At 73.4% G+C, this 55647-nt stretch carries 54 protein-coding genes and 1 riboswitch; of the genes, 21 read left to right on the forward strand and 33 right to left on the reverse strand.

The window, feature by feature from the left end:
• Together ACH5AC_RS34305 and ACH5AC_RS34310 are read right to left on the reverse strand one after the other, a co-directional pair.
• Positions 1 to 1226, reverse strand: a 1226-nt coding sequence (locus ACH5AC_RS34305) for a maltotransferase domain-containing protein (protein WP_398866214.1), incomplete at its 3' end; no start/stop codon positions are given.
• Positions 1227 to 1294: 68 nt separating this feature from the next.
• The gene (locus ACH5AC_RS34310; RefSeq protein WP_398866323.1) at positions 1295 to 1585 is read right to left on the reverse strand and encodes a DUF5133 domain-containing protein; all 291 of its coding nucleotides are present in this window, start codon (positions 1583 to 1585) and stop codon (positions 1295 to 1297) included.
• Between the two features lie 257 nt (positions 1586 to 1842).
• Between ACH5AC_RS34310 and ACH5AC_RS34315 the strand changes: the two genes are divergently transcribed.
• Together ACH5AC_RS34315 and glgX are read left to right on the forward strand one after the other, a co-directional pair.
• Positions 1843 to 2334, forward strand: coding sequence for a pep a2 (locus tag ACH5AC_RS34315; protein WP_398866216.1), 492 nt, complete (start codon positions 1843 to 1845; stop codon positions 2332 to 2334).
• Positions 2331 to 4478, forward strand: coding sequence for a glycogen debranching protein GlgX (glgX, locus tag ACH5AC_RS34320; RefSeq protein WP_398866217.1), 2148 nt, complete (start codon positions 2331 to 2333; stop codon positions 4476 to 4478). Before ACH5AC_RS34315 ends, glgX begins: the two co-directional genes overlap by 4 nt.
• 49 nt (positions 4479 to 4527) lie before the next feature.
• Here the strand turns inward: glgX and ACH5AC_RS34325 are convergent, their stop codons facing one another.
• Positions 4528 to 5331 (reverse strand): VOC family protein, encoded by an 804-nt coding sequence (locus tag ACH5AC_RS34325; RefSeq protein ID WP_398866218.1) that lies wholly within the window; start codon positions 5329 to 5331, stop codon positions 4528 to 4530.
• A gap of 115 nt (positions 5332 to 5446) precedes the next feature.
• On the opposite strand from ACH5AC_RS34325, the gene ACH5AC_RS34330 reads away from it, so the two are divergent.
• Positions 5447 to 5785, forward strand: coding sequence for an ANTAR domain-containing protein (locus ACH5AC_RS34330; RefSeq protein WP_398866219.1), 339 nt, complete (start codon positions 5447 to 5449; stop codon positions 5783 to 5785).
• A 17-nt stretch (positions 5786 to 5802) separates the two neighbouring features.
• Here ACH5AC_RS34330 and ACH5AC_RS34335 read toward each other — a convergent pair whose 3' ends face one another.
• The gene (locus tag ACH5AC_RS34335) at positions 5803 to 6594 is read right to left on the reverse strand and encodes a SigB/SigF/SigG family RNA polymerase sigma factor (RefSeq protein ID WP_398866220.1); all 792 of its coding nucleotides are present in this window, start codon (positions 6592 to 6594) and stop codon (positions 5803 to 5805) included.
• A 375-nt stretch (positions 6595 to 6969) separates the two neighbouring features.
• On the opposite strand from ACH5AC_RS34335, the gene ACH5AC_RS34340 reads away from it, so the two are divergent.
• Positions 6970 to 7494, forward strand: a complete 525-nt coding sequence (locus ACH5AC_RS34340; protein WP_398866221.1) for a hypothetical protein — start codon at positions 6970 to 6972, stop codon at positions 7492 to 7494.
• Between the two features lie 12 nt (positions 7495 to 7506).
• Here ACH5AC_RS34340 and hemC read toward each other — a convergent pair whose 3' ends face one another.
• From hemC to ligD, 5 genes are all read right to left on the reverse strand, one after another.
• On the reverse strand, positions 7507 to 8442 hold the full coding sequence (hemC, locus tag ACH5AC_RS34345) for a hydroxymethylbilane synthase (protein WP_398866222.1): 936 nt from the start codon (positions 8440 to 8442) through the stop codon (positions 7507 to 7509).
• A gap of 28 nt (positions 8443 to 8470) precedes the next feature.
• Positions 8471 to 8596: a hypothetical protein gene (locus ACH5AC_RS34350; protein ID WP_398866223.1), complete on the reverse strand. Its 126-nt coding sequence runs from the start codon at positions 8594 to 8596 to the stop codon at positions 8471 to 8473.
• Positions 8593 to 9111 carry a hypothetical protein gene (locus ACH5AC_RS34355; protein ID WP_398866224.1) on the reverse strand — a complete coding sequence of 173 codons (519 nt, stop codon included), beginning with the start codon at positions 9109 to 9111 and terminating at the stop codon, positions 8593 to 8595. Before ACH5AC_RS34355 ends, ACH5AC_RS34350 begins: the two co-directional genes overlap by 4 nt.
• Before the next feature lie 69 nt (positions 9112 to 9180).
• A complete protein-coding gene (locus tag ACH5AC_RS34360; RefSeq protein WP_398866225.1) occupies positions 9181 to 9957 on the reverse strand; it encodes an NPP1 family protein in 777 nt (258 codons plus the stop codon).
• Between the two features lie 138 nt (positions 9958 to 10095).
• Positions 10096 to 11052 carry a non-homologous end-joining DNA ligase gene (ligD, locus tag ACH5AC_RS34365; protein ID WP_398866324.1) on the reverse strand — a complete coding sequence of 319 codons (957 nt, stop codon included), beginning with the start codon at positions 11050 to 11052 and terminating at the stop codon, positions 10096 to 10098.
• A gap of 414 nt (positions 11053 to 11466) precedes the next feature.
• On the opposite strand from ligD, the gene ACH5AC_RS34370 reads away from it, so the two are divergent.
• Genes ACH5AC_RS34370 through ACH5AC_RS34380 form a run of 3 tightly spaced genes read left to right on the forward strand, consistent with a single transcriptional unit; the run spans position 11467 to position 14718 of the window.
• On the forward strand, positions 11467 to 11847 hold the full coding sequence (locus ACH5AC_RS34370; protein ID WP_398866226.1) for a hypothetical protein: 381 nt from the start codon (positions 11467 to 11469) through the stop codon (positions 11845 to 11847).
• On the forward strand, positions 11844 to 12314 hold the full coding sequence (locus tag ACH5AC_RS34375) for a peroxiredoxin (RefSeq protein ID WP_398866228.1): 471 nt from the start codon (positions 11844 to 11846) through the stop codon (positions 12312 to 12314). Before ACH5AC_RS34370 ends, ACH5AC_RS34375 begins: the two co-directional genes overlap by 4 nt.
• A 58-nt stretch (positions 12315 to 12372) precedes the next feature.
• The gene (locus ACH5AC_RS34380; RefSeq protein WP_398866229.1) at positions 12373 to 14718 is read left to right on the forward strand and encodes a SpoIIE family protein phosphatase; all 2346 of its coding nucleotides are present in this window, start codon (positions 12373 to 12375) and stop codon (positions 14716 to 14718) included.
• 11 nt (positions 14719 to 14729) lie between these two features.
• Here ACH5AC_RS34380 and ACH5AC_RS34385 read toward each other — a convergent pair whose 3' ends face one another.
• Entirely contained in the window at positions 14730 to 15320 is a 591-nt protein-coding gene (locus ACH5AC_RS34385) for a DNA polymerase ligase N-terminal domain-containing protein (RefSeq protein ID WP_398866230.1), read from the reverse strand.
• 96 nt (positions 15321 to 15416) lie between these two features.
• Positions 15417 to 18374 carry a substrate-binding domain-containing protein gene (locus ACH5AC_RS34390; RefSeq protein WP_398866231.1) on the reverse strand — a complete coding sequence of 986 codons (2958 nt, stop codon included), beginning with the start codon at positions 18372 to 18374 and terminating at the stop codon, positions 15417 to 15419.
• Positions 18375 to 18633: 259 nt separating this feature from the next.
• Here ACH5AC_RS34390 and ACH5AC_RS34395 point away from each other — a divergent pair, with 259 nt between their 5' ends.
• The gene (locus ACH5AC_RS34395; protein ID WP_398866232.1) at positions 18634 to 19599 is read left to right on the forward strand and encodes a TauD/TfdA dioxygenase family protein; all 966 of its coding nucleotides are present in this window, start codon (positions 18634 to 18636) and stop codon (positions 19597 to 19599) included.
• Between the two features lie 74 nt (positions 19600 to 19673).
• Here ACH5AC_RS34395 and ACH5AC_RS34400 read toward each other — a convergent pair whose 3' ends face one another.
• The 4 genes from ACH5AC_RS34400 to ACH5AC_RS34415 form a co-directional block, all read right to left on the reverse strand.
• On the reverse strand, positions 19674 to 20210 hold the full coding sequence (locus ACH5AC_RS34400; protein ID WP_398866233.1) for a hypothetical protein: 537 nt from the start codon (positions 20208 to 20210) through the stop codon (positions 19674 to 19676).
• Between the two features lie 45 nt (positions 20211 to 20255).
• The gene (locus ACH5AC_RS34405; protein ID WP_398866234.1) at positions 20256 to 21812 is read right to left on the reverse strand and encodes a metallophosphoesterase family protein; all 1557 of its coding nucleotides are present in this window, start codon (positions 21810 to 21812) and stop codon (positions 20256 to 20258) included.
• A 79-nt stretch (positions 21813 to 21891) separates the two neighbouring features.
• Complete coding sequence (locus ACH5AC_RS34410; RefSeq protein ID WP_398866236.1) at positions 21892 to 22293, reverse strand: MHYT domain-containing protein; 402 nt, start codon at positions 22291 to 22293, stop codon at positions 21892 to 21894.
• Between the two features lie 216 nt (positions 22294 to 22509).
• Positions 22510 to 23130 (reverse strand): L-threonylcarbamoyladenylate synthase, encoded by a 621-nt coding sequence (locus tag ACH5AC_RS34415; RefSeq protein ID WP_398866237.1) that lies wholly within the window; start codon positions 23128 to 23130, stop codon positions 22510 to 22512.
• A 147-nt stretch (positions 23131 to 23277) separates the two neighbouring features.
• Here ACH5AC_RS34415 and ACH5AC_RS34420 point away from each other — a divergent pair, with 147 nt between their 5' ends.
• Positions 23278 to 24786, forward strand: coding sequence for a helix-turn-helix domain-containing protein (locus ACH5AC_RS34420; protein ID WP_398866238.1), 1509 nt, complete (start codon positions 23278 to 23280; stop codon positions 24784 to 24786).
• A 163-nt stretch (positions 24787 to 24949) separates the two neighbouring features.
• On the opposite strand, the gene ACH5AC_RS34425 is transcribed toward ACH5AC_RS34420, so the two are convergent.
• The 7 genes from ACH5AC_RS34425 to ACH5AC_RS34455 form a co-directional block, all read right to left on the reverse strand.
• Entirely contained in the window at positions 24950 to 26185 is a 1236-nt protein-coding gene (locus ACH5AC_RS34425; RefSeq protein ID WP_398866239.1) for a cytochrome P450, read from the reverse strand.
• Positions 26182 to 27402, reverse strand: coding sequence for a cytochrome P450 (locus ACH5AC_RS34430; protein ID WP_398866240.1), 1221 nt, complete (start codon positions 27400 to 27402; stop codon positions 26182 to 26184). The genes ACH5AC_RS34425 and ACH5AC_RS34430 overlap by 4 nt, the downstream gene beginning before the upstream one ends.
• Positions 27399 to 28019 carry a GTP-binding protein gene (locus ACH5AC_RS34435; protein ID WP_398866241.1) on the reverse strand — a complete coding sequence of 207 codons (621 nt, stop codon included), beginning with the start codon at positions 28017 to 28019 and terminating at the stop codon, positions 27399 to 27401. The genes ACH5AC_RS34430 and ACH5AC_RS34435 overlap by 4 nt, the downstream gene beginning before the upstream one ends.
• On the reverse strand, positions 27991 to 28353 hold the full coding sequence (locus ACH5AC_RS34440) for a DUF742 domain-containing protein (RefSeq protein ID WP_398866242.1): 363 nt from the start codon (positions 28351 to 28353) through the stop codon (positions 27991 to 27993). The genes ACH5AC_RS34435 and ACH5AC_RS34440 overlap by 29 nt, the downstream gene beginning before the upstream one ends.
• Positions 28350 to 28772 carry a roadblock/LC7 domain-containing protein gene (locus tag ACH5AC_RS34445; protein ID WP_398866243.1) on the reverse strand — a complete coding sequence of 141 codons (423 nt, stop codon included), beginning with the start codon at positions 28770 to 28772 and terminating at the stop codon, positions 28350 to 28352. Before ACH5AC_RS34445 ends, ACH5AC_RS34440 begins: the two co-directional genes overlap by 4 nt.
• Positions 28769 to 30229 (reverse strand): ATP-binding protein, encoded by a 1461-nt coding sequence (locus ACH5AC_RS34450; protein ID WP_398866244.1) that lies wholly within the window; start codon positions 30227 to 30229, stop codon positions 28769 to 28771. The genes ACH5AC_RS34445 and ACH5AC_RS34450 overlap by 4 nt, the downstream gene beginning before the upstream one ends.
• A 290-nt stretch (positions 30230 to 30519) precedes the next feature.
• Positions 30520 to 30978 (reverse strand): hypothetical protein, encoded by a 459-nt coding sequence (locus ACH5AC_RS34455; RefSeq protein WP_398866245.1) that lies wholly within the window; start codon positions 30976 to 30978, stop codon positions 30520 to 30522.
• A 221-nt stretch (positions 30979 to 31199) separates the two neighbouring features.
• Between ACH5AC_RS34455 and ACH5AC_RS34460 the strand changes: the two genes are divergently transcribed.
• From ACH5AC_RS34460 to ACH5AC_RS34475, 4 genes are all read left to right on the forward strand, one after another.
• On the forward strand, positions 31200 to 31436 hold the full coding sequence (locus ACH5AC_RS34460) for a hypothetical protein (RefSeq protein ID WP_398866246.1): 237 nt from the start codon (positions 31200 to 31202) through the stop codon (positions 31434 to 31436).
• A 105-nt stretch (positions 31437 to 31541) separates the two neighbouring features.
• Positions 31542 to 31622, forward strand: a riboswitch (cobalamin riboswitch).
• A 122-nt stretch (positions 31623 to 31744) separates the two neighbouring features.
• A complete protein-coding gene (locus tag ACH5AC_RS34465) occupies positions 31745 to 32800 on the forward strand; it encodes a FecCD family ABC transporter permease (RefSeq protein ID WP_398866247.1) in 1056 nt (351 codons plus the stop codon).
• Positions 32801 to 33003: 203 nt separating this feature from the next.
• Positions 33004 to 33762, forward strand: coding sequence for an ABC transporter ATP-binding protein (locus tag ACH5AC_RS34470; RefSeq protein WP_398866248.1), 759 nt, complete (start codon positions 33004 to 33006; stop codon positions 33760 to 33762).
• A gap of 8 nt (positions 33763 to 33770) precedes the next feature.
• Positions 33771 to 34772: an ABC transporter substrate-binding protein gene (locus tag ACH5AC_RS34475; RefSeq protein WP_398866250.1), complete on the forward strand. Its 1002-nt coding sequence runs from the start codon at positions 33771 to 33773 to the stop codon at positions 34770 to 34772.
• A gap of 7 nt (positions 34773 to 34779) precedes the next feature.
• Here the strand turns inward: ACH5AC_RS34475 and ACH5AC_RS34480 are convergent, their stop codons facing one another.
• From ACH5AC_RS34480 to ACH5AC_RS34490, 3 genes are all read right to left on the reverse strand, one after another.
• Complete coding sequence (locus ACH5AC_RS34480; RefSeq protein ID WP_398866251.1) at positions 34780 to 36054, reverse strand: VWA-like domain-containing protein; 1275 nt, start codon at positions 36052 to 36054, stop codon at positions 34780 to 34782.
• 323 nt (positions 36055 to 36377) lie between these two features.
• Complete coding sequence (locus ACH5AC_RS34485; RefSeq protein ID WP_398866252.1) at positions 36378 to 37595, reverse strand: AAA family ATPase; 1218 nt, start codon at positions 37593 to 37595, stop codon at positions 36378 to 36380.
• Positions 37596 to 37650: 55 nt separating this feature from the next.
• Positions 37651 to 39027 (reverse strand): hypothetical protein, encoded by a 1377-nt coding sequence (locus tag ACH5AC_RS34490; protein ID WP_398866253.1) that lies wholly within the window; start codon positions 39025 to 39027, stop codon positions 37651 to 37653.
• 131 nt (positions 39028 to 39158) lie between these two features.
• Between ACH5AC_RS34490 and ACH5AC_RS34495 the strand changes: the two genes are divergently transcribed.
• On the forward strand, positions 39159 to 39611 hold the full coding sequence (locus ACH5AC_RS34495) for a flavodoxin family protein (protein ID WP_398866254.1): 453 nt from the start codon (positions 39159 to 39161) through the stop codon (positions 39609 to 39611).
• Between the two features lie 10 nt (positions 39612 to 39621).
• Here ACH5AC_RS34495 and ACH5AC_RS34500 read toward each other — a convergent pair whose 3' ends face one another.
• On the reverse strand, positions 39622 to 40098 hold the full coding sequence (locus ACH5AC_RS34500) for a hypothetical protein (RefSeq protein WP_398866255.1): 477 nt from the start codon (positions 40096 to 40098) through the stop codon (positions 39622 to 39624).
• 318 nt (positions 40099 to 40416) lie between these two features.
• Between ACH5AC_RS34500 and ACH5AC_RS34505 the strand changes: the two genes are divergently transcribed.
• Entirely contained in the window at positions 40417 to 43791 is a 3375-nt protein-coding gene (locus tag ACH5AC_RS34505; protein WP_398866256.1) for a pyruvate carboxylase, read from the forward strand.
• A 5-nt stretch (positions 43792 to 43796) separates the two neighbouring features.
• Here the strand turns inward: ACH5AC_RS34505 and ACH5AC_RS34510 are convergent, their stop codons facing one another.
• Both ACH5AC_RS34510 and ACH5AC_RS34515 read right to left on the reverse strand, forming a co-directional pair.
• Positions 43797 to 44819 carry a DUF6745 domain-containing protein gene (locus ACH5AC_RS34510; protein WP_398866258.1) on the reverse strand — a complete coding sequence of 341 codons (1023 nt, stop codon included), beginning with the start codon at positions 44817 to 44819 and terminating at the stop codon, positions 43797 to 43799.
• 17 nt (positions 44820 to 44836) lie between these two features.
• Positions 44837 to 45163 (reverse strand): hypothetical protein, encoded by a 327-nt coding sequence (locus ACH5AC_RS34515; RefSeq protein WP_398866259.1) that lies wholly within the window; start codon positions 45161 to 45163, stop codon positions 44837 to 44839.
• A 167-nt stretch (positions 45164 to 45330) separates the two neighbouring features.
• On the opposite strand from ACH5AC_RS34515, the gene ACH5AC_RS34520 reads away from it, so the two are divergent.
• The 5 genes from ACH5AC_RS34520 to ACH5AC_RS34540 are packed head-to-tail and all read left to right on the forward strand — an operon-like array spanning position 45331 to position 50523.
• A complete protein-coding gene (locus ACH5AC_RS34520) occupies positions 45331 to 46293 on the forward strand; it encodes an STM4015 family protein (RefSeq protein ID WP_398866261.1) in 963 nt (320 codons plus the stop codon).
• Positions 46290 to 47474, forward strand: a complete 1185-nt coding sequence (locus ACH5AC_RS34525; protein ID WP_398866262.1) for an STM4014 family protein — start codon at positions 46290 to 46292, stop codon at positions 47472 to 47474. The genes ACH5AC_RS34520 and ACH5AC_RS34525 overlap by 4 nt, the downstream gene beginning before the upstream one ends.
• A gap of 22 nt (positions 47475 to 47496) precedes the next feature.
• Positions 47497 to 48327, forward strand: a complete 831-nt coding sequence (locus tag ACH5AC_RS34530) for an STM4013/SEN3800 family hydrolase (RefSeq protein ID WP_398866325.1) — start codon at positions 47497 to 47499, stop codon at positions 48325 to 48327.
• Positions 48324 to 49655, forward strand: coding sequence for an STM4012 family radical SAM protein (locus ACH5AC_RS34535; protein WP_398866263.1), 1332 nt, complete (start codon positions 48324 to 48326; stop codon positions 49653 to 49655). Before ACH5AC_RS34530 ends, ACH5AC_RS34535 begins: the two co-directional genes overlap by 4 nt.
• Before the next feature lie 10 nt (positions 49656 to 49665).
• Complete coding sequence (locus ACH5AC_RS34540; RefSeq protein WP_398866264.1) at positions 49666 to 50523, forward strand: STM4011 family radical SAM protein; 858 nt, start codon at positions 49666 to 49668, stop codon at positions 50521 to 50523.
• Between the two features lie 47 nt (positions 50524 to 50570).
• Here ACH5AC_RS34540 and ACH5AC_RS34545 read toward each other — a convergent pair whose 3' ends face one another.
• The 4 genes from ACH5AC_RS34545 to ACH5AC_RS34560 form a co-directional block, all read right to left on the reverse strand.
• A complete protein-coding gene (locus tag ACH5AC_RS34545) occupies positions 50571 to 51878 on the reverse strand; it encodes a phytase (protein WP_398866265.1) in 1308 nt (435 codons plus the stop codon).
• Between the two features lie 136 nt (positions 51879 to 52014).
• The gene (locus ACH5AC_RS34550; protein WP_398866266.1) at positions 52015 to 52728 is read right to left on the reverse strand and encodes an FAD binding domain-containing protein; all 714 of its coding nucleotides are present in this window, start codon (positions 52726 to 52728) and stop codon (positions 52015 to 52017) included.
• A gap of 217 nt (positions 52729 to 52945) precedes the next feature.
• Positions 52946 to 53209: a DUF1876 domain-containing protein gene (locus ACH5AC_RS34555; protein WP_398866267.1), complete on the reverse strand. Its 264-nt coding sequence runs from the start codon at positions 53207 to 53209 to the stop codon at positions 52946 to 52948.
• 69 nt (positions 53210 to 53278) lie between these two features.
• Positions 53279 to 54265, reverse strand: coding sequence for a GerMN domain-containing protein (locus tag ACH5AC_RS34560; RefSeq protein WP_398866268.1), 987 nt, complete (start codon positions 54263 to 54265; stop codon positions 53279 to 53281).
• 270 nt (positions 54266 to 54535) lie between these two features.
• Here ACH5AC_RS34560 and ACH5AC_RS34565 point away from each other — a divergent pair, with 270 nt between their 5' ends.
• Complete coding sequence (locus ACH5AC_RS34565) at positions 54536 to 54976, forward strand: hypothetical protein (RefSeq protein ID WP_398866269.1); 441 nt, start codon at positions 54536 to 54538, stop codon at positions 54974 to 54976.
• Here ACH5AC_RS34565 and ACH5AC_RS34570 read toward each other — a convergent pair.
• Entirely contained in the window at positions 54969 to 55625 is a 657-nt protein-coding gene (locus tag ACH5AC_RS34570) for a lysophospholipid acyltransferase family protein (protein WP_398866270.1), read from the reverse strand. The two genes, ACH5AC_RS34565 and ACH5AC_RS34570, sit on opposite strands and share 8 nt — an antisense overlap.
• Positions 55626 to 55647 lie beyond the last annotated feature (22 nt).

A 55647-nucleotide genomic window follows, 5' to 3' on the forward strand; every position in this document is an offset into this window, starting at 1 on the left:
AAGATCACGTCGGGGTCGGTGCGGTTGATGTCCGCGATCACCCGTTCCCAGAAGACGACCGGCTTGGTGTGCGGGTTGTCGACCCGGAAGATCCGCACCCCGCAGTCCATCCAGTGCCGCAGCACGCGCACGGTCTCCGCGATCAGGCCGTCCATGTCCGCGTCGAAGGCGATGGGGTAGATGTCCTGGTACTTCTTCGGCGGGTTCTCCGCGTAGGCGATGGTCCCGTCGGGGCGGTGGTGGAACCACTCCGGGTGCTTGTGCACCCAGGGGTGGTCCGGCGAGCACTGCAGCGCGAAGTCCAGCGCCACCTCCAGGCCCAGCTCGCGCGCCTGCCCTACGAACCAGGCGAAGTCGTCGAGGGTGCCGAGGTCCGGGTGGACGGCGTCATGGCCGCCCTCCGGCGACCCGATCGCCCAGGGCACCCCGACGTCGTCCGGCTCCGGGGAGAGCGTGTTGTTGCGGCCCTTGCGGAACGTTGTGCCGATCGGGTGAATCGGGGGCAGATAGACGACGTCGAAGCCCATGCCGGCGATGGCGGGCAGCCGGCGGGCGGCGGTCCGGAACGTGCCGTGCGGGCGCTCCGGCGTCCCCTCCGAGCGCGGGAAGAACTCGTACCAGGACCCGAACAGCGCCCGCTCCCGCTCGACCAGCAGCGGCAGCGGGGCGGAGGCGGTGATCAGCTCCCGCAGCGGGTGGCGGGCCAGCACCTCGTCCACCTCGGGGACCAGCGCGCCGGCCAGCCGTACCGAGACGGGCAGCACGTCGTCGCGGAGTGTCGCCGCGGCCGTCAGCAGCGTCGTACGGTCGGGTCCCTCCGGCACTCCGGCGGCCGCCCGCTCGTACAGGTCGGCGCCGTCCTCCAGGACCACCCCGGTGTCGATGCCGGCCGGGATCTTGATGCGGGCGTGATGGCGCCAGGTGGCCAGCGGGTCGCTCCACGCCTCCACCCGGTAGGTCCAGCGGCCCTCGGTGTCCGGGGTGACCTCGGCGCCCCAGCGGTCCGTACCGGGCGCCAGTTCGCGCATCGGTGTCCAGGGGCCGTGGCGCCCGTCGGGGGCGGTCAGGACGACATTGGCGGAGACGGCGTCGTGTCCCTCGCGGAACACCGTCGCGGTGACCTGGAACGTCTCACCGACGACCGCCTTCGCCGGACGCCTGCCGCACTCCACCGCGGGACGGACGTCCCGGACGGGGATACGGCCGATGGCCGGGGTCACGCTCATGGGTCTCACCTCCGCCGTAGTCGCGTCCGGGCCCGTGATTCGGGCCGGGGTCCTGCCCCGGACGGGGGCTACCTCCCCGCCCGGGTGTCCGGGGAACGCCTTATCGGCGGAGGCCCGGGCCGGGCGCGCCCCGCCGGGCCGCCGTGCGCCACGGGTCGGCGGGCACCGCCGAGATAGTGCTCGGCGGCGTCCGCGGCCTCGCGTGCGCACCGCTTCCCCATCAGTACGCACAAGGTGTAGCCCGAGTCCTCGAAGGCCGCTCGCACCGCCCGGTCGGCGGGTGAGGCGAGCATCATCTGCTCCCAGGTGCGGTACCGGCGCAACTGCCGGGTCACTTCGGCCTTGGAGGGCAGCAGCATGACGCCCTCCGCCTGCCGGGGCTCGCGAGCTTCCATGGCTACTCATGGTGCATGGATCACGACTCAGCGTCTTGTTGGTGCTTCAACCATCTCGTCTGTCCCCTCGGTCGCTCGTGTTGCACGAATGGACTAACCCCTGCACCGTGGGAGGTGACTCAGAAGCGATCGGTGCTCACGCTCCGCACTCCCCGTCCGCGTCCGGCGAGGGCGCATCGGACGGGTCAGGAGCGAGAGCCTCGCGGTGAGGAGCCCACGAGATGAAGACCGCAGTGCCCTGCTACTACCACCTCGACGTGGAAGTCAGCCCGGAACGGGTCGGACAGGTCAGGCGCATCCTGGCCGCTCACCTACGGTTCTGGGACCTCGACACCCTCGTCGAGCCCGTCTGCCGCGGCGCCGAGATGCTGCTGAGGGCGATCGACGAGCACGCGACCGACAAGAACACCTCGATCGAGATGTGGTGGAACGGCCAGCACCTGATCACGGCCGTCGGCGGCCACGACCGGGACCTGCGCCCGGACCAGGACCTGCGCGCCTGCCTGGGCCGCATCGCCGCGATGAGCGACGGCTGGGGCTGCTGCGCCACCGACGGCGGCGGCAACGTCATCTGGTTCTCGCAGCGGGCCCGGGCGGACGATCGCGCCCCGCTGGTCCCGGTCGCGCCCGCGCCGAGCCTGCGCGAGGTGCTCCAGGTGCCGCGCGAGGTACCGGTCGCCGCCCTGGCCGCCGCGGCGGGGGACACCCGGTGACCGCGCGACGGTACCGGAAGGCAGGGGTGCCCGTGTGGAGCGGGCACCCCTACCCGTTGGGCGCCGAGCACGACGGCGAGGGCACCAACTTCGCGCTGTTCAGCGAGGTCGCCGAGCGCGTCGAACTGATCCTCGTCGACGACGGCGGCCGGGGGCTTAGCGTTCCGCTCACCGAGGTCGACGGATTCGTCTGGCACGGCTACGTCCCCGGCGTCGGCCCCGGCCAGCGCTACGGCTACCGGGTGCACGGGCCCTGGGCCCCCGCCCTCGGGCACCGGTGCAACCCGGCGAAGCTGCTGCTCGACCCGTACGCCCGTGCCGTCGACGGGCAGGCCGACAACCACCCCTCCCTCTTCGAGCGGGCCGGCGACCGCCCCGACCCGGCCGACAGCACCGGGCACACCCTGCTCGGTGTGGTCACCGACCCGGCCTTCGACTGGGGCGACGACCGCCCGCCCGGGAAGCCGTACGCCGACACCGTCATCTACGAGGCCCATGTCCGCGGCCTGACCCGCACCCACCCCGACGTCCCGCCCGAACTGCGCGGCACCTACGCGGGCCTCGCCCACCCGGCGGTCATCGGCCACCTGGTCGAACTCGGCGTCACCGCGGTGGAACTGATGCCGGTTCACCAGTTCGTCCAGGACGGTGTGCTGAAGGACCGCGGCCTGTCGAACTACTGGGGCTACAACACCATCGGCTTCTTCGCGCCGCACAACGCCTACGCCGCCCACGGCACCCGAGGGCAGCAGGTCACCGAGTTCAAGGCGATGGTGAAGGCGCTGCACGCGGCCGGCCTGGAGGTCATCCTCGACGTCGTCTACAACCACACCGCCGAGGGCAACCAGAACGGCCCCACGCTCTCCTTCCGGGGCATCGACAACGCCTCGTACTACCGCCTCGTGGACGGCGACTGGGCCCACTACTACGACACCACCGGCACCGGCAACAGCCTGCTGATGCGCCACCCCTACGTGCTTCAGCTGATCATGGACTCGCTGCGGTACTGGGTGACCGAGATGCACGTCGACGGCTTCCGCTTCGACCTCGCGGCCACCCTGGCCCGGCAGTTCCACGAGGTGGACCGGCTGTCGGCGTTCTTCGACCTGATCCAGCAGGACCCGGTGATCAGCCGCGTCAAGCTGATCGCCGAGCCGTGGGACGTCGGCGAGGGCGGCTACCAGGTGGGCAACTTCCCTCCGCTGTGGTCGGAGTGGAACGGCCGCTACCGGGACGCCGTACGTGACTTCTGGCGCGCCCAGCCCGGCTCGCTGGGCGAGTTCGCCTCCCGGCTGACCGGCTCCTCCGACCTGTACGCCCGCAGTCGGCGCCGGCCGCGCGCCAGCGTCAACTTCGTGACCGCGCACGACGGATTCACCCTGCGCGACCTCGTCTCGTACAACGACAAGCACAACGAGGCCAACGGCGAGGGCAACCGGGACGGCGAGAGCGTCAACCGCTCCTGGAACTGCGGTGCCGAGGGCGACACCGGCGACCGGACCGTCCTCGCCCTGCGCGCCCGCCAGCAGCGCAACCTCCTCGCCACCCTGCTGCTCTCCCAGGGCATCCCGATGCTGCTGCACGGCGACGAACTCGGGCGCACCCAGCGCGGCAACAACAACGCCTACTGCCAGGACAGCGAGCTGTCCTGGATCGACTGGCGGCTCACCGACGAACAGCGCGACCTCATGGACTTCACCCGCCGGCTGCTGGCCCTGCGCGCCGCCCACCCCGTGCTGCGCCGACGCCGCTTCTTCCTCGGCGAGACCGCCACCGACGCCGACCAGCCGCTGCCCGACCTGGTGTGGCTGCTGCCCGACGGACGCGAGATGACCGACGCCGACTGGCAGGAGCCCGACGCGCACTGCCTGGCCGCCTTCCTCAACGGCGACGCCATCGCCGAACCCGACAAACGCGGCCGCCCCGTCGTCGACGACTCCTTCCTCCTCCTGATCAACGGACACTGGGAACCGGCCCACTTCCGCCTGCCCCCGGCGGCCTACGGCGACCGCTGGACGGTCCGCGTCGACACGGCCGAACCGGACGGGGGCCCGGACGAGACCGAGTACAAGGCGGGGGCCCTGGTACGCGTCATCCCCCGCAGCCTGATGGCCCTGTCCCGCCCGTCACGCAGCAGGGTCTGAGCGGTGTGGCCGGCTGTGCCCACCCGTTCCGCAGGGCGGAATGGGTGGCTCAGCGCAACGGCCGCGAGGTCACCGTGAACTGCGCCCCGTCCGCGTCCCGCAACACCGCCTCGTCGTCCGTCACGCTCAGCACACTCCCCCCGTGCTTCTCCGCCGCCCGCGCGCACGCCTCCACGTCCGGCACCGCGAAGTGCACCTGCCAGTGCGGCCGGATCGTGGGATCGGGAGCCGCCTCCAGCGCCCCCGAGACGATCCGCGCCACCACGTCCCCGTGGCTGCGCAGCACCACCTCGTCGCCCTCGTAGTGCACCTCGCAGCACCCCGGCAGGTCCGAGGCCCAGTCGAGGATCTCCCCGTAGAAGATCGCGGCGGCGAACGCGTCACGCGTGTGCAGCCGGATGAAGGCCGGCGCGGAGGTCTTCCACATCTCCCAGTTGCCCATCAGCTCGCCCTCCCAGACCCCGAAGGTCGCCCCGTCCCGGTCCGCCAGCAGGGCGGCCCGTCCGGGCGGCAGGGAGATCGGCCCCACGGCGGCCGTGCCCCCGCGTTCGCGCACCCGGGACGCGGCCACGTCCGCGCTGGGCACGGCGAAGTACGGCGTCCAGGCGACCGCCATCTGCCACATGGCGGCGACGGCGGCGATCCCCGCCACCGGAAGGTCGTCGGCGAGCGCGATGCGGAACCGGTCGCCGAGCCGGCCCTTGCGCCAGCGCCAGCCGAGCACGGCGCTGTAGAAATCCTGGGTGGCTTCCAGGTCACGGCTGGTCAGGCTGACCCAGCAGGGGGCTCCGAACACGGAGTGCGTGGTGACGATCCGGGGCTTGCCGGGGGTGGGAGACGACTGGTCGTTCATGGCCTCGTGTCCTGATCTCGTCGGCCGCCGGCTGGGGGCTGGCGTGGTCCGTTCCCAGTGTCCGACGCGAACCGCCCGGGGCGCCTGCCGAGGGGGCCGGTGGCACGATGGAGTGGTGGCACGAGTACCGCAGGGATCACCCGACGAAACGGCTCGCACGCAGGAGCTTCGCGAAGAGGTCGACCAGCTCAAGGAAGCGGTGGCCTCGCACGCCGTCGTGGACCAGGCCATCGGCATGGTGGTGGCTCTCGGGCGGGTCTCGCCCGATCAGGGCTGGGCGGTGCTCAAGGAGGTCTCCCAGCACACCAACATCAAGCTGCGCAACATCGCCGAGCTGATCCTCATCTGGGGACGCACGGGGCAGCTGCCCCAGGAGATCCGGGCCGCGCTGGAGGACGCCCTCGACCGGCACGGCCCCACCCAGATCCCGGGCGCGCCCCCGATGGAGCAGTGACCGGGCGGCAGCGCCGCTCAGCGTGCCCCGGAGAGGACCTCGTCGCGCAGCCGGTCGAAGCAGCCGCTGAGCAGCCGTGAGACGTGCATCTGCGAGATGCCCAACTGGTCCGCGATCCCGCTCTGGGTCATCCCGCGGAAGAACCGCAGGTAGAGAATGGTCCGCTCGCGTTCGGGCAGGGCCCGCAGACAGGGCGTCACGGCCACCCGGTCGACCACCGTGTCGTAGCCGGGGTCGCGGTCGCCGAGCGCGTCCTCCAGGGCGTAGCCGTCGGTGCCGGGCAGCTCGGCCTCCAGCGAGAGCGCGGAGAAGCACTCCAGGGCCTCCATGCCGGTGCGCACCTCGTCCTCGCTGAGCTGCGCGTACGCGGCGATCTCGGCGACCGTGGGCGCGCGGCCCCCGGCCGTCTGGGCCAGTTCCTTCACCGCGTGCCGCACCCGGTTGCGCAGGTCCTGCACCCGGCGCGGCACATGCAGCGTCCACATGTGGTCCCGGAAGTGACGCTTGATCTCCCCGGTGATCGTCGGCACCGCGTACGCCTCGAAGGCGCGGCCGCGCGTCGGATCGTAGTGCTCGACCGCCTTGACCAGGCCGAGCGCCGCCACCTGGTAGAGGTCCTCCAGCGTCTCGCCGCGGCCTCGGAAGCGCACGGCGATGCGCTCGGCCATCGGCAGCCACTGCTCGATCAGCTCGTCCTTGAGCGCCTGGCGCTCCGGTCCCTCGGGCAGCCCGGCGAGCCGGGCGAAGTCCGCGGCGGTGTCCGGAGCGTCGTCGTGCGGGTGAGGTCGGGTTCTGATGGTGGGACGCATTGGGCGCGCCTCCCTCAGGGAAGTGCCGTGGGACGGACACCGTGGGGACGCGCGCGCTCGGAACGTGTGCAGGAGAACCGGGGCCCGGTACACGCGGGATCCCACGGACGTGCCTCCTGTCCGAAGCACGAAGGGGAGATTCCCCCGACAGGGTGGTTTGAAACAACGGGGACCGTCTCGGCGATCTTGCCGTCCGACGTGATGTGCGGCACGCCCGCCGGGGCCCGCGCGCGGCCCGTCGGCGGATTCCCGCTGGGCAGCGCTTGATCGGCGATCAAAAGGGGTGATTCCCCTGGCCACAGCGCATTCCGCTCATTTGACAGTGTGCTGAGCACACGGATAGGAAGCAGCCCGGAGCAGGCGAGAGGGCGGACTGTGTACGAGCCGAACGTGGTCGGGGACTGGCAGGAGTACGAGGAGCACGCCGGTCTGCGTCTGCGCGTCCACCGACTGGAGCGGGGAGAGCCGCCGCGCGGCCGCGACGACGCCGCCGAGGGGCTGACGTACTTCCGGCTGCGGATCACCGTCGAGAACCGCGGCGAGGGGCGCTTCACCGTCCATCTGGAGGACGGACAGGTCGATGTGCGGGTCGGACCCGACGGGGAGAGCGCGTTCGTCGACTGGCGCAACACGCAGTTCATCGAGGGCTTCGACGTCTACCCGCTGCGCCGGGCCACCGCCGTGCTGTACGCGGCCGGGCCGGAGGCCGCGCTCGGCCAGGTGGATGTGCAGGTCCAGCTGCGTGTCGACGACGAGTGGAGCGACCGCCGGCTGTGGACCGGCGGCCTCGGCGCGGAGGGGGAGCCCGTCGGCGCCCCCGCGGGCGGCGCGGCGCACGACATGCTCGCCCATCAGGTGAGCAGCTTCCTGCGCCGCCAGGCCGAGGAGGGCACCGCCTGACGCGCCGGCGCCTCAGTGCGCGATGCCGTCGATCAGCTCCCGGGCGCCCTGCCGCAGCAGGGCCACCGCGACCGACGTGCCCAGTGTGGCCGGGTCCAGCGGGCCCGCCCACTCGTGCGCGTTCAGCCGGGTCTTGCCGTCGGGGGTGAACACACAGGCGCGCAGGGACAGTTCGCCGGCCCGGTCGACCTGGGCGTAGCCGGCGATCGGGCTGTTGCAGTGCCCCTGGAGGACGTGCAGGAACATCCGTTCGGCCGTTGCCTCCCGGTGTGTCGCCGGGTCGCCCAGCGCGCTCACGGCGTCGATCAGCGCCGTGTCGCCCTCCCGGCACTGCAGGGCGAGGATGCCCGCGCCGATCGGCGGCATCATCGTCTCCGGTGACAGGATCTCGCTGATCACGTCCGTCCGGCCGATGCGCTCCAGCCCGGACGCCGCGAGCAGCAGCGCGTCCGCCTCCCCCGCGGCCAGCTTCTCCAGCCGCCGGTTGGCGTTCCCACGGAACGGTACGCACTGAAGGTGCGGGTGCGTGGCCGCCAGCTGGGCGACCCGGCGCACCGAGGAGGTGCCGATCCGCGTCCCCGCGGGCAGTTCGTCCAGGGTCAGCCCGCCCGGGTGGACCAGGGCGTCACGGATGTCGTCCCGCTTGAGGAACGCCGCGAACACCGTGCCCGCCGGCAGCGGGCGGTCCGCCGGGACGTCCTTGACGCAGTGCACCGCGAGGTCCGCCTCGCCGGCCAGCAGTGCCGCGTCGACCTCCTTGGTGAACGCGCCCTTGCCCTCGACCTTGGACAGATCACCCATCCACTTGTCGCCGGTGGTCTTCACGGGGACGACCTCGGTACGCACCCCGGGGTGCGCGGCGGCCAACTCCGTGCGGACCCGGTCCACTTGGGCCAGCGCCATGGGCGAGTCACGGGAGACGATCCGGATCAGTTCCGCAAACGGCATGCGCGACACGATAGCCCCTCGGGCACCCTCACCGTCCCACCTCCAGGAAGTACCGCACCTTCTCCTCGGCCCGGGCGCCCCGCCGGTCGTGCTCCGCGTGGGGGAAGGCCGGTTCGGCGGGTTCGGCGTGCCGGGCGACGGGGGCGTCGCTCATCGCACGGTCCCCTCCAGGGTGTCCTCGCTCCAGACGGCGAGGCGGTCGGCGAGGGGCCCGGTGCCGTCGAGGACATGCCGGCTGAACGCCTCCCGCTCGTGGGCGAGCAGCGCCGCCTCCCACACACAGGGTGCGAGACCCGACCGGCCCGGCCGCAGCAGCTCGGGCTTCCCGGCCGGGCCGGTGAAGACGGCGAGGTCCGACATGTAGCCCTCGATCCAGGTGTGGACCAGAACGTAGTCGCCGTCCCCGCCCGCGTGCGCGATCAGCACGGCCAGCCCCAGCGAGCCCCGCTGCGGGCCGAGCGCCAGCTGGGCCCCGGCGATCCGCAGCGCCGCCTCGGCGTCGTCGGCGGTCACCGTCCGGCCCGGTGCCTCCAGGGCATACGTCTTCACCAGGTGCCCGGCGGCCTGACGGGTGCCCAGCGGGCGGGCGGTGCGGGCGTGGTGGTCCTCGGAGAGGGTGAGCAGGGCCTGTGCGGGCACCGCCGGCGGGAGTTCGTTGGCATGATCCATCCCGCCATCATGGAGTGCTCGGTCCGGGTCGGACCAGGGGCCCGTCTCCCTCAGGCGGTGCCGCGCGGTTCAGGCGTAGGGGTCGAAGGCGATCCCCGACGGCTTCGCCGACGCCAGGTGGTTGGCGAAACTGCCCTCCTTCAGACCGAAGTGGGCGCTGCCGAAGTCGTACGCGCTCAACTTGTCGCGCAGGCCGGCCGGATAGCCGTCCCAGCCGACCAGCGGCGGGTACTGCCAGGTGCCCCGGTGGTTCTCCGGCGGCTCGTCGTTGCTGTTCGCGAGGCGGAAGCAGTGGGTGCTGATGCCGTCCTTGTGGTACACGATCTTCGCGTGTGTGCCGTCGAAGCGGACCGAGGACGCCGTGCTCACGGTGAACGAGCCGTGGTTGGACGTCGACACGTACCGCACCTGGCCGCTCTGCACCCACACCACGACGTGCTCCCAGTCGTGCCGGTGCCCGCCGATGCTGCTGCCCGGGAGCGCCTGGTCCTTCTCGAAGTAGAGGCCGTACATATAGGCGCACCAGTCGTTGTTGCACTTGGCGCGTGAGTAGCTGTTGGTGTTGTCCAGGTCGGAGGCGTCCCGGCAGCTGCCGTTGAGCGAACCGGTCGGTTTCAGGCCGCCGTTGATCGTGCCGTCGGGGCCGATGGCGGGGGTGGAGTAGCAGCCGTCGGTGTCGTAGTCGAAGGCCGGACGGTACGTCAGCTCGTCCTGTGTGGCGTTCTGCGGCAGGGCCTGGGGCGGTGCGGCCCAGGCCGTGGTGGGGACGGCGAGCACGAGCGCGGCGGCACCGGCGAGTCCGGTGAGCCATCTCCTGCGGTGGGCCTTGAACGACGGTGACGCCACTGCGTCCTCCTCGGGATCCGGGCGCAGCCGAACGGCTGTGGGTGAAAAGGAGGTTCAGCTTCCCGGTTCGGCGCGTCCATGCCAAGAGTGGCGGGCGTATCGGTGGTGAACCGCGGCCCAATCCTTGGGTGATCCCGGTCAGACGAGGTCGTCGGGCACGTCGGCCGCCGACTCCTCCGGCGTCAGGTCCGGGCGCAGTCGCAGCCAGGAAGGCTGGCGCAGCAGGCCCGCCCTGGTGCGGGTGCTGTGCCGGACCTCGCCCACCAGCCGGGGGACGACCCAGTGCGCGCCCGCGATCGGCGGCACCGGGTCGAAGGGACAGTCCGGCGTCGCGAGGTCGCGCAGCCGCGCCGCCAGGTCGGCCCGCTCGGCCTCGCTCCAGCCGGTGCCGACGCTGCCGACGTACCGCAGGGCCGACCCGGCGCGCTGCCCGACCAGGAGGGCGCCGAAGCTGCCCGTCAGCCGGCCCTTGCCGGGTGACCAGCCGCCGACCAGGACGTCCACGCCCCGCATGTTGCGGATCTTGATCCAGTTCCGGGAGCGCACGCCCGGCTCGTACACCGAGTCCAGCCGCTTGCAGACCACGCCCTCCAGCCCGTGCTCACGGGTCGCCGCCAGGGCCTGACGGCCGTGGCCGAAGAGCGCGGCCGGTGTCGACCAGCAGGGCCCCGCGAGGCCCAGACCTTCCAGCTCCGCGCGCCGCCGCTCGTAGGGCAGCCGCAGCAGCGAGCGCCCGCCCAGGTGCATCACGTCGAACAGCACCAGATGCACCGGAGCCCGCGCCGCCAGCCGCGCCGCACGGGCGGGCGCGTGCGCCAGCCCCATCCGCGCCTGGAGCAACTGGAAGTCGGCCCGCCCCTCCTCGTCCAGCGCGAGCACCTCCCCGTCCAGCACGGCCGCCGTACGACCGAGCGCGGCACCCAGTGGCCGCAGCTCCGGATAGGCACCGGTGATGTCCTCCCCGGAACGCGCGCGCAGCACGATCCCGCCGTCCCCGGGCAGATACACCACGGCCCGCTGGCCGTCCTGCTTGGTCTCGTACGCCCACCGCGCGTCCTGCGCGACGGGCGGCAGGACACCCGAGGTGGCGAGCATGGGTTCGATCAGGGGCAGCTCCACGGCTCAGTTGTCGACACGGCCGGGCTTGGCCACGCACGCCGACGTGCGGTTTCCCCTGAACGGGGGTCGACAGGGCCACCAGCCGGGTTCGCGCCCCAGCGGCAGCATCAGGCCGGGTCAGCTCGCCGCGCAGCATGCCGCCGAGTTCGATCTCGGCGGTGTCGGCTCGCGGGGCCCGCGCAGCAGCAGCCGGGCCACCAGCGGTGGGGCGAGCAGCGGAGCAGCCCCGCGCGGCGGCCGACGCGTTCCCGGGGTCGTCCGGCTGCACGTCGGATCGGCGCCAGCGGCGCGGATGGCCCGTCCCCGCAAGGGAGTTGGTGCAAGGGGGGGCCTCCAGGTCCGCGCATACCGTCGAGTAGGATCGCGCGCCTGGCCCTCAGAGGAGAAACCGTGCCCCGGTCCGAACGCTCACCCCTGCTGCTCGCCGGCCTGCTGGCCGCGGCGGGCGCCGCTCACTTCGCCGCACCGAGACCCTTCGACGCGATCGTGCCGCGCGCCCTGCCCGGCTCGCCCCGTGCCTGGACCTACGCCAGCGGCGTCGCCGAACTGGCGCTGGCCGCCGGGGTGGCGCTGCCGCGCACCCGGCGGACGGCCGCACGCGCCACGGCGGCGTTCTTCGTCGGCGTGTTCCCCGCGAACGTGAAGATGGCGCTGGACTGGCGCGACCGGCCCGCCCCGCAGAAGGCGGCGGCCCTCGGCCGGCTGCCCCTGCAGGTGCCGCTCGTGCTGTGGGCGCGCGGCGTGGCCGCACGGGCGGAGGGCAGGGCATGAGCGAGACGATACGGACGGGCGACCGCGTGGAGGACTTCATGCTGCCCGACGAGACCGGGACCCCGCGCAGCCTGACCGGGCTGCTCGCCGACGGGCCGGTCGTCCTCTTCTTCTACCCCGCCGCCCTCACCCCCGGCTGCACCGCCGAGGCATGCCACTTCCGCGACCTGGCCGCCGAGTTCGCCGAGGTCGGCGCGCGCCCCGTCGGCATCAGCGGCGACACCGTGGACCGGCAGCAGGAGTTCGCCGGGCGGCACACCCTCGGCATGCCGCTGCTGTCCGACACCGACGGCGCGGTGCGGGAACGGTTCGGCGTGAAGCGGGGCTTCTCCCTGGCGCCCACCAAGCGGGCCACGTTCGTCATAGCCGAGGACCGCACCGTCCTGGACGTGGTCCGCAGCGAGCTGCGCATGAACACCCACGCGGACCGCGCGCTCGCCGTGCTGCGGGAGCGGCGCGCCGGATAGCCCCGTCGGCGTCGCCCGCCGCTTGATGCAGGAACCAAGAGGGCCCATTCTGGGTGATATGGAACATGTCGGCGCTGTGGCCGTCGTGGACGCCACCGGCGTCGTGACGGGCTGGAGCGACGGCGCCCGGCTGCTCACCGGCTACCCCGCCGAGGAGGCCGTGGGTCGCCCGGCGGCCGATCTGCTCGCCGAGACCCTGCCGCCGGACGCGGTCGGCGCCCGGACCGCCCCCGCCGTCCTGCGTCACCGCGACGGCTCCCGCGTATCCCTCGTCCTCACGGCGTGTCCCCTGCTCGGCGAGGACGGGACCCCCAGGGCCCATGTCATCACCGCACAGCCGCCCGGCGACCCTGAGCCGAGCCTCGCTGAGCGGGCGTTCCAGCAGGCATCGATGTCGATGTCCGTCTTCGACACCGAGCAGCGCTATCTCCGGCTCAACGAGGCGGCCTGCCAGGTGATGGGCGTATCCGAGGACGTACTGCTCGGCCGGCACTTCCCGGAGACCGTGGAGGACGCCAAGCACAGCCGCGGCTTCCACTGGCACCTGCGCCAGACCGCCGAGACGGGCATGCCGCTGCGCTACGAGAGCTTCACCGGCGCCCCGGCCCTGAACCGGGAGCACGCCTGGACCACCGACATGTGGCCCGTGCGCGACTCCTCCGGCGAGGTGATCGGCACCGCCCTCGCCGCCTTCGACAGCACCGAGCAGTACTGGGCCCGACGGCGGCTGGCCCTGCTCAACGAGGCGGCGGCCACCATCGGCACCACCCTCGACCTGGTCCGCACGACGGAGGAGCTGATCGAGGTCGTCGTACCCCGGTTCGCCGACTTCGCCAGTGTGGACCTGTTCGACTGGGTCCTGGGAGCGGGGGAGCAGCCGCCCATGCCCGCCGCGGACATCGCGCTGCGCCGCGTCGCCCACGGCTCGCTCACCGACGGCACCCCGGAAGCGGCCGTGCACCTCGGCGACACCGACGTCTACCCCGCGTACTCGCCACCCGCCCGGGCGCTCAGGGAGGGCCGCGTCATCCTCAGCCAGGCCGGCGAGCCCGATTTCGTGCGATGGGTCGCCGAATGCAACGCGCGCGCCCCCGCCGGCCGGCGCCACCGCGTCGGCGCGCACTCGATGATGGCGGTACCGCTGCGCGCCCGCGGCACCACACTCGGTGTCGCGGTCGCCGTACGCATCGGACAGCCGGAGGACTACGGCCCCGACGACGGCGTCTTCGCCGAGGAACTCGCCAGCCGCGCCGCCGTCTGCGTCGACAACGCCCGCCGGTTCGCCCGCGAACGCACCACCGCCCTCGCCCTCCAGCACAGCCTCCTCCCCCGCGGCCTGCCCGGACAGGCCGCCGTCGACGTCGCCCACCGCTATCTGCCCAGCGGTTCCACGGCGGGCGTCGGCGGCGACTGGTTCGACGTCATCCCACTGTCCGGCAGCCGGGTCGCCCTGGTCGTCGGCGACGTCGTCGGCCACGGAATCCCGTCCTCCGCGACCATGGGACGCCTGTGCATGGCCGTGCGCACCCTCGCCGATGTGGACCTGCCGCCCGACGAACTCCTCACCCACCTCGACGACCTCGTCACCCACCTCGCCACGGACGACGACGGCGGCGGTGAGGAGGTCGCCGAACTGGGCGCCACCTGCCTGTACGCCGTCTACGACCCCGTCGACCGACGCCTCGCCCTCGCCGCCGCCGGTCACCCGCCGCCCGCCGTGCTGCTCCCCGACGGCACGGCCCACCTCGTCGGCCTGACCCCCGGCCCGCCGCTCGGCGTCGGCGGGCTGCCCTTCGAGGCGACGGAGCTCCAGCTCCCCGAGGGCGCGGTCGTCGCCCTCTACACCGACGGCCTGATCGAGGACCGCGACCGCGACATCGACCGCTCCACCGACGAACTGTGCGCCGCGCTCACCGCGCCCGCCGCCTCCCTCGACGCCCTGTGCGACACCGTGCTGAAGGCGGTGCTGCCGGAGGAGCCCGGCGACGACGTCGCCCTGCTGCTCGCCCGCACCCGCGCCCTCGGCACCGACCAGGTCGCCACCTGGGACATCCCGCCGGACCCCGCCCAGGTCGCCGTCGCCCGGCAGGCCGCCACCGAGCAACTCGCCGCCTGGGGCCTGGAGGAGACCGCCTTCGTCACCGAACTCGTCGTCAGTGAACTCGTCACCAACGCCATCCGCTACGGCACGACCCCCATCCGGCTCCGCCTGATCCGCGACCACAGCCTCATCTGCGAGGTCTCCGACGGCAGCTCCACCTCCCCACACCTGCGGCGCGCCCACGCCTTCGACGAGGGCGGGCGCGGCCTGCTGCTGGTCGCCCAGCTCACCCAGCGCTGGGGCAGCCGGCAGACCGCCGGCGGGAAGACCATCTGGGCCGAACAGCACCTGCCGGCCGGCTGACCGGGCGCGGCTCACTCGGCAGCGGCCACCTGGCGAAGCGTGCGTCCGCTCAGCACCGAGCGGGCCCGGCGCGGATCCGGGGTGCCGTGGCCCTGCCCGTGGCCGCGCCCGGCCCTGACGAGCAGCCACGCCTGGTCGTCGGGTTCGTCGCGGATCCGGGTGAGGGCGTACTCGCCGCGCAGCTTCGACCCGTGCAGCCGGAAGGTGGCATGCCCGCGCTCCAGGGACTCGGCGAAGTCGACCGGACGCCCCCGGCGGTCGTGGCTGAGCGGCTCGTAGGTGCCCTGGTCCCACACGATGACGGTGCCGCCCCCGTACTCGCCCCGCGGGATCACGCCCTCGAAGTGCTCGTACTCCAGCGGATGGTCCTCCGTCGGCACCGCCAGCCGTTTGTCCCGCGGGTCGTCGGACGGGCCCTTGGGCACCGACCACGACTTCAGCACGTCATCGACCTGCAGCCGGAAGTCGAAGTGCATCCTGCGCGCGTCATGGATCTGCACCACGAACCGCGCCCCACCGCCCACCCCACTCCGCAGCCCCTCCGGCTCCCCGGACCGCGCCGGATCCCGCTTACGGCGGTACTCCTTCAGCCGATCGCCCACAACTGCCTCCTCGTGCTCACCGCCCCCGAGTACCCGAAAGCCCCCGTCGGCCAACGCGCCGGCCCGGCCCGCGCCTCACGGAAGCGCGTGTGCGGGTCAGAAGTTGGAGATGACGCTGGTGAGGACCTCGCTGATGACCTTCGGGTTGTGAGCGTCGTAGGCGCGGCCGCCGCCGGCGGCGGCGAGCTTCTCCAGCACCGTGCGGCCGCCGGCGTCCTGTTCGTCGGCGTCGGAGCCGTAGGCGATCGTGAAGACGCGGATCCGTTCGCCCGGGCCCTCGATCCGGGTGAGCACGTCCTGCAGCGTCGGCTTCTCCGGCACGCCCTCGTTGCGGCCGTCGGTGAGCAGCACGATGGCGTTGATGGCGTCCGCCCGGTAGCCGGCGCGCAGGGTGGTCACCGCCGCGTCGAGCGTGCCGTACAGCCCGGTCGCCCCGTTGGGGACCAGGCCCTTGACCTCCCTGGTGAGCTGTTCGCGCCGGGGCACCCCCTCGCCGGGCAGCTCGTCGCTCATCGGGCCGATGGGCACCAGCGGCTGGTAGTGGTGCTCGCCGTCGATGTTCGCCGCGTTGGAGAACCGCCACAGCCCGACCCGGTCGGCGTCCGAGAACCCGCCGAACAGCGCGGGCTCGGCCTCCTTCAGCAGCTCCATCTTGGTCTTGCCGGTGCCCGGCACCTTGTCCTCCATCGACAGGGACGTGTCGATGACGACGAGCACGTTCGCCGGCCGGCGCAGCCGCGACCACGCCTGCTGGATCCGGTCGAGGACCTGTCCCTGCGGTGCGCGGTAGGCGGACAGTTCCGTCTCGGGCAGGGCGCCGTTCGCCGGGGTGACCGCGGAGCCCGGTTCGCGTTCATGGGTGCGGAACCCGTACGGCGCGAAGTACTTGTCGAAGACGGGCCGGCTGTGCAGATGGGCGAGGAAGTCCAGCGCCACCGTCTGCTTCACCGACGGCAGTCCGTTGAGGACGACGTACGGGTGGTCGCTCTCCGGGTTGCTGTCCTTGGGGTAGAGCGACACCAGCGGTGTGGTCGGCGGGCTCGTCCGCGCGCACTCGCGGCGGCTGTCGGTGGAGTACGAGCCGCACGGGAAGCCCTGGTTGTACGCGACGACCGCGGCCTCCTCGACCGTCACGGCGGACATGTGGTCCACCGCCCGGTCGGGACCGCCCTCGTCGTCGGCGACGCGCAGGTTCGACAGGAACGTCAGCGTGTCGTCGCCGTAGTGCACCACCGACTTCTCGATCTCCCGCACCAGCGCCTGGTTGGCGGGGTCGTCGATGTCCTTCAGGGACAGCTCGGCGCTCGTCCCGGTCCGGGCGTAGAAGGCGCCGACGGTCGCGTTGAGCCCGGAGGTGGAGTAGTGCGGATTCGTCTTGCCGAGTTTCAGGGCACCCCACTGCCGCTGGCCGCGCTCGGCCCAGAAGTCCTGCGGATCCTGTGCCCATTGGGCGAGGTCCTTCCAACCGATCCGCTGCTCCGGCCAGCCCAGAGCCTCGGCCATCTGCTTGGGCATGGCGATGGTCAGCGGGCTGGTCACGATCGGGTCGGCGGTCTCCGGCAGCTTCTTGAGGGCCTCGGGCGTGGCCCGTGTCCGGGCGAGGGCGAGCCAGTCGCGCCCGGCGGGCGACCACACGTCGGGTTCCGGACCGTCGTCCTCCGTCCAGCCCCTGGCGAGCGCGCGCATGCCGGTGCCGGAGTTGACGCCGTCGACGACGACCTTCACACAGCGGCCGTCCGCCTGACGCGCCCCGTATCCGGCGGCGGCCTCGCCGAGCGACGTCGACAGGTCGACGGACGCGGCGATCCGCAGGGTGACATCGGCCTGGGCCGCGGGACACGGCTTCAGCGCGGACACCGCGCTGGTGGTGTTGACCCCGTCGTCACCGTCGTCCTTTCCGCCGCCGGACGTCAGCAGGGCCCCGAGGAGCGCGATCACCAGCGTCAGCGTGACGATCCCCAGGACGGTCAGCGCCGCCGAGCGCCAGCGCCAGGAAGCGAACAGCAGGGCCGGGGCACGGAGGAGCTCACTCGGCGGCCGGGCCGGCTTCTGGCGTCTGGTGTGCTGGGAGGAGCTGTCGGAGTCGGGCTCGTCGGTGCTGGCCGACTGGGACGGGGGAGTGACGCCGGACATCAGCCCAGTGCCGCGGCGGGCGGTCCGAGCCGAAGGGCCGTTCAGGGGGCGGGTGACGGTGGAGTCCGGGGAAGCACCTGTGGTTCCGGGCGGTGGTGGCGGGAGCGCGCCCGCGGGGAGCCCCACCGTCTGCGTCGGTCTCTGCCCGCCGCCTGCCCCATGCGCTGCCTTCGACGGCTCGGAGACCAGCGGCGGCTTCGGGGCGTTCTCGCCCTGCGGCCCGAGCCCCTTGCGCGCCTCCCTGAGCACCTCGACGGCCACGTGTGCCGCGTGCTCCGCCGCCAGACGCTGCTTGCCGCCCGCGTCGGCGGCGTGCTTGCGCCCGTCGGCCTTGTCGCTGATGCCGCGGATCGTCAGCGTGTGCACTCCCGAGACATGCGCCGCGTGGCTCACCCCGGCGCTCTCCATCTCGATCGCCACGGCGTCGTTGTAGTGGTGCTCCAGCTGTTCCTTGAGCGCGGAGCGGGGATCGTTCAGGACGACCTCCCCCGCCGCGATCGGCTTGTGGTGCACCTGGAATCCCGGCGCCTGGTTCACGCGCAGCGCCCGCTGCAGCAGCCGGTGCGAGGCGTCCCACACCCGGGGGCGGACCAGACTCACCCCCGGGTCGTGCTTCTCACTGTGGTAGGCGTAGATACGGTCGCCGATGACGACGTCGCCTATCTTGACGTCGTCCTTCAACGAGCCGGCGACGCCGACGAAGAGCAGCGCCGTCGGCTGGAACTTCGCCCGCGCCTGCTCGGTGATCACGGCCGCCGCGATGTTTCCCTGCCCGATCAGGGCGAGCGCGGCCCACCAGCCCGTATCGGCGAGCCATCCGCAGTCGAAAACCGTGCCGGAGTCGTTCTCCTCCTGAACGACGTCGGTGAGATGCTGCCGCACCGCGTCGTACTCCAGGCGCAGTGCCGTGAGGATTACCACCGTGGGACGAGAGTCTGTCACGTGATCAACCGGGCCTCTGCTCCGACTCCATGACTGCCGACCTGGGAGACATACCGTAACTCCGGACCGTGAAACCGGCAGCAACTCCGCTAATCACAGGGTGCGTTGATCCGACAACGTGATAGCGCCCCGGCCCGTGCCCGGCGGTGCGCGGACCGAGGCCCTGTCGCCTGCGCGCCCGTTCGCTGTCACGATCCTTCCCGGACCCGTACCCGACGACGACCCGCGGAGCGCGCGCATGACGATGACCTGGGAGACAGCAGCGAAGGCGGCCGGGCTGGAAGTGCGTCCGGTCGCCGGGCACATCGGCGCCGAGATCACCGGCGTCGACCTGGCCGGCACACTCGACGACACCACGGTCACCGCGATCAGGGCGGCGATGCTGCGCTGGAAGGTGGTGTTCTTCCGCGACCAGCGGCTGGACCACGCCGGACAGGTGGCGTTCGCCCGCCGGTTCGGCGAACCGGTCCTGCTGCCCCGCCGCGGCAGCGCCTCCCCGCCCGACGTCCCCGAGATCGAGACCACCGCCGACCGGCTGGAGCTGGGCGGCCGCTTCGGCATGGACCACGACGAGTGGCTCCAGCGCCGCCGGCACACCCTGCTGCGCGGCTGGCACTGCGACCACGGCGCCCGCGTCGACCCGCCCGCCGCGACCATCCTGCGCGCCGAGACCGTACCGCCCTACGGCGGTGACACCACCTGGTCCAACCTGGCCGCCGCCTACGCCGGACTCTCCGCCCCCGTACGGCGGTTCGTGGACGGCCTGCGCGCCGAGCACCGCCTCGGCGTCGGCTACCAGGCCCGCCCCGGCGACGACGCCTATCTGCGCCACCTCCTCGACCACCAGGTCGCCTCCGTGCACCCGCTGGTGCGCGTCCACCCCGAGACGGGGGAGCGGATCCTGTACGTCAACGGCTACTACGTCGAGCAGATCACCGATCTGTCGCGCGCCGAGAGCCGGGCCGTGCTCGACATGCTGCTGGAGCAGGCGGTGCGACCCGAGTACACGGTCCGCTTCCGCTGGGAGCCGGGCAGCGTCGCCTTCTGGGACAACCGGGCCACCATCCACCTCGCCCCCGGCGACACCGCCCACCTCGGCTTCCCCCGGACCATGCACCGGGTGATGCTCGCCGGTGACGTGCCGGCCGGGGTGGACGGCCGGCCGTCCGAGCCGATCGTCGGCACCGAGCCGGGCCGCTGGTAGAGCCCACCGGTGCGAGCGTGCGTGCCAGGCGTCGCGGGCAGGCGGGACTTTCGAAGCACGCCCTGGGGCGGACCTCAGGCGGGCCGGGCGCGGGTCACGAACGGGCGATCGCCCTCCGGCAGGAACACCACGAACTCACGGGCGCCGTTGACCACGCGCGCCAGACCCAGACGCCCGTCGTCGCGCACCACGGCCTCGACGGGGCCGCCGCCCTCGACGATCCGCTCCACCTGCCCGTAGTGCCGCACCAGGGTCCGCGCCGGCCCGTCGACCCAGAGGCCGACCCGGGCCCCCTGCCGCAGCGCCGCCAGCAACTCCTCCCGCAGCGGCCCGGGGACCGCGCCCCGGACCCGGTGGTGCAGACGCTCCTGGACGCCCGGTTCGTCGGGCGCCCGGTCCGTCAGTTCCCGGCACCTCGGGCAGGCCGTCGTCCGGCGCGGGTTGAACGGGCTGCGGTACACGGTCAGCCGGTCCCTGGTGATGCCGCACAGCGTGCGGCCCGCGCTCAGCGCGTGTCCCGTGCCCGGCGCCTCGGTCTCCTCGCAGGCGGTGAAGAACGCGGGCTCGCGCGCCGACGCGAAGCTCCAGCCCCGCCGCTCATGCTCCGCCATGCCGTCGGTCCTCCGTCGTCCGTTTCCCGCCCAGGGCTGCGTCGGTCAGGACACCCGGGTGCCGGGGGGTGGTTCGGTGTCGATCGTACGGCCGTGACCGGACAGCGCGACGGTGACCTCGTCCTCGACCGGCGGCTCGACCTCCTGCGCCCGGTTGCCCGTGGCGGCGTAGCAGCGCAGCCGGACCGACTCGGGGGAGACGTCCACCCGCAGGAAGGACTTGAAGAACGGCGGGCTGTACGTGGCCGAGCCCGGCGAGAACAACTGCGTGTACATCTTGCGCACGGGCAGCCGGAACCGCCTGGGCCGGTCGGGCCGGCGGCCCGTGCCCAGCAGGCCGGCGACCAGCCGGGTCCGCCGGGTCACCCGCGCCCCCGGACCCGGCGCGCGGCCCGGTCGGATGCCCAGCCGCTCCTCGATCACCGCCGTCGCCTCGTCCTCGGTGAGGGAGAAGAAGCGGCGCAGCCGCAGCCGGCGGCCGTAGAGCCGGCTGTAGAAGGCGAGGGAGTCGCCGCGCAGCGGATAGCACCGGAAGTCGTCCTCGGTGACGCCGGCCACGTCGACGCGGGGGATGGTGTGCGTGGCGTGCGTGAAGGCACCGCCGCCGCCGGAGACGACGTACTGCAGGGTGCGGCCGTCGGGCAGACGCACCGGGTAGCGCTGGTAGTTGTGGATGTCGCCGCCGATCGCCGCGACGTAGTGGTGCTCCGGTGCGCGCACGATGTCGTCGACGGTGCCGCCGCCCTCGACGGGGCACGGGTGGTGCTCGCCGTCCACGTACAGCGGCGAGCCGGTGATCAGGATCTTCGGCCGGGGGCCCCGCGAGACCTCCCGCAGCCATGCGCCCTGTTCGGCGTCGATGCCGCCCAGCAGCCCCGTGTCGATGCCGATGATCCGCACCGGGCCCGCGTCGATCGCCCAGTACGGCCCCGGCTGGACCGCCTGCTGGGCCGGTGCCGACCGTGACTTCCGTGCCTCGGCGAGGTGTTCGCCGTCCCCGCGGCGCGGCCGGTGCCACAGCAGGGAGCGCAGCCAGGCACGGGTGAGCGGCCGGGGCCGCGGCCCGTCGGGCACCGGTGGGGCGTCGTCGCAGAACACCCGCATGAAGGCGCCGAGGTCCTCGTACCAGTCGTGGTTGCCGGGTATCGCGTAGATCGGCGCCGGATAGTCCCGGTAGGGGCGGAAGAACTTGGTGTCGTAGTCGTCGGCGCTGCCCACGGGATAGATCACGTCGCTGGCCAGCACCGCGAAGCTGGTGTCCTGACCGGCTTTCAGGAAGCCCGGCACCACCGCGTACTGGGGTTCGTCGCCCTCGCCGGTGTCGCCGATCACCATGAACGAGAAGCGGTCGGGGTCATCGCGCCGGATCACCTTGTCGGCGGGCGCGCCGGCCGCCGCCCGCTGGGCCACCCACCGGGCACGGGTCCGGCCGGTGGGGTCGCCGAACCAGGAGGCCAGCACGCCGTTGCGGGCGGCCCACAGCATCCGCGGGTCCAGCCAGGAGACCTTCTCGACCTGTTCCGGCACGAGTTGCTGGTAGGCGCCCCGGTCGGCGGGGCCCCAGCCGGCGCCCGCCGCGGTGTCGCGCGAGGAGTCAGACACGTGGGCACCGTAACAACGATCCGGGGCGGACGGTACGGCCGGATCCCTCAGCGGCCTTGAGAGGCAGGGCCGTTGGGCCTCACCGGGACCGCGCCCGCACCGTCGTCCGGCTGCCGTCCGGCGTGTCCCGCCCGTCCGCCGGGGGCGTTTGGCGGTTCCACTCGCCGTCGCCGAGGACGAGCAGCGGGTCGAACATCACCAGACTGGCCCCCAGACCGGCCATGAATCCGCGCACGGTGACGGCCGCCCACAGCGCCGCGGTCGCCGCGCCGACGGCGATCGCCACCGACAGCGCCACGGTGAGCGGGCCGCACTCGACCGACCCGTTCGACTGCACCGCCGCCATGCCCAGATGCATGGCGGCGACCCCGAGACCGGTGACCGCACCCGCGCAGACCGCTGTCCGGGGCGTGGCACCGCGATGCCCGACGACGAACACGCCGACGCCCACCACGACCACCGCCACGGCGAGGCTGAGCACGGTGAGCCCGACGTGGTAGCCGGATCAGGGTCTCCCGGACCTGGAACCCGATCGACGCGGCCCCGAGGGCCAGTCAACCGGCCTTCCACGACCGCGCGTCCAGCAGCGTACCTTCCATGCGCCAACTCCCCCCAGAGTGACGGATGTTGATCGAGAGAGGGTCTACGTGCCGGGGGACGGTGAGTGCAAGCCTTTCCCGCGAGTCCCGAGGTACCGTCACTCGAACCGGGACGTGTCACCCGCCCCCCGCCGCACGATCTCCGCCCCGCCGCCCGAGAAGTCGATGACTGTCGTCGGCTCGGTGCCGCAGTCCCCGGAGTCCAGCACACCGTCCACCACGTGGTCGAGCCGGTCCTTGATCTCCCAGCCCTGCGTCATCGGCTCCTCCTCGCCGGGCAGCAGCAGCGTGCTGGACAGCAGGGGCTCACCGAGCTCGGCCAGCAGGGACTGGGTGACGACATGGTCCGGGATGCGCACCCCCACGGTCTTCTTCTTCGGGTGCTGCAGCATCCGCGGCACCTCCTTCGTCGCGGGCAGGATGAAGGTGTAACTGCCGGGCGTCGACGCCTTGATCGCCCGGAACACGTCGTTGTCCACCCGCACGAACTGCCCGAGCTGCGCGAAGTCCTGGCAGACGAGGGTGAAGTGGTGGCGGTCGTCCAGCTGCCGGATGGTGCGGATCCGTTCGATGCCGTCCCGGCTGCCCAGACGGCAGCCCAGCGCGTAGCAGGAGTCCGTCGGGTACGCGATGAGCGCGTCCGCACGGATGGCGGCCGCGACCTGGGCGAGGGTGCGCGGCTGGGGATTGTCGGGGTGCACGTCGTAGTACTTCGCCATCCGCCGAGCTTATGCCGTGAACGGCGGCCAGGGCGCGCGGGCGGGCGCGTTTCGGCAGGTGGAGCCCGGACGAGCGGCACAGGTCGGTGCGGTAACGTCCCGACCGAGACAACGGGTTCGGCACCAGTGACGAGGAGAGAAACCCACATGGCCGGCCGGGACGAAACACCCCGCCCCACGGACGCCACCTGGGCGGAGGAACTCCTCGACCACCTCCACCCGGCCGACGGCGACTTCGGCCGTGTCGTCGGCTGGCTCGCGGCCACCGTCGACGCGACGGTCTCCCTGCGCGACGACACCGGCACCGTCCTCGCGGGGCCGGACCTCCCCGGGGAGCCGGGTCTTGTCGCGGACGTCGCCGGCGGCCGCCTCGCCTCCGCCGCCTGGGCGGCGGACGGCCGGCACCTCCGCCTGATCAGGATCGACCACCGGCAGCCCGGCCCGGCCTGCGTCCTCGCCGTGTCCCGCACCGCTCCCTTCGACCGGCGCGCCTCCGACATCGTCACCCGCACCGCCGCCGTCCTCGCCCTGCTGCTGCGCGCCCGGGAGACCACCGCCACCGGCCGGCGCCTGGAGCGGGCCACCGCCGACCTGCGCCTGGCCATCCTGCAGTTGCTCATGGTGGAGGACACCGTCGCGGCCCGCCGGGTGGCCGCCGGCTGCTGGCCCGGCCTCCTCGACACCGACACCGCCTGCGTCTACGTCGTCGAGAGCCGCCCCGAGGACCGCGACCGGCTCGCTCAGGAGTGCCTGACGGCCACCGACGACCAGGCGCTGGTCGTGCGCTGCCCCGCGATGGACGGCCATGTCATCGTCGTCGCGCCCGACGACACCGTGGCCGGGCGGCTGCGCCCGCTGCTGGACCGGCACCCCGGCACCTTCCTCGGCGGTAGCGTCCCGCTCAGCCTCGCCCGCACCGCCACCGCCTACGGACAGGCCGTGAGCGCACTCGCCGTGGCCCGCCACCGCACCGACAAGGCGGCCGTCTACGCCGAACGCACCCGCCCCGAACGGCTGATGGACCCCGATGCCCTGCACGCCTGGACGACCCGGCTGCTCAGCCCGCTCGACACCCTCCCGCACCACACCCGCGCCGAACTCCTCGCCACCACCCGACTCGGCCTGGAGTTCACCGCGGTCAGCGCGGCCAAGGTGCTCGGCGTCAGCCGCAACACCGTCCGCGCCCGCATGGAACGCGTCGAGTCACTGCTGCGCACCGACTTCTCCGACCTCACCGTCCGCGCCACCGTCCACCTGGCCCTCAACACCCATGCCACCCGCGCCGACGACCTGCCCGCGGACTCCGACGCCGCCCCGGCCCGCCTCGCCGACCTGCTGGCCGGCCGCGCGCTGCGCAGCTGGGCGCACGCCCTGCTCGCCCGCCTCGACACCGATGCCCGCGATCTGCGCCGCACCCTGCGCGCCTGGCTCGCCGCCGGCGCCAACGCCGAACGCGCCGCCCAGCTGCTCGGCGTCCACGCCCAGACCGTGCGCGAGCACGTCCGCAGCGCCGAGCCCGTCCTGGAACGCCAGCTCCTCGCCGCCGGCAGCGACCTGTACGAGGTCGTCCTCGCCCATCTGGCCACCCGCGACCTGGACGGACCCGCCCCGCTCCCGGCGGAATGGGGTCTTCCAGGCGCATCTGTGCACGAGTGAGTCCCACGGCGCCACGAGTGGGCACCGGCGCGATTCACAACACCGTCGCCGTACACATATGTTTCGAGAGCCGGGGGGACGCGACCGGAACGGGGGACCGGTCGCGTCCCCGCCGCAGGTCAGGCCCGCAACGTCAGCGGGCCGGCCGCGCGATGTCAACCGGTCAGCCGCGCAGCCGCACCGGGATCTCCTGCCAGCCGAAGGCGATGAACGACGGCACCTGCGTCAGCTCCTTCGCCTCGTCGGCCAGTCGCACCTTCGGGAACCGCTCGAAGAACGCGGGCAGCGCGGTCAGCGCCTCCATCCGGGCCAGCGGTGCCCCGATGCAGCGGTGCACCCCGATCCCGAACGCCAGATGGTCGTCCGCGCCGCGCGTCGCGTCGAAGACGTCCGCGTCCGCCCCGTAGTGCGCCGGGTCCAGACCGGCCGCCGCGTACGTCGTGATGATCGCGTCCCCGGCCGGGATCGTCACCCCGGCCACCGTCAGGTCACAGACGGCGAACCGCAGCGGCAGCGAGGCGATCGACGGATGCACCCGCAGCGTCTCGTCCACCACCGCGTCCCAGGAGATCTCCCCACGCCGCACCGCCGCGAGCTGCTCGGGGCGGCGCAGCAGCGCCACCACGGCGTTGCCGATCAGGTTCACGGTCGTCTCGAACCCCGCGCCGATGACCAGCAGCAGGGTGTAGAGCAGTTCCTCGTCACTGAGCCGGTCGCCGTCCTCGTCGCGTACCCGGATCAGCTCGGTGGTCATGTCGTCGCCGGGGTGCTCGACCTTGTGGGCGATGAGCCCGCCCAGCACCGCGCCGATCTGCTCCTGCACGAACGCCGCGTGCTCCGGGGTCGGGTCGGAGGTGTCCATGATGGCCGCGATGAGCCGGCCGGTCGGCTCCCGCAACTCCTCCGGCACACCGAAGAGTTCGCAGATGATCCGCATCGGCAGCGGATGGGCGAGCGCGGCCTTCACATCGGCGGTGTCCCCACCGGTGCCGTCGCCCGCCTCCAGCGCGTCCAGCAGCTCCGTGGTGATCGCCTCCACCCGTGACCGCAGCGCCTCGGTGCGCCGCTGGGTGAAGCTGGGCGCGACCAGCTTGCGCAGCCGGGTGTGGTCGGCGCCGTACGTGGAGAGCATGTTGACCACGCCGACCCAGCCCAGGATCCAGGCCCAGGACGGGTGTTCGCCGATCTCCGGCCAGAGCCGCCAGTGTGTGCGCGGGTCCTTGCTGACCTGCGGGTCCAGGATCAGCGCCTTCAGGGTGTCGTACGCGGTGGGCGCCCAGGCCGGGATACCGCCCGGCAGCTCCACCGGCACGATCGGGCCGAGCGCGCGCAGCCGGGCGCTCTCGGCGGCGATGTCGGCGCCGAAGGGATCGAGGGCGATGCGGTCGGTCATGGTCACGAAGGGACTCCTGGCTGGTCGGGGGTGCGGGCGGTGAAACGGACGGGCAGCGCGGTCAGCGACCGGTGGAACGGACCGGGCCGCCAGCCGAGCCGTTCGCGCGGCAGGGCGGGTTCGAGGTCGGGCAGCCACTGGGTGAGCCGCTCGATCGCCTCCGTCACGATGAGCAGGGTGTGCTGCCTGGCCGGGCAGGCGTGCGGACCGGCGCCCCACGACAGGTGCGAGGCGTCGTTGGGGTGCCGCCCGGGTCCGTGGGCGAGCGCGCCGAACGACACCACCACCGGGATCGCGTCCCGCAGCCACACCCCGTGGAAGGCCACCGGCCTGCGCGCGTAGTAGATGCCGTAGTTCGTCAGCGGCGTCTCGTGGTGCAGCACCTCCACCACCGCGTCCGTCACGGGCCGGGCGCCGCTGGTGAGGGTGGAGTAGTAGGCCGGGTTGCCCAGGACCCTCGACAGGGTGTTGGACAGCAGGTTCGCGGTCGGCTCGTAGCCGGCGCCGAGCGTGAGGAACACCTGCCAGGTGACTTCCTCCGGGGTCAGCCCCGCCGGATGGTCCAGCAGCCGGCTCGGCAGGTCGTCGCCGCGCTGCTCGGCCTTGGCGGCGATCAGCTCCAGCACATAGCGGGCGTACTCGGCCTCGCCCTCGGCGGCCTGCGCGCCGCCCTCCATCATGCGCAACAGGCCCTCGTTGAGCCGGTCGCCCTGACTGTCCGGCAGCCCGAACAGGTCGTTGAACACCAGCGCCATCAGCGGCCGCGCGAACTCCCCGACCAGATCCGCCTCGCCCTTCGGCCCGATCCGGCCCACCAGCAGCCGCACCGCCCGGTGCACCCGCGTGCGCAGGTCGTGCGGCTCGACCAGGTCGAACACGTCCAGCAGCGTGCGGCGGTAGCGCACATGCGCGGCGCCGTCGGCGAACAGGGCGTTGGGCCGCCACCGCATCATGCCGAGCACCGGCGCGTCCACCGGCACGGTCGCCTCCCAGGCACGCGGGTCGTGCGAGAACGTCTCCGGGTCCCGCAGCACCTCCAGCGCGGCCCGCCGCTCGGTGACGACGTACGCCGGGACACCGGGCGCCAGCTCCGCCCAGCCGATCGGGCCCTGCGCGCGCAGCGCCGCGTAGTAGCGATCCGGGTCCGCCGCGAACGCCTCCTCCCACAGCCGCACCGGCGCGGAACGCGAGAAGTCGTGCTGGTCCGGGGGATAGGTGGTCACCGGGCCTCCGCCGGGTCGCGGTCGATCAGATGGTCGACCAGGGCGAGCAGCGCGTCGATCGACGAGCCGGTGTCGCGCGCGTCGCACGTCACCATCGGCGTGCCCGCCTCCAGGTCCAGGGCGCGCCGCAGCTGGTCCTCGCCGTAGTGGCGGGGCGCGTCCGGGAAGGCGTTGAAGGCGACCGCGTACGGCAGCCCGCTGTCCTCCACCAGCCCCAGCACGTCGAACGACGCGTCGATACGACGGCTGTCGACCAGGACGAGCGCGCCGAGCGCCCCGTAGGAGACGTCGTCCCACAACGACCGGAACCGCTCCTGGCCCGGCGTCCCGAACAGGTACAGCACGACCCCGCCGGGCAGGCTGATCCGGCCGAAGTCGATGGCGACGGTCGTCGTGGACTTGTCGCGGATCCCGGCCAGATCGTCCACCCGCGCGGACGCCTCGGTCAGCCGCTCCTCGGTGTGCAGGGGCCGGATCTCCGACACCGAGTCGATCAGGGTCGTCTTGCCCACCCCGAACGGCCCGGCGACCAGGATCTTCACCAGGTCGCGGGCGGTGTCGGGCAGATGGATGCCGGCGGCGGGCGAGTCACTGGTGCTTGAGGGCGCGGAGGCCATCGGCCACTCTCTTCAGCAGGTCGGGTTCGAAGCGTTCGGCGGGCGGGATCGGCGCGCGGGCGAGCACCAGGTCCCGGTCGGCCAGGTCGGCCGCGAGCACGCGCACCGCGGAGACCGGCAGCCGCAGCAGGGCCGCCGCCTCCACCAGCGCCAGCGCACCGCCTTCCAGGACGTCCAGCAGCGCCAGCTCGGCGGCGGTCAGCCCGGCGGGCACCGGCGCCTCGCCACGGACCAGCACGGACAGCCGCTCCAGCTGCGGCCGGCTGGGGCGGGCCACACCGCCGGTCGACAGATACGCGGGAACCAGGGGACGTCCGGCCGGGCGGCCGGTCATGCCGGCGCGTTGTCGTCGGCTCCTCGGGGCACGGCCACCATGGCCTTCTCACCCAGCCGCGCCACCTGCGAGTGCACCCGGTGCGCCAGCAGGTCCAGACGTACCTCGCCGTCCCCGTAGGCGGCCACACAGGTGCCGTGGTCGGTCGGCACGATCAGGACATAACCGTGGTCGGACTCGATGACGACCTGCCGCACCTCGGCCCGCTCGGCGTCGGCGAACGCGGCCGCCGCCGTCCGGCACGCACCCTGCACGGTGCTGGTGATCGCGGCCACCCGCTCGGCCGACGGCTGCGACAGCGCGTCGGTGTAGCCCGTCACCAGGCCGTCCCGGGTGAGCATGACGGCGGCCACGACGTGCGGCACCTGCAGGATCGGCTCCAGCACCCATGCGGTGTCGCCTGCGTTGCGGCTGGTCATCGGGCCGCGCCTCCTTCGTAGTCGTTCTGTACGTGCTCGTGGCTGTGCGTGTGGTCGGCAGCCGTGTCGGAGACCGCAGGGCCGGCCGTCGTCTGTTCGCGCCCAGCGGCCCCGCCACCCTTTGGGTGGGCGCTGCCGGCCTCCGTCGCCATGGCGCGGGCCGCCGCCGTGCCCGACTGGAGGGCGCCGAGGGCGGCCGCGGACTCCTCGGGGCGGCGGGCGGGGCGTCTCGGGGAGCGCGGCCGTGGGACGTCGGGGGACTGCGCGGGCCCGCCGCGAGGACGGCGGCGCCGCTGGGGCAGTCCGTCGGCGTCGGGGGGCGGACGGTGCTCGGTCACCTCGTACGGGGAGCCGTCGGGGCCGTACGCGTGGGCCGGTTCGGGGGCGCGGGTGGTGCGCGGGGCGCTGGCCGCCGGGGGGCGTTCCACCGGGTCGATACGGCTGAGCAGGTGGCTGTCGATGCGCAGCACCGCCCGCACCCCGCCGTAGGGCGAGGCCGACGACACATCGACCCGCAGGTCGAACTGGCGCGTCAGCCGCCCGATCGCGGCGAGCCCCATACGCGGCGGATCACCGAGGTCGGTCAGCAGGATCGGGTCGTCGCCGGCCACCAGCCGCTGCGCCCGCTCCCGCTCGTCCTCCGTCATGCCGAGCCCGACGTCGTCGACGGTCACGCACACACCGTGGTGGACGTGCTCCAGGCTCACCACCACGTCGGTGTCGGGCGCCGAGTGCCGCAGCGCGTTGTCGAGCAGTTCGGCGACGATGATGGCGACGGGCTCCACCGCGTGCGACACAAGAGCCGTGCCCGGCTCCAGGTGATGGTGGACCTTGACCCGGTGGTAGCCCGCGAGCCGGGCCTGACCGCCCGTCACCGCGTCCACCACGTGGGACTCCTCGCGCGCCAGGCCCACCCACGCCCCGCACACCACGGCGGCGACCTGTGCCCGTCGCAGCGACTGCTCGTTCTCGTGGTCGAGCCGGAACAGGGTCTGCGCCAACTCGGGATCGTCGTAGCGCTGTTGCAGTTGACGCAGGGCGTCCTGCAGCCGGTACAGGGCCGCCTGGATCTCCCGGGTGGCGCCTCGCATCCCGGCCTGCGCGGCGGCGTCCACACGGGTGCGCTGCGCGACCACCTCGGCGCGCAGCGCCCGAAGCACGTTGTCGAGCGCGATACCGAAGGGGGTGCCCTCGGTCAACGGCTGGAGCGTGCCCGGCACTTCGAGGTGCGGATGGGCCACCTGGCGCGCGGCGGCGGGCACCCGGCGGGCCGCCAGGTGCTCGACCTCGGCCGTGAACGCCTTCAAGGAGCCGTCGAGTTGGGTGCGCAACGCGGCGATCTCCGCGCGCTGCCGGGCCTGTTGGCGCCGCAGTCGCAGCAGCCCGCCGCCGAGAGCGAGCGCGGACAGGGTGCCGGCGGCGAGGCCGCCGACGGCGAGGTCCGGTAATTCGATCATCGATACGGTTCCATGGGGGGTCGTCCGGGGGTCCCGCGTGCCGGGCGCTGCGGAGCACAGTACACACCGTCATCGATCGGTCTCGCACGGTCGAGCGATACTTCGCTCGGAATGCGCCCGCCTTCTGTTCACTTCTGCGTCGACTGACCGAATTGCCGTGCGGGCCGGGTGAGTTGGCCTGCCCGGAAGTGCTCGGTGCTTGGCCGAAACACTCGCTCGTCACGGGGTGATCGCCCTATGATCGCCGTACGATCATCACACGGATCGCGGGCTCCGATCGAGGGCTGTCCTCACGGTGGCGTCAGCACCGCCAGGGTGCCGTTGGCCTGGCGCAGGGCCCGTTCCAGTCTCGTCGGCGCGTGCAGCGTGCCGCTCCCGTCCGGCGGGATCAGCCACTCCAGGCTCCGCGTCGGCCGGTACGGCGGCGGTACGGCGACCCAGGACCCCCGGCCCGCGTGCCGCACACCCGCCCCGATCCACCGGCTGCCGGGGTCGGGCGGCAGGAAGAAGCCCACCCGGTGCGCGACGGTGTCGACCAGCGTCGGCCCGGGCAGGGGCAGCGCGGGCTGCCACAGCAGATCCAGGGTGAGCAGTCCGAGCCTGTCGGGCACGCTCAGTACGTCCCAGAACCGGCCCGCCGCCAGCAGGGCGATCCCCTCGCCCTGGTCCCAGTCCCGCTTGCAGGCACGCGGGTCCGTCGCGGCGGCGGCGAGCCACTCCACGCCGCGTGTCCACATCGCATCGCTCATGTCCGGCTCCGTGTGAGTCCATGAGGCCGCGCTCCGTGCGGCGCGGTCCGTGACGCCGACTCGGCACATGCATGCTGGTAGATCTTTCTATCTGACGGAAGGGGTGGCGTGACCTGGCGTTTCACCGTGTTTCGTTCGATCTCCGCGTCCCTGTTCGGCCGGGCCGATGAGGGGTACCCGTCGGGCGCTGCACGTGAAGCGAACGCAGGGAGGAGAGCCGTATGGCCACCGGCACGGAGACCGGCGGTGTGACCGGTACCCGGGACAAGAACTACGACCTGATCTGGTACGTCGAGGCGTGCCTGGACAACGCGTTGCGCCTGGAGACGTACATCCAGGACGCCGAGCGCGACAAGGACACCGAGGTGGCGGACCTGTTCCGCAAGGCGCAGGCGGACAGCCGCAAGGGCGCCGAACTGGGCAAGGATCTCCTGCGCTCCCGCCTGAGCGGCGACTGACCTCCTGCCCCAGGGCCCGGGCGCCGCGCGACGAGCACGGTGCCCGGGCCCACCTGCGCGCGGACCCGGCGTCCCCGTTTGTTAGGCTCCGGCTCGCCTCCCGTGGGGGAAGTCCGGTGAGAGTCCGGCGCTGACCCGCAACGGTGTGCGCGGCGACCCGGTGGTCCCGCGCGAGCCCGATCGCCCGTGGGTGGCGCGACCCGTTGACTGCTCGCCGTGGACTGCGAGAGGGGGACCGCGCGGCCGGAGCGCCGTACGGGCTGCCTCCCTGCTTCTCCGCAGGCGGCCCGAGGCGAAGGACCGCCCCCGTGCGCCGACCCCCGACCACCGGCCGGACCTCCCTGCCGCACCTCGTCGGCGCCCTGGCGGTCCTGCTGTGCGCGTCGGCCGTGGCCGGGGTGGGTCTCGGCGCCGCCGGGATCGGCCGGCCGGACGTCCTGCGGTTCCTGTGGGCCGGGGCGACCGGCGGCACGGTGCACGCCGCCGACGCCGCCGCGTACACCATCGTCTGGGAGATCCGGCTGCCGCGCGTGGTGCTCGGCGCCGCCGTCGGCGCGGGCCTCGCGACGGTCGGCGTGGCGGTCCAGGCGATGGTGCGCAACGCCCTCGCCGACCCGTTCGTGCTGGGCATCTCCTCCGGCGCGGCCGTGGGCGCCAACGCCGTGATCCTGCTGGGCGCCTTCGCCGGGCTCGGCGTGTGGGCGCTGTCCGCCTCGGCGTTCGTCTCCGCGCTCGCCGCGATGACGCTGGTGTACGCCGTGGCCCGCTCGCCGCACGGCCTGACCCCGCTGCGGCTGATCCTCACCGGCACGGCACTGGCGTACGGCTTCGAGGCCCTCACCACCGTCATGGTGTTCGGCGCGGCCCGCGGCGAGGCGGCTCGCTCGGCGATGATGTGGCTGCTCGGCAGCCTCGGCGGCGCGACCTGGACCCAGGTGCCGCTCGCCGCCGTCACGGTGGTCGCCGGCTGGGCGTGGCTGCGCCGGCGGGCCGAGGCGCTGAACGCCCTCGCGATGGGCGACGAGACGGCGGCGGCGCTCGGCGTGCAGCCCCGGCTGCTGCGCCGGGAGCTGTTCCTGGTCACCGCCGCCGTGACCGGGACCGTGGTCGCCGTCAGCGGGGCCGTCGGGTTCGTCGGTCTGATGGTGCCGCATCTCGCACGGATGCTGGTCGGCGCCGACCACCGCCGCGTGCTGGCCGTGGCACCGCTCGCCGGAGCCGCCCTGCTGATCTGGGCGGACGTACTCTCCCGCCTGCTGCTCGCCCCCGCCGAACTACCGGTCGGGGTGATCACCGCGGTGGTCGGCGTGCCCGCCTTCCTGCTGCTGATGCGACGCGGCGGCCATGCGTTCGGCGGGCGGTGACGAGGGTGGTGGTGACGAGGCTGGTGGTGACGCGGACGGTGACCCCGCCGACGGCGATGCGGGCGGATGGTGGCGCTGCCGACGGTGGTCCTGCTGGCGCTGCTCGCGGCGATCCGGCAGCCGGTGACGCGGCGGACGGTGATTCGGCGAGCGGTCATGCGGGCGGACGAAATGTCGGCGGGGGCCGAGAAGGGGGAACGTCCATGCGACTGGACGTGGACGGTGTGACCGTCGAGGCGGGCGCGGCCCGGCTGGTCGAGGACATCCGGCTGGCCGTGGACAGCGGCACCTTCGTCGGGCTGGTCGGACCGAACGGCAGCGGCAAGTCGACGCTGCTGCGCTGCGTGTACCGGGCGCTGCGCCCGGCCGCGGGAGCCGTCCGGCTCGACGGCGACGACGTGCACGCCCTGCCGCCCCGGGCCGCCGCCCGGGTGCTGGCGGCGCTGCCGCAGGAGTCGTCGGCGGAGTTCGACTTCACCGTCGCCGAGGTCGTCGCGATGGGCCGCCTGCCCCACCGGGACCGCACGGCCGCCGGCGACCGGTCGGTCTGCGCGGACGCCATGGCCCGCACCGGCGTCACCCACCTCGCCGACCGCGGCTTCCTCGCCCTGTCCGGCGGAGAGAAGCAGCGCGTCCTCATCGCCCGGGCGCTCGCCCAGCAGCCCCGGGTGCTGGTCCTCGACGAACCCACCAACCACCTCGACATCGCCCACCAGCTGGACGTGCTGTCCCTGGTCCGGGCCAGCGGCCTGACCGCGCTGGCCGCCCTGCACGACCTCAACCTCGCCGCCGCGCACTGCGACCGGCTGTACGTCCTCGCGGGCGGGCGGATCGTCGCCTCCGGGCCACCGCACGACGTCCTCCGACCCACGCTGCTCGCCGGGGTGTTCGGCGTCCGCGCCCACCCCGTACGGCACCCCGAGACCGGTGCCGTCCAGCTCCTCTTCGACCTGCTCCCGTAAGGAACCCCATGCGCAAGCTGTCGGCCGCCGCCCTCTGTCTGACCCTCGCCGCCACCGCGACCGGCTGTGGCGCCACGGTCGAGACCGCCGAGGACGCCAAGGGCGCGGCGGTCACCCTCACCAACTGCGGCCAGGAGGTGACGTACGACCCCGTCCCGCGCCGCGTGGTCACCAACGACGTGGGCATCACGGAGCTGATGTTCGCCCTCGGCCTGGAGGACCGCATGGCCGGGTTCGCCATGCCCGACGACAAGGGCGACCTCACCGGCGTGCCCTGGAAGGACGGCTACGACAAGGTGAAGTGGCTGTCCAAGGACCAGCTCACCAAGGAGGACGTCCTCGACGCCCGCGCCGACCTCGTCTTCGCCGGCTGGAACTACGGCTTCCGAGAGGACGCCGGCTTCACCCCCGACGCCCTGAGGAAGCTCGGCATCCCCTCGTACATCCTCACCGAGTCCTGCCGCAACGGCCGTACGAAGACCGCGCGCGGCATCATGCCGCCCCTGGACGCCCTCTACGCCGACCTCACCAACCTCGGCAGACTCTTCGGCGTCGAGGAGCGCGCGGCCACGCTCGTCGCCGACTTCAAGCGGCGGATCGCCGACGTGCGCGCGCAGGCCCCGCGGGGCGACGCCCGCCCCACGGTCTTCCTCTACGACAGCGGCCAGGACCAGCCCTTCACCTCCGGCCGCTACGCCGCCCCCGAGCAGATCATCAGCGAGGCGGGCGGAGTCAACGTCATGCACGACGTCGAGGACTCCTGGACGACCGTCGGCTGGGAGAGCGTCGTCCAGCGCGACCCGGAGGTCATCGTGATCTGCGACTACGGCGATGTCAGCGCCGAGCGCAAGAAGGAGTTCCTGCTCTCCTACGCGCCGCTGCGGGACGTCTCCGCCGTCAGGAACAAGCGGATCTTCGTCCTCGACTACGTCGACCTCGTCGAGAGCCCCCGCAACCCGTCGGCGATCGAACGCCTCGGCGCCTACCTGCGGACGGTGACACAGCCCTGAGCGGGCATCACCGGCCTCCGGGCGACGAGCCGATGGTGACCACCCGCGCCCAGTCCGGCGGCGCGTCCGGCACGTAGTCCGGGTCCCGCTCGTCGTACGGCCGGCCCGTGCGCGGCCGGGGGAACAGACCCACCACCGTCCGCCACGGCGGGCGGGCGGTGGGCCAGGGCGTCTGTCCGTCCGTGAGGGCCACGACGACGTCCGGGCGCGGCTGCGCCCGCAGCGCCGTGGCGAAACCCGCGCGCAGATCCGTCCCGCCGCCGCCCAGCAGCGGGATGCCCTCGCCGTGGCACAGCGGGTGCACCAGTCCGGCCGCCGCGTCGCACGACAGTACGGTGACCAGGTCGCGGCGGCCGCCCACGGCCTGGGAGATCGCGGCCACCTCCAGCAGCGCGCTGCCCAGTTCGGCGTCGCTGACCGAGCCCGACGTGTCGATGATGACGAAGACCTTCGGCGGCCTGCGCCGCAGGCTCGGCAGTACGACGCCGGGCAGTGCGGCCGAACGCCGCGCCGGGCGGCCGTAGACGTAGTCCTCGCCCGCGCCCGGGCCGGAGGCCGCCGAGCGCACCGCCGCGCCGAGCAGCTCCCGCCAGGGCTGCGGCGGATGGAACACCTCCTCCGCCCAGCGCCGCCATCTGCGTGGGGCCCTGCCCGGCCGGGCGGCGATGCCCTGCGCCACCCGGAACCGCACCGCGTCCTGCTCCTGCGCACTGAGCCCATGGGCGCCGCCCGGCCCCAGATCCCACTCCCGCTCCAGCCCGTCGGCGCCGCTGCCGCAGTCCAGCCACGCAAGGTGCCGCAGGTGCGGGCCGAGCTGGAACTGGCGCAGATAGTCCTCCATGAGCTGCCCCTCGGGCAGCTGCAACGAGGCCGGTTCGACGGCGCCCTCCGGGCGGAGCAGACCCTCGCCGTACACGTCGTCGTTGATCTCCAGGTCCGCCGCGATGTTCATCCGCAGCCGTTCCCCCGGCCCGGTCAGCCCGCGCTCCCGCGCGACCCGGTCACCGCGCCCGTGGTGGTCGCGCAGCAGATGCGACACCTCGTGCACCCACACCCCGGCCAGCTCCTCCTCCGGGGTCGCGTCCACGAACGCAGGCGAGACATAGCACCGCCAGTGCCGGTCGACGGCCATCGTCGGCACCCGCGGCGACTCCACGACGTGCAGCGCGAACAGTGCCGTCGCCAGGTAGGGCCGGACCCGGGCCGCGTGCAGCCGGGCGGCGAAGAGCTTGTCGCGGTCCAGTGACCTGGGCGACCTGGCGTGATCCGGCGAGCCGTGCACTCTGCCGGGGCCCGCTGCGGCTGACCGGCGGTCGCCGCCCGCCGGCTCTGGGGTTCTGCCGTGGTCTGGTGGGGTGGGCGGTCCGTCGCGGTCCGCCGGCCTTGGGGTTCTGCCGGGGCCTGCTGCGGCTGACTGGCGGTCGCCGCCTGCCGACCCTGGGGTTCTGCCGTGGTCTGGTGGGGTCGGTGGTCCGTTGCCGTCCGCGGGCCTTGTGGTTCCGCCGTGGTGCGGTGTCCTTGGTAGTCCCGCGCGGGCCGGTGCGCTCGGTCCCCTGTCCAGGGCCGACGCCCAGGTCGTGCCCGGTGTCCCCGGCGTGCCCCTGGTCATCGGACCGCCTTCGCCGCGACCGCCGCCGTCCGGGCCGCCGCCTTGTCCGCGCGCCGGGACAGGGAGACCACGCCGGCCAGTCGCTCGATCGCGGCCGGCACGTCCCAGTCCTGCTGCCGCAGCGAGGCCAGGGTGGTCGCGGGGACCACCACCACGTCCGGGGCGCCTTCCTCCAGCGTCCGCACCATCAGCGCCCAGGCCGCGTCCCAGCGGGCCCTGTCCGGGCGGGCGCGGACGGCCTCCACCACGCCGTCGAGGACGGCCTGGCGCAGATCGCCCCGCTCCGGCAGGACCGCACCCGCCGGATCGGCGAGCAGCAGCTCGGGGTCCGGGAGGTCCATACGGTCCACGCCCGCCAGCAGCTCCAGCCCGGGTCCGTCCCCCACCGTGCCCCTGACCAGCAGGGAGAGGACGTCCCGCGACGCGCCGGCCGCGGTCGCGAAGGCGATCAGCCGCACGGTCATCTCCCAGCTCCGGGGAGACGGCCAGGCACCGCCCCGGCGGGTCTCGCTGTCCGGCAGGCGGTGCACCAGCGTCGGACGGGCGGCGAGCAATCCGCACACCGCGCGGCGCGCGAAGTCCACGGCCGAGGGCAGCCGCTCCGGGTCGAGCCGGGGCAGGGTGGCCCGGGGCCACGTCCCACCGAGGCCCCGTACGACGACCTCATGGTCATGGGTCCACTGCAGATGCACGAACCGGTTGGCCAGTGGCGGGCTCAGCTCCCAGCCGTCGGCGGCCGACGAGCGCGGGTTGGCGGCGGCCACGATCCGCACCCCGGGCGGCAGTTGCAGGGCACCGACGCGCCGCTCCAGCACCAGGCGCAGCAGCGCGGCCTGCACCGCGGGCGGCGCGGTGGACAACTCGTCCAGGAACAGCAGACCGCGCCCGGCCCGCACCAGACGTACGGCCCAGTCCGGCGGGGCCATCGGCACGCCCTGGGTGGCGGGATCGTCCCCCACGACGGGCAGGCCGGAGAAGTCGGACGGCTCGTGCACACTTGCGATCACCGTGGTCAGCGGCAGGTCCAGGGAGGCCGCCAGCTGGGTCAGGGCGGCGGTCTTGCCGATCCCGGGCTCACCCCACAGCAGGACGGGCAGATCAGCGGCGACGGCCAGGGTGAGCGCCTCCAGCTGCATGTCGGGGCGCGGCTCGGTGACGGTCGTACGCAGCAGGGTCAACAGCTCGTCGGCTACGGCGAGTTGAGAAAAGGGCATGGGAGATCACCTTGGGGTTCGTGACGGAAGAAGAAGGGAAAGGGCTGACTGATCGTCAGCTGAAGGTCGCGTGGCGCGTCCGCTCCCGGCGTGCGCCCGTGCGGCGGCGCCGCCCCGGAGATCCGCTCCGGCGAGGCGCGGGATCGGTCAGGCCGGCCCGGAACAGTCCGTAGGCGATCCGGCGTCGCGCGGCCTCCTCCAGGGCGTCCCGCAGCGGTCCGTCGCGCAGCGCGGCGCCGGGGCCCAGCAGGTCCTCGACGACGGCCAGCGCGCCGGCGATGTCGCCGTGGACCAGGCGTTCACGGACGCCGGTGAGGCAGTCCGGGCGGCGGTGCGCCCGGTCGATCGCCTGGAGGCAGGGCAGGGGAGTGCCGGTCAGCGCGGCCAGCAGCTCCTCACGCCGGATCTCGTCGGGGTCGTGGTCCAGTGGCACCAGCACCCCGTCGACCAGGCCGATGCGGTGCCGGGCGCCGCGGCAGTCCACGAGACGCGGCTGCCCGGCCGGCTCCGCGACCGGTGCGGGACCGACCGGCACATGGCCCGGCACCAGCGCCGAGGCGACCAGCGGGTGCAGCCCGTCGGCCCCGATCGCCCCGGCGCGCAGCAGCTCCAGGTCGGGCAGCACCCAGGTGGCCGCGTCCGGCAGGACCGGCAGGCCGGCGCGGCGGCCCGCCGGGGACACCGCCGCGATGCGCGGCCCGGGCGGCGCGCCGCCGTCGCTGTCCGCGACCAGGTCCAGCACCAGCCGCTGCCGGGCGCCCAGACGCACCGCGACGGCCCCGTCGGACCGCCCCTCGGCGTGCAGCAGGAGCCCCGCCTCGGCCGCCCAGCGGTCCACGGCACAGCCCTGCGCGTCGGGCACCCCGTCGTCCCAGGGACGGTCGGCGCCGCACCGCACCCGCAGCTCGGCGCTGTGCCGTACGTCCCACAGATGGCGGTGCAGGTCGAGCCGGAACCGCCGACTGGGCCGGGGGTGCGGATGGCGGCCGGCTCCGGCGTCGGGCCGGGACCCGTCCCACAGCGCCAGACCGACGCGCTGACCGGCGTCCGCCCAGGCGGGCGGGGTGCGCACCACCAGGTGCACCGGGCTCCGCCCGTCCGGCCCGGCGGCGTCGTACCGGGCCAGCGGGACGGTCAGACCCGGTCGCAGCAGCCCGTCCGGGGCGATTCTCGGCAGGTGCCAGCGCAGCAGGTCGGGCGCCAGGTGGCGCAGGTCCTCCCGTACGCGCGCGGTGAGCTCCCGGCCGTGTGTGCGGGCCAGAGCTCGGAGGTCCAGGTCGACATCGACACCCGCGGCGGCACAGGCCCCCGCCCAGTCGCCGGCACGGCGGCGGGCGGTCGCGGTCTCGATCATGGAGGGCGGCACGGCGTACGCACGCACGCGCCGCCAGAAGGAAAGGCGGGAATCCTCGTCCGCGAAGTGAGTGGTCATCAGCACTCACCTTGCGTGGACGGTTCCCCCAATCTGCGGAGAGAAGGAGTAGTCATCGCGGCGAGCATAACCACGCGCGGTTCGATCTGTCAGGTGCCTTTCCCGTCCGGGTGCCTCTAGGGTTCGGTGCCGTGGCCACTTTGCTGATCGTCCATCACACGCCCTCGCCCAACTGCCAGACGCTGTTCGAGGCGATGGTCTCCGGTGCGTCCGCACCGGAGATCGAGGGCGTCCGCGTGGTGCGCCGCGCGGCCCTCGCCGCCACCGCCTCCGACGTCCTGGACGCCGACGGATACCTCCTGGCCACCCCGGCCAACCTGGGCTACATGTCCGGGGCGCTCAAGCACTTCTTCGACCAGGTGTACTACCCCTGCCTGGACACCACCCGCGGCCGGCCCTTCGGCTACTGCGTGCACGGCGGCAACGACGTCACGGGCGCGGTGCGCGGCATCGAGGCGATCACGACGGGGCTGGGCTGGCGCCGCGCGGCCGAGCCGGTGACGGTCACCGGGGCACCCGCCAGGAGCGATGTGGAGGCGTGCTGGGAGCTGGGCGCGACGCTGGCCGCCGGCCTGATGGAGTGAGCGGCGCCGGTCAGTCCCACAGCGGGTAGGTCACCGTCCGCGCGAGCCGCTCCGGCCGCTCGTCGGTGTAGGTGAGGCTGATCCGCCCGAAGCGCTGTTCGTCCGGGTGCTTCTTCCATGCCTGCGGCCGGTCCAGCCGGACCACCACCGGGTAGGCGTGGAAGGTGCCGGCCGCGCAGTACGGATCGCAGTCGTTGAGCCAGTTCACGCCCGTGGCCACCGCCGCCTTCCCGTCCCACTGCTTCCACTTCAGCGAGGCCAGCCGGCTGTTGCCGTCGCCGCAGGCCAGGATGAACTCGACGGGACGCACCTGACGGTGCCAGAAGCAGTCCACGAGCACGGGTTCCTCCGTGGACCGCGCGGTGACGCCCGCCGCGGCGGCCGTCGACGGTGGGACGGCGGGGGAGGCCGTGGCCGCGCCGAGGGACGCGAGGAGCCCGAGGGCGGCACAGAGCGTGACCGCCGATGTCGTGGTGTGTCTGCGCATGTCCGCTCCCGGCCGCCCGATCCGGCACCCGCCGCCGGCTACCGGCCGACGGCGCTTCACAGCCGACGCTACGACGCCCGGGCGACGGCGACCACTCGGACGGAGCAAGGCCGTGAGAAGGCCCTGCCGCGCCCGTGACGCGCGCCGCCGCCGGGGACGCCGCCTTCCGGCGCGCCACCACGACGAAAGCGACCGCTGACCGCCCGCCGGCCGGAGCCGGAACACCACGGGGCCGCCCCGCAGTGGCCTGGCTCACATGGCCATTCGGGCCCGGCACCGACACCATGGTCCCGTCACCGGCAGGCTGAAGGGATCCGCATGTTCCGCAAGGTGCTGGTCGCCAACCGAGGCGAGATCGCGATCCGGGCGTTCCGCGCGGGCTACGAACTCGGCGCACGCACCGTCGCCGTCTTCCCGCACGAGGACCGCAACTCGCTGCACCGGTTGAAGGCCGACGAGGCCCATGAGATCGGCGAGCCGGGCCATCCGGTGCGCGCCTACCTCTCCGTCGAGCAGATCGTCGGCGCGGCGCGCCGCGCGGGCGCGGACGCCGTCTACCCCGGGTACGGGTTCCTGTCCGAGAACCCCGAACTGGCCCGCGCCTGCGAGGAGGCGGGCATCACCTTCGTCGGACCGAGCGCCGAGACCCTCGAACTCACCGGCAACAAGGCCCGCGCGGTGGCCGCCGCCCGGGCGGCCGGCGTACCGGTGCTCGGCTCCACCGCCCCCTCCACCGACCTCGACGAACTGGTCCGCGCCGCCGACGGCATCGGCTTCCCGGTGTTCGTCAAGGCGGTCGCCGGCGGCGGCGGGCGCGGTATGCGCCGTGTCGAGGACCCGGCACACCTGCGTGAGGCCATCGAGGCGGCGTCCCGCGAGGCGGCCTCCGCGTTCGGCGACCCCACCGTCTTCCTGGAGAAGGCGGTCGTCGACCCCCGCCACATCGAGGTGCAGATCCTCGCCGACGGCCAGGGCGATGTCATCCACCTGTTCGAGCGTGACTGCTCGGTCCAGCGCCGCCACCAGAAGGTGATCGAGCTCGCCCCCGCGCCCAACCTGGACCCGGAACTGCGGGACCGGATCTGCGCCGACGCCGTGCGCTTCGCCCGCGAGATCGGCTACCGCAACGCCGGCACCGTCGAGTTCCTCCTCGACCGCGACGGCAACCACGTCTTCATCGAGATGAACCCGCGCATCCAGGTCGAGCACACGGTCACCGAAGAGGTCACCGACGTCGACCTGGTCCAGTCCCAGCTGCGCATCGCCGCCGGGGAGACCCTCGCCGACCTCGGCCTGTCCCAGGAAACGATCACCCTGCGTGGCGCGGCCCTGCAGTGCCGCATCACCACCGAGGACCCCGCCAACGGCTTCCGCCCGGACACCGGCCGCATCAGCGCCTACCGCTCCCCGGGCGGCTCCGGCATCCGCCTCGACGGCGGGACCACCCACGCGGGTACGGAGATCAGCGCGCACTTCGACTCGATGCTGGTGAAACTCACCTGCCGGGGGCGTGACTTCGCCTCCGCGATCGGCCGCGCCCGGCGCGCGGTCGCCGAGTTCCGCATCCGGGGCGTCGCCACCAACATCCCGTTCCTCCAGGCCGTGCTGGACGACCCCGACTTCCGGGCCGGACGCGTCACCACCTCGTTCATCGAGGAGCGCCCGCACCTGCTCACCGCCCGCTCCTCCGCCGACCGCGGCACCAAGCTGCTCACCTATCTCGCCGACGTCACCGTGAACCGTCCGCACGGCGAGCGGCCCGACCTGATCGACCCGGTCTCCAAGCTGCCCGCGCTGCCCGACGGCGAGCCGCCCGCCGGCTCCCGGCAGCGGCTCGTCACCCTCGGCCCTGAGGGTTTCGCCCGCTGGCTGCGGGAGTCACCCACGATCGGCGTCACCGACACCACGTTCCGCGACGCCCACCAGTCGCTGCTCGCCACCCGGGTGCGCACCAAGGACCTCCTCGCCGTGGCCCCGGCCGTCGCCCGCACCCTGCCCGAGCTGCTGTCCCTGGAATGCTGGGGCGGCGCCACCTACGACGTCGCGCTGCGCTTCCTCGCCGAGGACCCCTGGGAGCGGCTGGCCGCCCTGCGCGAGGCCGTGCCCAACATCTGCCTCCAGATGCTGCTGCGCGGCCGCAACACCGTCGGCTACACGCCCTACCCGACCGAGGTCACCGACGCCTTCGTGCAGGAGGCCGCGGCCACCGGCATCGACATCTTCCGCATCTTCGACGCGCTCAACGACGTCGACCAGATGCGCCCCGCCATCGACGCCGTGCGGGCCACCGGCACCGCCGTCGCCGAGGTCGCCCTGTGCTACACCTCCGACCTGTCCGACCCGAACGAGCGGCTCTACACCCTCGACTACTACCTGCGGCTCGCCGAGCGGATCGTCGAGGCCGGCGCCCATGTCCTCGCCGTCAAGGACATGGCCGGGCTGCTGCGCGCCCCCGCCGCCGCGAAGCTCGTGTCCGCGCTGCGCCACGAGTTCGACCTGCCGGTCCATCTGCACACCCACGACACCGCGGGCGGCCAGCTCGCCACCTACCTCGCCGCGATCCAGGCCGGCGCGGACGCCGTGGACGGCGCGGTCGCCGCCATGGCCGGGACCACCTCACAGCCCTCCCTGTCGGCGATCGTCGCCGCCACCGACCACTCCGACCGGCCCACCGGCCTCGACCTGCAGGCCGTCGGCGACCTGGAGCCGTACTGGGAGAGCGTCCGCAGGATCTACGCGCCCTTCGAGGCGGGCCTGGCCTCCCCGACCGGCCGCGTCTACCACCACGAGATCCCCGGCGGCCAGCTCTCCAACCTGCGCACCCAGGCCGTCGCGCTCGGCCTCGGAGACCGCTTCGAGGAGATCGAGGCGATGTACGCCGCCGCCGACCGCATCCTCGGCCGCCTGGTGAAGGTCACCCCGTCCTCCAAGGTCGTCGGCGACCTCGCCCTGCACCTGGTGGGTGCCGACGTGGCGCCGGAGGACTTCGAGGCGACCCCGGAACGCTTCGACATCCCCGACTCCGTCATCGGCTTCCTGCGCGGCGAGCTCGGCACCCCGCCCGGCGGCTGGCCCGAGCCGTTCCGCACCCGGGCGCTGCGCGGTCGCCCCGAGACCCGGCACGTACCGGACCTCACCGCCGAGGACCGCGAGGGTCTCGACAAGGACCGCCGGGCCACCCTCAACCGGCTGCTCTTCCCCGGCCCGACCCGAGACTTCGACACCCACCGCCACACCTACGGCGACACCAGCGTCCTGGACAGCAAGGACTTCTTCTACGGCCTGCGGCCCGCCAAGGAGTACGCCGTGGACCTGGAGCCCGGCGTGCGCCTGCTGATCGAGCTGCAGGCCGTCGGCGAGGCCGACGCCCGCGGTATGCGTACCGTGATGTCCACCCTCAACGGCCAGCTGCGGCCCATCCAGGTCCGCGACCGGGCCGCCGCCTCCGACGTCCCCGTGACCGAGAAGGCCGACCGCACCAACCCCGGGCATGTGGCGGCGCCCTTCGCCGGGGTGGTCACCCTCGCGGTCGCCGAGGGCGACGAGGTGGACGCCGGGGCCACCGTCGCCACCATCGAGGCCATGAAGATGGAGGCCGCCATCACCGCCCCCAAGGCCGGGCGGGTGTCCCGGCTGGCCATCCAGCGCATCCAGCAGGTGGAGGGCGGCGACCTGCTCGTCGAGCTGGCCTGACCGGCTCAGGTCTCCCGCGACGGGGCGTACACCGCGGCGTCCAGCCCGAACGTCCAGGCCACCCCCTCTCTCGCCGTCCGGGTCGTGGGCGGCACCCGCAGCCAGTAGGTGCGCCGGGTGCCGTCCGGCTCGGGCGTGGAGTTGACCACCTCCACCATCACCACCGGCTCGTCCCCGTCCAGGTCGATGCGCCACAGCGTGCCGGTCCCGTCCCGGTGCACCGGACGCGCGCCCGAGTCCGACAGATAGCGCTCATAGCCGTAGAACTCCAGCATCACCCGGCGCAGTTCGGCGTTCTCCTCGCAGCGGATACGCTCCGGGGTCAGCGTCCGCAGCTCCTGAAGGAAGGCGGCCGGGACCGGCATGCCCCGCCAGGCGTGCAGCGCGAAACCGTCGGAGTAGGCCAGGGCCGGGCCGTCACCCCGGTCGAGCCGTCCGGCCTCGTCCCGGTGCAGGGCCACCGGCCGCTCGCACACCACGGCCACCTTCGCGAACGGCCACCACCAGCCCGCGCTGCGGCACACCTCGGCCAGCCCGTCGAGCGCGGACTCCCGCGTGGGGAACGCCGCCAGCCACGCCGCGTCGTGCTGCCCGAGCACGGCGTCCAGCAGCACCAGCCGCACCTCCGCCGCCGCGCCGCCGCCGGCTTCGTCCAGCACACCCGCGCGGATGCGGTCGACCAGCGCCTGCGTCAGATCCCACAGCCGCCCGCCGGTCGCCGCCCAGTGAGCGGCCCAGCCCTCGGCACCCAACTGCTCACGCAGCCGCCGCCGTTCCCGCGCCCAGGGCGCACTGCGCACCGCCTCCCGCACACCGGGACCCGGATCCTCCAGGGCCCGCACCAGCGCGACCCCCTCCCGGGGCGACGCGGCCCACACCACCCGCTCCGGCTCCGCCAGCCCGGCCCGGCGGTACGCCAGCCGGATGCCGGCCTCCGCCCGCGCCCGGTCGGCCGGAGCCGTCGAGGCCGCCCACCCCCGCCACTCGGCCACCGCATCCACCGTCGCCCGCACCCTCACCTGAGTCACCGTCCGCTCCCTCGCCCTCAGTCCGCCACGATCCGCACGGAACCGGGCACGTACTCCCGCTGCCGGATCACCCGGTACCACCCCCTGGGCAGAGTGATCGTCGCGTGCTCCTCGTGCACCACCCGGCCGCCCTTCGGCAGATGCAGCAGCATCGGCCCGAACGGCCCCGGCTCGCGCACCAGATCACCCGGTCCGACCACCGCGTGGGCATGGCCCGTGACCTCGCCCAGCGCCAGGACCAGCCGGCCCCGCCCGTCGCGCGGCTCCCTCGGCGCGCCCGCGACATGAGGCGGAACCGCCTCCTCGGCCACGGACACGAGCAGGACATCTCCCTGCCGGTACATGGGTGCTCCCCTCCCGGCGGCACACCGCGCACCGCCTCCACACCACGACCGTACGACCCGCCACTGACAACGGCCCCGGACGCCGCCCCGCCGCCCGCCGTTGTCAGTGGCTGTTGGTACAACTGCGGCATCACCGACCGCATCCGCACCATCCTGGGAGCAGCCGTATGACCCTCGGCAACCACCTCGACCAGTTCCACCGGCTGCCCGCCCACACCTTCCCCGGCCCGGACGAGGCCGAGGACGGGCGCCTTCCCGAGCCGGACTCCGTCGCCTGGCGCATCACCAGCGATGTGTACGACGCCGACGAGGAGTGGGAGGCGGCCTTCGCCCGCTTCCTCGACGCGGTCGACACCACCAAGGTCGGCGCCCTGATCGTCGGCGCCTGGCAGGAGGCGTACGAGCACGACTCCTCCTCCGTCATCGAGGCGCTGCTCGCCGCCCGGGACCGGCTGCCCGCCCTGCGGGCGGTGTTCCTGGGCGACATGACCTCCGAGGAGTGCGAGATCTCCTGGATCTGCCAGACCGATGTCGCACCCCTGCTGGCGGGCTTCCCCGAGCTGGAGGAGCTCGGTGTGCGCGGCGGGTCGGGGCTGGCCTTCACCGCTCTGCGCCACACCGCGCTGCGGAAGCTGACCGTCGAGACCGGCGGCTTGCCCGTGGCGGCCGTGCGGGGCATCGGTGCCAGCGACCTGCCCGCGCTGGAGCACCTGGACCTGTGGCTGGGCACCCCCGATTACGGCGGCGACAGCGAGGCCGCCGACCTGGAGCCCGTTCTCTCCGGGGCCCGCCTGCCGAGCCTGCGTCATCTCGGCCTGCGCAACAGCGAGATGCAGGACGCCGTCGCCGCGGCCCTCGCCTCCGCCCCGGTCGTGGCCCGCCTGGAGGTGCTGGACCTGTCCCTGGGCGTCCTGACCGACGAGGGCGCCGCCGCCCTGCTCGGCGGCCAGCCCCTCACCCACCTCAAGAAGCTCGACCTGCACCACCACTACCTCAGCGAGCCCCTCGTGGACCGCATCCGGCAGACCCTCCAACCGGCGGGCGTCGACGTCGACCTCGACCGCGACGACGCCGACTGGGACGAGGACGACGACGGCACGGTGTGGCGCTACGTCGCCGTGGGCGAGTGACGGCCGTGCCCGGCGAGGCCCGCTTCGCGGTGGTCGGCAACCCCGAGAACCGCCGCGTCGCGCTCTTCACCCAGGCCGTACGCGCGGCCGGACTGCCCGGACCGCGCGTCGTCGCCTGGGCGGACGTACTCACCGCCGGCGGCGCCGACTTCGCGCCCGAGGAGCTCGTCCGCCTCGACTCCCCGGGCGAGAACGCCCACGTCGACCGGCTGCTGCGGGGCACCGACGACCCCACCCGGGTCGAGGGCTCGGCCCGCTGGTACACCGCGTTCACCGCCGCGCTGCACGGCCTGCGCGGCGGCGTCCGCCTCGACGACCCGGACGAGCTCGCCGTGCTGTTCGACAAGCGCCGCTGCCACGCCGTCCTGCACGGCGCGGGCGTGCCCGTGCCCGCCTCACCCACCTCCGGCGCCGCCGCGCCGCCGGTGCGCGGCTGGGACGACGTACGCGCCCTGATGCGCGAACACCGCATGCCCCGGCTGTTCGTGAAGCCCGCCCACGGCTCCTCCGCCTCCGGCGTGCTCGCGGTGGAGGCGGCCGGCGGCGGCCGGATCCGCGCCACCACCTCCGTCGAACTCGCCCAGGACGGACGGCTGTTCAACTCCCTGCGCGTCCGCCGCTACCACGACGAGCGGGACATCGCCGCCATCGTCGACGCCCTCGCCCCGGACGCACTGCACCTGGAGCGCTGGCTGCCCAAGGCGTCCCAGCGGGGCCGCGCCGCCGACCTGCGCGTCGTCGTGGTGGCCGGCCGCGCCACCCACGCCGTCGTGCGCACCAGCACCTCGCCGCTCACCAACCTCCACCTGGGCGGCCGGCGCGGCGACCTCGACGCGGCGCGCACCGCCGTAGAGTCGGCGGGCGCCCGCTGGACGGACGTCCTCGACGTCTGTGAGCGGGCCGCGGCCTGCTTCCCGCGCACCCTGTGCGTAGGCGTCGACCTGCTGCCCGCCGTCGGCTGGCGCCGGGTCGCCGTCGGCGAGGTCAACGCCTTCGGCGACCTGCTGCCCCGCCTGACCGGACTGCCCGGCAGCGGCGCCGAGGGACGCGACACCTACGCGGCGCAGGTCGCCGCCGTCCTGAGCCACCACGTGCCGTCGCGAGACCAGGACGACCAGCTTCACCAGCGCCACTGGCACCACCAGCACCACAACAGAACGGACGCCCATGCGATCGCCTGAACCGGACATGAACCGGCCGGACATGAACCGGATCGTCGGCAGCCACGACCTCCTCCTCGTCACCCTCGACACCCTGCGCCACGACGTCGCCGCCGAACTCGCGGCCGCCGGCCGCATCCCGAACCTGGCCCGCCACCTCCCCGGCGGCCACTGGGAGGAACGCCACGCCCCCGGCAGCTTCACCTACGCCTCCCACCAGGCGATCTTCGCCGGCTTCCTGCCGACCCCGGCCGCCCCGGGCCCGCACCCCAGGCTGTTCGCCGCACGCTTCGCCGGCAGCGAGACCACCGCCGACGGCACCTATGTGTACGACACCCCCGACCTGGTCTCCGGCCTCGCGAAGGCCGGCTACCACACGGTCTGCATCGGGGGAGTGGGATTCTTCAACAAGCAGGCCCCGCTCGGCTCGGTCCTGCCCGGCCTCTTCCAGGAGTCCCACTGGGAACCCGAGTTCGGCGTCACCTCGCCCACCTCCTTCGAGTCCCAGGTGACCTGCGCGGAGCGTGTCGTGCGCCGACTCCCCGCCGAACAGCGCCTCTTCCTCTTCGTCAACGTCTCGGCCCTGCACCAGCCCAACTGGTTCCACCTGCCCGGCGCCACCCGCGACGCCGGCGACACCCGGGAGACCCACGCCGCCGCACTGGAGTACGTGGACCGGCACATCGGCCGCCTCTTCACCGCCGCGAGCAGCAGACGCCGCTGCCTCGCCATCGTCTGCTCCGACCACGGCACCGCCTACGGCGACGGCGGCTACACCGGCCACCGGCTCGGCCACGAGTCCGTCTGGACCGTGCCCTACGCGCACTTCTTCCTGGATCCCGAAAGCCGCACCACCGCCGAGGCCACCCGATGACGACCGCGACCTCCCCGTACCAGCACTACGTCTACGCCTACCCCCACAAGACGGCCTACCGGCGTCTGGACGACCGCCCGTCGCTGAGCGCCCTGTGGGCGCGGGAGCCGAAGGACTCCCTCTCCCTCTACCTGCACATCCCCTTCTGCGAGGTCCGCTGCGGCTTCTGCAACCTGTTCACCCGCATCGGCGCCCCGGACGGCCTGACCACCGCCTACCTGGACGCCCTGGACCGCCAGGCGACCGCCGTCCGTGAAGCCCTCGGCGACACCGACCCGGTCCGCTTCGCCACCGCCGCGTTCGGCGGCGGCACGCCCACCTTCCTCACAGCCACCGAGCTGGAGCGGCTCTGCGACATCGCCGAGCACCGGATGGGCGCCGACCTGCGCGGCATTCCCCTCTCCGTGGAGGCGTCACCCGCCACGGCCACCGCCGACCGCCTGGCCGTCCTGGCCGCGCGCGGCACCACCCGGCTGAGCCTCGGCGTCCAGAGCTTCGTGGACACCGAGGCCCGCACCGCCGTACGCCCGCAGCGCCGCACCGACGTGGAGGCGGCCCTCACCCGGATCCGGGACACCGGAATCCCCGTGCTGAACATCGACCTGATCTACGGCATCGACGGCCAGACCGACCAGACCTGGCGGCACTCCCTGGACGCGGCGCTCGCCTGGCGCCCGGAGGAGCTCTACCTCTACCCGCTGTACGTCCGCCCTCTCACCGGCCTCGACCGCCGCCGGCCGTCCGAACCGGACCCGGCCTGGGACGAGCAACGGCTGCGCCTGTACCGCCTCGGCCGCGACCACCTCCTCACACACGGCTATGTGCAGCACTCGATGCGCATGTTCCGCCGCGCCGACGCCCCGCCCCAGGGCGCGGACGACTACGCCTGCCAGACCGACGGCATGATCGGCCTGGGCTGCGGCGCCCGGTCGTACACGGCGAAGCGGCACTACAGCTTCGACTACGCCGTCGGCATGCACGAGATACGCGCCATCATCGACGACTACGTCTCCCGCCCCGGCGCCGACTTCGCGCACGCCGAGCACGGCCGCCGCATCGACGCGGACGAGGCACGCCGCCGTCACCTCCTGCAGTCCCTGCTCCAGGCGGGGGGACTGCCCGTCGACGACTACCGCGCCCGTTTCGGCAGGCTCCCGCACGACGACTTCGGCCCCGAACTCGACCGCTTCGCCGACCGAGGCTGGCTGGAGCAGGACGGCAGCCGGCTGCGACTGACCCCGGAGGGGCTCGCCCACTCCGACGCGATCGGCCCCGAGCTGTTCTCCCCGGCCGTACGGGCCGCCATGGCCGAGTACGAGCGGAAGTAGGCGGCCCGCGATGGACCTCACCCTCCTCTACCGGGGCCCGCTGGCCTCCTGCGACTACGACTGCCCCTACTGCCCCTTCGCCAAGCGGCGCGACAGCACGGCCCAGTTGCGTGCCGACCGCGCCGCGCTGGAACGCTTCACCGACTGGGCCGCCGACCAGACCGGCGACCACCTGTCACTCCTGTTCACCCCATGGGGCGAGGGCCTGGTCCGCTCCTGGTACCGGCGAGCCCTGGTCCGGCTGTCCCACCTGCCCCACATCCGGCGCGTGGCGATCCAGACCAACCTCAGCTGCCGCACCGACTGGCTCACCGACGCCGACCCGGACACCCTCGCCCTGTGGTGCACCCACCACCCCGGACAGACCCCCTACGACCGCTTCCTGACCAAGTGTCACGACCTGGCGGAACGCGGCATCCGCTTCAGTGTCGGCATCGTCGGCCTGCCCGAACACCTCGACACGGCCCGTCGGCTCCGCTCCGACCTGCCCGATCGGATCTACCTGTGGGTGAACGCCGCCGAGGGCCGCACCTACGACGACGAGGAAGCCGCCCGCTGGACCGCCCTCGACCCGCTCTTCCCCTACAGCCGCCACCCGCACCCCAGCGCCGGGCTGCCCTGCCGCACCGGCGAGTCGGTGCTCTCGGTCGACGGCGAGGGCACCGTCCGCCGCTGCCATTTCGTCCGCACTGAACTGGGCAACCTCTACGACGGCTCCTACCGCGCGGCCCTGCGCCCCCGCCCCTGCCCCCTCGCCGTCTGCGACTGCCACATCGGCTACGTCCATCTGGAAACCCTGCCGCTCTACGACGTGTTCGCGGGCGGCGTCCTGGAACGCGTTCCGGCGCGGGTACGGGAAACCATGTGACCGAGGCCGAGGCGGGCCCGGGGGCCGCACCTCGCCGGCCGGCACGGTCAGTCGTCGAGGGCGTCCAGGACGTCGCCGAGGTCGACGAACTTGAAGTTGGTGGCGTCCCGGTCGCCGTCGTCGGGCGCGTCATGCCCGTCCTGGACGACGAGCAGGCCGTTCGGGAACCTCCGCCCGAGCGGCTTGTTGAGCGCGGCAGCCCCGTCGCACTCCTCCGAGCCGTCCAGCGCGGCGGAGGCCGCGGTGACGCGGAAGCCGCCCTCGTACTCGTTGCGGTCGCTCAGCTCACGGTCATAGGCGGCGAAGCTGTCGTCGCCCTGGCTGGAGGCCAGTAGATAGCCGTCGCCGTCGGACTCCGTGATCAGGGTGAGGCCCTCCACGTCGGCGGTGAGGCGGGAGCCGCCGTAGCCGGGGTCGGCACCGGCCTCGCACTCCTCGGTGTCCTCGTCGTAGACGGCCGGGACGCCGTACTCCCGCACCTTGTCGAGGAGGTGCGGCGTGCCCTTGAGGTCGGCGCGCAGCCGCCAGATGCCGACGTCCTCCTGACCGGCGTAGAGCATGCCGTTGGCGGGGTCGACGACCATGCCCTCGACCTGGGGGAGTTCGCCGGGCTCGGCGCAGGGGGACCATGTGGTGCCGTCGGGGAGGGTGAAGGCGGAGGGCAGGCTCAGGGTGCGGACGGTGCGGTAGTCCACGCGGCCGTCGGCGGTGGGGGTGAGCTCCAGCAGGGCGATCGTGGTGCGCTCGCGGCGGCTGACCAGGGCGTAGGAGCGGCCGCTGGCCCGGTCGGTCCAGGTGGCGAGGCCGTACGCGGTCCGCTGCTCGTTGATCTCGGCCTGGTCGGCGGAGAACACCGGCGCGGCGCCCGGGGCGGTGACGTCGGTGAGCGGGCGGTCGGGCCGGTTCGGGTCGATGCGGTGGACGCGCAGCCGGTCGTTGCCGCGGTCGGTGGTGACGGCGAGATCGGCACGGCCGGTGCTGAGCCGCACCCCGTGGAGCAGGTCGACGTTGTTGAAGCGGCCGGGGGCGTCGTCGGGGCCGGGGCCCGCCGGGGCGGGGATCGACTGCACCAGGCGGGCGTCCAGGTCGTAGACGCGCAGTCCGCCCTGCTTGGCGGTGGCGACGACGAGGCTGCGGTCGGGCGCGGCGGCGTTGCGCCAGATCGCCGGGTCGTCGGCGTCGGCGTCGCCGCCCGCCTCGTCGTCGTACAGGGTCGGTGTCTCGACCCGCGGCTGGACGGCCGGCAGGGGCTCGTCGGCGTCCGCGGTGCCCGGCACCGCGGCGAGCAGGGCGAGCGCGGCCGCCACCGCGGGAAGGGTGAATGCGCTTCGGCGGTGTCTCAGCATGCGGTACATGAGGTCACTCCATGGTCGAAGGCATGACAAGCAATCGATGATCTTGCTGTCGGCGGACGACCATGGCGCGACGCGGACATGACGGGACGGGGTGCGGGGCGCGAACTCCGCGTGCGTCGAGGGGAGTCGGTCGCGCTCAGAGACGCGACAGCACCTCCGTGACCTTGGTGTGCACCACCGTGCGGGCCTCGTCGGGGAGCGAGCCGAGGTCCGTGTCCGCGAGAGAGGCGAGGACCGCGGCGGTGTCCGCGCCGTCGCAGTCGAGGGTCGCGGTGAGGACGTCGTAGCCGTCGCGGACGGCGACCCGGAGCCGCCGCGAGCCGTCCTCGGCGTGCACGGCGGCGGCGACCACCAGCGGCGGGGGCCCGCCCACCTCACCGGGCTCCTTGAAGTAGGTGCCGGCCAGCGGCTCCCGCCAGCGGATGCGGAGCAGCACGGGGCGCTTCGCCACCACCTCGGCGAGGTCGGTGTCATAGACGCCGTTCTGGTCCACGACCGTCGCCCGGGCGTCCAGGACGAGAGCCGGGGGGAGCAGACAGCGCAGCGTGCTGCCCACGAGGTTGCCGCCGACGGTGGCCGTCCGGCGTACGGCGCCCGTGCCCACCGTGCCGGCCGCCCGGCGCAGCACCTTGGGGACCCGCTCGTCCACCTCGCTCAGCAGCACGGCCGAGCCCAGCTCCTCGGGCCCGACCGTGGTGGCTTCCGGCACCTGACGCAGCGACATGACCTGCTGGGGGAACCCGTCCCGCTGGAACGTCGCCCACAGCAGCGTCGCGCCGCCTATCGGCACCGCCCCTTCGGCGACGCATTCCTGCACTTCGGACACGGACGTGGGCACACGCAACAGCACAGCGGCCGACCTGCTTTCCCGAAGGGTGCGCGTGGGGGCGCGACACATGATCACGGACAACGGCATTCTCCCCGGGGCGGGAGGGGCGCATGCAGAGTTCACCGCAGCACGCGCGCGCCCCGCGTGCGCGGGTCCGGAGGGCCGGTCGGCCCGGCGCGGCGGCCGACCGGCCGCTCCTCGACCGTGCTGCTCACTCCCCGTCGAACGGTCGGCGGCGTCACGCCCGAAGGGGACCCGCCGTCTCCACGATGTCGTCGGCGGCGACGTCGTGCAGCCGTATGGCGAGGTCCTCCAGGGCCCGGCTGGCGGCGAGTTCGTCACCGATCTCCGGGATCGGACGGTCGATCGGGTTGCGCCGCGCGGCGCCCCGGCCGGTGATGGTCGACGTGCCGTGGGTGTTCAGCACGGCACGCGCGCGTGTGTCGTCGCCGTCCTCGGTGATGTAGATCTCCACGGTCCACTGCTTGTCTTCCACTGTCATCGCCTCCGTGCAGGTTTCCCCCACTTCTCAGGCTGCGTCCACGCGCGTGGCGCGTCCAGTGCGGCGCGGTCAGCGGTTCACGGTCAGCGGCACCGTGTCGACCGTGACCGGCCTGCCGTCCTCGGGTGAGTAGAAGTAGGCCGTCAGCACACCGGCACCGCTGCCGCCGGCCCGGTACGGGAACGTCACGTCGAACGTGCCGCGCGTCCCGCTGCCGGACGTGGCCATGACCTGCACGTCCGCGGCCGTGCGACCGTTGACGTCCGTGACCTTCAGCCGGAACTCGGCCTCGAAGGTGTTGGCACTGCCCCACACTCGTACAGGGGTACGAATGCTGTCGCCGATGAGCGGGGACTCGATCAGAACGACCGGCGCGACATCCTCGAAGTCCGCCCGTCCTACGGGACGGTTGAGGACGATGCCCTCGCCGCCGAACGCGGTGACGGGCTTGCCGTCGAGCTGGAAGCGCACCTTGTCGATGGTGGGGTGGCGGGTCACCGTGAAGACGACCTGCGCGAGCCGGGCCCGCATCGAGAGGGTGCCGCCGCCGTCGTCGTAGCGGCCGGAGAGGTCGACGGTCGCCACCCGGTCACGGACCGAGAGCGAGCGCAGGGTCGTACCCGACGGAATGGCCGTCGTCCGCCCGTGCCGGCTCTCGTAGTCGCTGGGGCCCGCCAGCAGGGCGCGCAGGGAACCCGCGGCGGTGGCCGGGCCGGTGACCGTGCGTGGCGCGGCCGAGACGAACTCGCCGTGCATGAAGTACACCGCCGTGCTCACCCGCCGGGGAGTGGGTTCGGGGGGCCTGCTCGTCGGCGGCGAGGCCGCCGGGGGCGTTCCCGGGGCGGTGGTGTCGGTGCCGGCGCCGGTACCGGTCTCCGCTGGTGTGGACGTACCCGTCGGCGTGCTCGGCGCGGGCGGTGAGGTGGTGGTCGGCGACGCACCGGAGGTGGAGTTGGAGTCGCAGGCCCCGACCGACAGGAGCGGCAGGGCCAGCGCGGGGATCAGAAGGATGCGGACGCGCCCGCGAAGGCGCGCAGCCGGTTTTTCGCCACTCATGGAAGCCTCCTGCGACCCTCTCAGGAAACCGCGTCCCAGGCCCGCTGACCAGTGCTGAACGGCCCCGATCCACAGTGCGCGCGCCGCGGTCGCTGCCGCAACCGGCACCACCCGTGGAGCCGGTGCGCGTGTCTGGAGGAGATGTGCGGCGAACGCGGTGACCTGGTTGGTGTGTTGCCCCGGTCAGGTGATTGGATCTGCCCGGTGAGGGCGACGGTTCCTTCACTGCAGGAAACAGGAACAGAACGAGGAAAGTCGGGAACGGGGAACATGCGAAGGACCATGACCGGTGCGGCCCTGCTCGTCTCGGCGGCCGTGCTGGTGACGGGATGCGGCGGCGACAGCGGTGACACGGGCACGGGCGACGACCGGCCGACGGCGTCCCCGAGCGCCGCGCCGCCGGCCGCGGGCGGCGGCGCGACCCATGAGGTGACCCTGGAGGTCGCCGGCGAGGGCTCCACCCAGATCATGTACCACGCCGAGAGCGACGGCTTCGCCCAGGAGCAGCTGCCGTGGACCAGGACGGAGACGGTCCGGCTCACCGAGGCCGAGCAGAGGGTGGGCTACCTTGTGACCCTCCTCCCCGGCTCGGTCAAGGCGGCCGACGGGACGCTCCAGCAGGCCCCCTGCGTGATCAAGGTCGACGGCAAGCAGGTCGCCGACAACGACGAGGGCAAGGACCCCAAGGGCTGCACCTACACCATCAAGTAGCGCGGCCCGCCCCCAGACCGGCGGCCGCCGTGCCCCAGGCTGCGGTGACCGCCGAGTGCGCCTGAAGAGTGCGGGTACGGCGGTCCCCGGTCAGGGTGAGCGGCGCACCCGCGTGCACATGGACGCGGGGACGGCGCAGGGGAGAGGTCAGCAGCCCCGCGAGCTGCTGGGCGGGCCGTCCGGAGACGATGCGGCGGGCGCCCGCCTGACCGAGGGGGACGACGGGCGCGCCCGTCCGCTCGGTGAGCCGGGCCAGGCCGCTGCGGAACGCGCCGGGAGCGCCCTCCCCGGAATCGGTACGCCGCGGCAGGCACCCCTCCGGATAGATGAGCAGTACACGCCCCTGTTCCAGCGCCTGGACGGCGAGCCGGAGCGCCACCGCGGCGCGCCGGTCGTGGCGGTGCACGGGGATGTGCCCCTCACGGGCCAGCAGTCCGCCGAGCACCGGGATCCGCCACAGCCCGGCCGCGGCCATCACCGTCGGCCGGATGCCGAGGCGGTGCAGGGCGGCGAGCACCACGGCGGGGTCCGCGAGGGAGGTGTGGTTCGCGGCGATGATGCTGCCCGGCGCGAAACAGGCCCCGGGCTCCGTCGTGACGGTCAGCCGCCCGGCGGTCGGGACGAGCGTATGGGCAAGACGGCCGAGCATGGGTTCTCCTGGACACGACGAC

It is taken from the genome of Streptomyces sp. NPDC018693, from assembly GCF_044391385.1.
Lineage (GTDB): Bacteria > Actinomycetota > Actinomycetes > Streptomycetales > Streptomycetaceae > Streptomyces.

What these genes read in the sequence shown, in the direction of transcription:
- ACH5AC_RS34310 (WP_398866323.1), bottom strand. Translation starts at nt 1,585, where the DNA reads ATGCTGCTGCCCTCCAAGGCCGAAGTGACCCGGCAGTTGCGCCGGTAC.
- ACH5AC_RS34315 (WP_398866216.1), top strand. Translation starts at nt 1,843, where the DNA reads ATGAAGACCGCAGTGCCCTGCTACTACCACCTCGACGTGGAAGTCAGC.
- ACH5AC_RS34325 (WP_398866218.1), bottom strand. Translation starts at nt 5,331, where the DNA reads ATGAACGACCAGTCGTCTCCCACCCCCGGCAAGCCCCGGATCGTCACC.
- ACH5AC_RS34335 (WP_398866220.1), bottom strand. Translation starts at nt 6,594, where the DNA reads ATGCGTCCCACCATCAGAACCCGACCTCACCCGCACGACGACGCTCCG.
- hemC (WP_398866222.1), bottom strand. Translation starts at nt 8,442, where the DNA reads ATGCCGTTTGCGGAACTGATCCGGATCGTCTCCCGTGACTCGCCCATG.
- ACH5AC_RS34350 (WP_398866223.1), bottom strand. Translation starts at nt 8,596, where the DNA reads ATGAGCGACGCCCCCGTCGCCCGGCACGCCGAACCCGCCGAACCGGCC.
- ACH5AC_RS34355 (WP_398866224.1), bottom strand. Translation starts at nt 9,111, where the DNA reads ATGGATCATGCCAACGAACTCCCGCCGGCGGTGCCCGCACAGGCCCTG.
- ligD (WP_398866324.1), bottom strand. Translation starts at nt 11,052, where the DNA reads ATGCTCGCCACCTCGGGTGTCCTGCCGCCCGTCGCGCAGGACGCGCGG.
- ACH5AC_RS34375 (WP_398866228.1), top strand. Translation starts at nt 11,844, where the DNA reads ATGAGCGAGACGATACGGACGGGCGACCGCGTGGAGGACTTCATGCTG.
- ACH5AC_RS34380 (WP_398866229.1), top strand. Translation starts at nt 12,373, where the DNA reads ATGGAACATGTCGGCGCTGTGGCCGTCGTGGACGCCACCGGCGTCGTG.
- ACH5AC_RS34395 (WP_398866232.1), top strand. Translation starts at nt 18,634, where the DNA reads ATGACGATGACCTGGGAGACAGCAGCGAAGGCGGCCGGGCTGGAAGTG.
- ACH5AC_RS34400 (WP_398866233.1), bottom strand. Translation starts at nt 20,210, where the DNA reads ATGGCGGAGCATGAGCGGCGGGGCTGGAGCTTCGCGTCGGCGCGCGAG.
- ACH5AC_RS34415 (WP_398866237.1), bottom strand. Translation starts at nt 23,130, where the DNA reads ATGGCGAAGTACTACGACGTGCACCCCGACAATCCCCAGCCGCGCACC.
- ACH5AC_RS34420 (WP_398866238.1), top strand. Translation starts at nt 23,278, where the DNA reads ATGGCCGGCCGGGACGAAACACCCCGCCCCACGGACGCCACCTGGGCG.
- ACH5AC_RS34435 (WP_398866241.1), bottom strand. Translation starts at nt 28,019, where the DNA reads ATGGCCTCCGCGCCCTCAAGCACCAGTGACTCGCCCGCCGCCGGCATC.
- ACH5AC_RS34440 (WP_398866242.1), bottom strand. Translation starts at nt 28,353, where the DNA reads ATGACCGGCCGCCCGGCCGGACGTCCCCTGGTTCCCGCGTATCTGTCG.
- ACH5AC_RS34445 (WP_398866243.1), bottom strand. Translation starts at nt 28,772, where the DNA reads ATGACCAGCCGCAACGCAGGCGACACCGCATGGGTGCTGGAGCCGATC.
- ACH5AC_RS34450 (WP_398866244.1), bottom strand. Translation starts at nt 30,229, where the DNA reads ATGATCGAATTACCGGACCTCGCCGTCGGCGGCCTCGCCGCCGGCACC.
- ACH5AC_RS34455 (WP_398866245.1), bottom strand. Translation starts at nt 30,978, where the DNA reads ATGAGCGATGCGATGTGGACACGCGGCGTGGAGTGGCTCGCCGCCGCC.
- ACH5AC_RS34460 (WP_398866246.1), top strand. Translation starts at nt 31,200, where the DNA reads ATGGCCACCGGCACGGAGACCGGCGGTGTGACCGGTACCCGGGACAAG.
- ACH5AC_RS34470 (WP_398866248.1), top strand. Translation starts at nt 33,004, where the DNA reads ATGCGACTGGACGTGGACGGTGTGACCGTCGAGGCGGGCGCGGCCCGG.
- ACH5AC_RS34475 (WP_398866250.1), top strand. Translation starts at nt 33,771, where the DNA reads ATGCGCAAGCTGTCGGCCGCCGCCCTCTGTCTGACCCTCGCCGCCACC.
- ACH5AC_RS34485 (WP_398866252.1), bottom strand. Translation starts at nt 37,595, where the DNA reads ATGCCCTTTTCTCAACTCGCCGTAGCCGACGAGCTGTTGACCCTGCTG.
- ACH5AC_RS34490 (WP_398866253.1), bottom strand. Translation starts at nt 39,027, where the DNA reads ATGACCACTCACTTCGCGGACGAGGATTCCCGCCTTTCCTTCTGGCGG.
- ACH5AC_RS34500 (WP_398866255.1), bottom strand. Translation starts at nt 40,098, where the DNA reads ATGCGCAGACACACCACGACATCGGCGGTCACGCTCTGTGCCGCCCTC.
- ACH5AC_RS34505 (WP_398866256.1), top strand. Translation starts at nt 40,417, where the DNA reads ATGTTCCGCAAGGTGCTGGTCGCCAACCGAGGCGAGATCGCGATCCGG.
- ACH5AC_RS34515 (WP_398866259.1), bottom strand. Translation starts at nt 45,163, where the DNA reads ATGTACCGGCAGGGAGATGTCCTGCTCGTGTCCGTGGCCGAGGAGGCG.
- ACH5AC_RS34520 (WP_398866261.1), top strand. Translation starts at nt 45,331, where the DNA reads ATGACCCTCGGCAACCACCTCGACCAGTTCCACCGGCTGCCCGCCCAC.
- ACH5AC_RS34530 (WP_398866325.1), top strand. Translation starts at nt 47,497, where the DNA reads ATGAACCGGATCGTCGGCAGCCACGACCTCCTCCTCGTCACCCTCGAC.
- ACH5AC_RS34535 (WP_398866263.1), top strand. Translation starts at nt 48,324, where the DNA reads ATGACGACCGCGACCTCCCCGTACCAGCACTACGTCTACGCCTACCCC.
- ACH5AC_RS34540 (WP_398866264.1), top strand. Translation starts at nt 49,666, where the DNA reads ATGGACCTCACCCTCCTCTACCGGGGCCCGCTGGCCTCCTGCGACTAC.
- ACH5AC_RS34545 (WP_398866265.1), bottom strand. Translation starts at nt 51,878, where the DNA reads ATGTACCGCATGCTGAGACACCGCCGAAGCGCATTCACCCTTCCCGCG.
- ACH5AC_RS34555 (WP_398866267.1), bottom strand. Translation starts at nt 53,209, where the DNA reads ATGACAGTGGAAGACAAGCAGTGGACCGTGGAGATCTACATCACCGAG.
- ACH5AC_RS34560 (WP_398866268.1), bottom strand. Translation starts at nt 54,265, where the DNA reads ATGAGTGGCGAAAAACCGGCTGCGCGCCTTCGCGGGCGCGTCCGCATC.
- ACH5AC_RS34565 (WP_398866269.1), top strand. Translation starts at nt 54,536, where the DNA reads ATGCGAAGGACCATGACCGGTGCGGCCCTGCTCGTCTCGGCGGCCGTG.
- ACH5AC_RS34570 (WP_398866270.1), bottom strand. Translation starts at nt 55,625, where the DNA reads ATGCTCGGCCGTCTTGCCCATACGCTCGTCCCGACCGCCGGGCGGCTG.